Here is a 50,592-nt window from a genome sequence, read left to right on the forward strand (position 1 = left end):
AGAGCCCTCACATCAAGGCGCAAAACCAAAATGCACAGCGAACTATAAGAGAACAGCGAACTACCCGCCCTGACAAAAAAGGCGCGGCACGCGGTCGACGCAGTCACCGCTACAAAAATACGAGCGTGGACAATACAAACGTCCACGCTCTTTCTATGTGCGTAAAAATTTTTGCCGCGCCCGAAATCAACGGCGTTAGCTCGTTGATTTCTCGACCCGAGGTACGAGGGGCGAAAACTTACAAACTAACCACCACAGCAAATGTCCGACTACCAAAACAATTCTTCCTTGATCTATGTAGCCAAAATTTATATATGAGTATCAGCTTAATAACCCCCACCAATAACTCACGCAACTTCAACGTCATACTGCTGTCAATCCAGCATTTTTCAACAGCAATAATAGTATACTATTCACAAAGATAAATTATTTTTCTAAAACCTATTGACATGATAGGAAAAATATGATATTATTAGTCCATCGCAAGAAACCTAGTAATCAACTAGGATAACTAAAAATAAGAAAGCGGGCGATGATATGAAGCATATCAGCCGAAGCGTAAAAGTATCATCACATCTGCGAATGTGCTGATCTGAATACGTAAATAAGGCATTTTAAGATAGTACAATAATATATAAATATCAAGAAAAGAGGAATTTATCATGAGTAATATAAATGAGAGAAAACTGAGATTTGAGACCAGACAGCTTCACGTAGGTCAGGAGAACCCCGACCCCGCAACCGATGCAAGAGCAGTGCCCATCTACCTGACATCAAGCTATGTTTTCCATAACTCCGAGCACGCTGCTGACCGTTTCGGTCTGAGAGATGCAGGTAATATCTACGGCAGACTTACAAACCCCACTCAGGGCGTTTTTGAAGAGAGAATAGCTTCCCTTGAAGGCGGCGTTGCTGCTCTGGCAGTATCCTCAGGTGCAGCTGCTATAACCTACGCTATCCAGGGCGCAGCGCATGCAGGTGACCACATCGTAGCTGCAAAGAACATCTACGGCGGAACTTATAACCTGCTGAAGCACACACTTCCCGCTTACGGCATTGAGAGCACTTTCGTTGATCCCTTCGACTATGAGGCTATCGAAAAGGCTATCCAGGATAACACCAAGGCTATCGAGATAGAGACCCTCGGCAACCCCAATTCCGAGGTAGTTGATATCGAGCGCATCGCAAAGATAGCTCACGCTCACAATATCCCCCTGATAGTTGATAACACATTCGCTACACCTTATCTTGTAAGACCTATCGAGCACGGCGCTGATATCGTTGTTCATTCAGCTACAAAGTTCATCGGCGGACACGGCACAACAATAGGCGGCGTTATCGTTGACAGCGGCAACTTCAACTGGGAGGGCGCAGGCAAGCACCCCTGGCTGTATGAACCAAACGTAAGCTACCACGGCGTAAGCTTCACAAAGGCTGTAGGCGCAGCTGCATACGTTACCTACATCAGGGCTATCCTGCTGAGAGATACAGGCTCCACCCTCTCTCCCGTACACGCATTTGTATTCCTGCAGGGTCTTGAGACCCTCTCGCTGAGAGTTGAGCGTCATGTTGAGAACGCGCTGAAAGTCGTACAGTTCCTGAATTCACAGCCTCAGGTAGAAAAGGTAAATCACCCCTCAGTATCCAAGGATCCCGCTCAGCAGGAGCTTTATAAGAAGTACTTCCCCAACGGCGGCGGCTCTATCTTCACATTCGAGATAAAGGGCGGCGCAGCAGAAGCTCAGAAGTTCATTGACAACCTCCAGCTGTTCAGCCTTCTGGCTAACGTAGCTGACGTTAAGTCACTGGCTATCCATCCCGCATCTACAACTCACTCCGAGTGCAACGAGGAAGAACTGCTGGAACAGGGTATCCGTCCCAACACCATCAGACTTTCCATAGGTACCGAGCATATCGACGATATCATAGAAGACCTCTCCGAGGCATTCAAGGCTCTCTAAGGTTTAGTGCGAAACCTTTCCGAGATCGATAGCATAACAAAATTTTTCATAGGTCATTGACGATTCATACCTTCTTACTTACATAGTAAACGTCATTAGAAATTGCACTCTGAGAACGAGTAAACGTTCGATATATGCTTTTGCGAAGTTCTCAAAGCAGCAATTTCAATGTCGCTTACTATAAATACGTAAAACGCCGCCGCGGTAAGCCATAGTACCGCGGCGGTGATTTTTATTTAGCATTACCGTATAAAACTCTCTTCCTTGGCATTATCCACACCTCTCTTTTATCCCAGAAATTCGTCCTTATCCAATTTCCAAAGCTTATATACCACAAAATCTCCCGTTTCCAGAGTATTAGCCGGGTGACAAGCTTCAAAATTCCTTCGCGCCGAAAGATACCGCTCCATCTCCTCCATGCTGGCAAAAAGTCCGTTCTCGTTCAGCTCAAACTGCGGAAATACCGAGGGTATCTCATGGTATACAGCCGAATAAAAATCCCCGCCCGTGTATGCATAATCATACCCTAGAAACTTCTTCCTGCACTTCGGCATCTCCATCACAGGACGCGGCACATCTGTCTCACAAAGCAATAGCCTGAAATTGCTCGATCGCTCCGCCCATTTTTTTATGAATCCAATATCCGTGCACGCCGCGATACATTCACCGTCACCGATATCATAGTAAGTCAGTTCGATATTCTCATCAACGTACTTCTCAAGATCTTCACAGCCTGGCTCAATACATAAATACCAGTTCATCGAATAATCAAGCCCGTCAATGCCCCTGTATCCCGAAGCATTATCAACCAGCTTCTGAATAACTATCCCGTTAACGAACAAACAATTCACCTCCAAAAAAATCCATCGCCGCAGGCGATACCTCTATTATTCATTATTCATTTTTCATTATTCAATATTCATTGAGCGGCATCACGTCCAAGTAAAGTAAGAAAAAACTCACTCCCGCCGCGCACCCGCGCCCAAGCCGAACTTGGAATCAAGCCGCTCAAATATCCTCGCTGCGGGCTTCAAAAATATCAGCAGAAAAACGCAGTTCGATACCATGTAGCTTACTGTGAACCATGCCGATGCAAGGGTCAGCCCAAGGAATCTCTCAGGAGTGAATCCGCCACCGAGCCACAGAACACTGCATACGTCCATGAATACCGAGTAGCATAGTCCCGCCATAGCCCCGAAAATGCATAGCACTATCGGATTCTTTTTCAGCCGACTTCCAAGCAGCCCCGCCAGAAGCCCTGTCAGCCCCCATATCATCATCTGAAAAGGTGTCCATATCCCTTGTGTGAAAAAGAAATTCGATACCAGAGCCGTCAGCGCCCCCACCAGAAATCCCTGTTCCGCCCCAAGGTATATCCCCGCCAGTATTATCACCGCCGCGCAGGGCTTGAAGGCAGGCAAAGGCGCGAATATTATCCGCCCCGTAACCGACAGCGCCGTCATCACCGCCGCAAGAGCTATCTCTCCTGCGGTGGTCTCTTTTTTCTCGAATCTTGCGAAGAACAGACCGCATATCACCACAGCCGCCGCACCCGCCAGCCAGCTTGCTGACCGCTCACCGAAGAGCAGACAGCCCCCCGCGATGACCGCCATGCATACCGCAAGCACAGCCGCTTTCATTACTCTGTTCATGGGCATGACCCCCGCAAAGCCGAGCGAAGCCGCTCCACCGTGTATGCGTTGGCTACCTCTCCCCGCGCTATCCTGCCCGCCGCCGTGCTGAGACTTCCCGCCCGCGCGAAGAATTCTCCCGCAGGCATCAGGCTCTCCACCCGACCGCCGCAGAGTATGGCACAGCTGTCCGCCAGCTCCGCCGCATTTTCAAGGTCGTGGGTCACAGTGAGTACAGCCTTGCCCTCACCGCAGAGCCGTTTTATCATCTCTCCGAATTTCTTCCGCGATACCGCATCAAGCCCCTTTACAGGCTCGTCCAGCAGAAGTATCTCAGGCTCGCACAAAAGCACCCTGCCCAGCGCACAAAGCTGTGTCTCGCCGCCACTCAAGTCATAAGGGTGGATATCTGCCAGATGTCCGCACCCCAGATATCTAAGCATCTCATCAGCCCGCTCTATGGGCTTTTCCATGGCTTTCAGCGCGAAGATGTAGTCCTCCCGCACCGTAGGCTGAACAAATATGTCCCGCGCTTCCTGCGGCAGCATAGCTATAACATGGGACGGCTTTTTCAGCCGCTTTCCGAACACTTTGACCGTACCCGAATAAGCCCTGCAAAGCCCCGCCAGACACCGCAGAAGCGTGGTCTTTCCACAGCCGTTAGCCCCTATCAGCGCAAGATGCTCACCCTTGTGCAGAAGTATATCCACGCCATCAAGGATATCCTCACCCCGCCTTTCAAGAGCGAATCTCAGGTCATCAGCCCTCAGGGCTTCTTCCCCGAATTTTCTTACTTCGGGCAGAGCTACCTCTTTTTTGTGAGGTAGCTCACCCAGCAGTTTCCTGCCCTCTCTCACCGTCAGGGGACAACTCTCATGTCCCGAAAATATCCTCGCCGCCGCAGGCAGAAAACTCTCCGCCCCTGCAACCTTGCACATTTCCCGCGGCGAAGCATCAGCCGCTATCTGCCCATTCTCCATGAAGACTACCCTGTCGCACTCCGCAAACAAAAGATCTGTGGTGTGTTCCGCGATTATCACAGTTGTACCCATCTCGCGGTTCAGCCTAAGTATCAGCCCGCTGATATCTTCCGCCGTCACAGGGTCAAGTCTGCTGAAAGGCTCGTCCAGCAGAAGTATCTCAGGCTGCATCACCAGTGCCGCACAAAGGCTCACCAGCTGTTTTTCGCCCCCCGAAAGCTCGTCAAGCTTTCTCCGCAGAAGCTTCCCCAGCCCGAAGCGGGTTATAGTCTCCGCCGCCGCCCGACGTACTTCTTCCGCGCTAAGTCCCGCATTTTCGGGGGCAAACATTATCTCGCCGTATACCGTATCGCTGACAAAGCTGTCCTCAGGGGACTGCGCCGCATATCCCACCATGGGCATAGGGCTTTCCGCTTTCTTTCCGAAGACAGATATATCCCCCGAAACTTCACCTAAAGGCGCAATCTCGGGCTTTAAAAGCTTCAACAGAGTAGTCTTTCCGCACCCCGACCGCCCCATAAGCAGCACAAGTTCGCCCCTGCCTATTTTCAGGTCGATACCCTGAATAGCAGGCGCTTTTGCGTTGTTGTAGCGGAACGTCAGTCCCTCGCAGTGTACAGCGTCCATTGAAGCCTCTCCTTTGCCAGAATAATTACGGGGAGCATACATTCTCCCAGATATACAAACGTCATGACCATCTCATATCGTCCCAAGTCTACCCGCGGGAAGAACTCCGTAGCCCCGCCAAGCGCCGATAATACCAGCCCCGCCACCGTCAGCAGTACCACCATCAGGATGAATACATAGTCTTTCAGCCCCAAAGCCCGCCTGTCCGAAAAGGTTACTTTGTGTGTGCCGAAATCCCGCGCGTTCATGGACTGCGCCGCACCAGCCGCAGCTTCCGCCGACCACGCCATGCAGGCAGTAAACACCGCTGAAACTTCCGCCAGCCGCCCCGAGGGACTGTCCCCCGCGAAAAGCCCTGCACCCCGCTGTGCCTCACGTATGCGGGAATTTTTGCGTATCAGCCGAGGTATAAATCCCAGCGTCATGCTTATGGTCATAGCCAGCTTAGGGGAAAAACGCCCGAAAATGCCCAGCATCTCCCGCTCGTTCACCAGACCTCTCAGTACCGCCAGCCACACCCCCGCGCCGCTGAGTGAAAGCCCCAGTTCAAGCCCGTAAAGCATGGATTCCAGCGTGTAGGGACGGTCGTTCACAAAAAGCAGAACCGTCGCGCCCCTGTGTGAAAATATGGGGTCGATGACCGCAGTAGCCGCGCAGACAGCCAGTCCTGCCGCCAACGCTTTCAGAGCCCTGCGCCCGCCCTCATTCAGAAGCAGACACAGCCCCCCCGCCAAAAATCCCGCACCCGCCGCACTCAGCGACCGCGAGAACATTATGACCATCAGCGCTCCGAGGACCACCAAAACCCGCGAAAGCGGTGCAAAACCTCTCATCTGCCCGCCTCCCCGAAAAATTTATCAACGTAAACGAACTCTATCTCGTCCCCGCATTCGGGCTGATATTCACCGCAGTTGATGCCCGGGGCAGTTCCGTTCACCGTATATATCCAGCCGCTCTCAGCTCCAAGCTCGAACTCTTCCAGACCGCCGATACCGCTGATATAAACGGCTCTGCCGCCCTTGGTACCGAAGTCGATACCCTCGTACCTCAGCACTCTCGCGGTCACATCGTAAACGCTCTCGCCCTCGGTCAGCGCGTACTTCCCATCAAGCATAGTACCATCTTCGGGCAGACCCTCAGCCCTGCCCACCGCCGCCGAGCAGTCCACCCGTATGGTGACGAACTCGCCGTCCTCGGTTACAGCCGCGGGGTGAAGAGCATAATATTCCTCGGGGGTTTTTATATCCACGAACAGCACAGCCGCCGCCAGAACAGCCGCCGCGCCAGCAAATATGGCTATATCCCGAATTTTCATGCTCTCACCCTTTCTATCCTGAATTTTGCGTTATCCGTCAACACACAGTGCATTTTTCGTAAGCTGTCTCCCGCGAAAATCTCGCACCACGCGCCCAATAATTTCTGCTATAACTATTATTTTAAATGGGGGCACAGCCCCCATACCCCCGCGCTTCAAACCCTCGCGCGCGTGCAACCTTGACGCTGCGTGCGCTCCGCTCGTACCTCGCTACGCGTACTCGGTCAAGTTCGCGCTCGGGCTTTGAAGCTGTTTGCCATGCTCCTCACACCACACCCAAGGGGCGACCTTGTCTACCGCCGTACGTTCAGATCAGAACGCCATTCTCAGCAGATTTTTACTGCCATACACCATCAATACAGCCCTCTGAGCCAAAGCCCCAGACTTCTCAAAAGCCCCTGCTTCCTGCAAGATTGCCGCGCTTCTTCATAAAACTGCTTCGCCGCGCTGACTGCTTCTTCATCGGGGGGATCATCCGAAAACCTCAGCTTTTCGTAAGCCCTCTCAGATTCCGTGAACCGCTCTCTAAGAAGACCTTCCGCTTTCTCCGCCATTTCCTCGGGGCTCAATCCGCTGACACCCAGCGCAAGCTCCATCAGCTGTTTGCACTGAAAATGACAAGCTTTCAGGACTGCCGAATTATCGCCATTTTTCCGCTTCATTCTTCTGACAGCCGCCCTTGTCCGACCCGCCGCCAGAAGAATCACCAATGCCCCCGCAGGAACAGCAAACAGCACCTTTGATGACGGCTTTTCCGTATTAGTTTCCTCGCGTATCTCCGCGGCAGTGCGGGGCGGTGCCGATGTGTATATGATGTCCTCAGCCCCCGAAGTCACTTTGTCCTCGTCGCGTTTTTCGCTATCAGCCGAAGCCCCCTCGGGCAAAAGCGGAGAGACTTCCTCATACATGGGTGAGGTCTCGAAGACCACCCAGCCGGCGCCGTCAATGTACACCTCTGACCACGCGCGGCCCTCGCCCTCAGCAAGCTTTGCGCTTCTGTTTTCGGGCATCTCGTCAAAGTATATGCCCCTGACTTCTCTCGCCGCGATACCACAGCTACGTGCAAGACCCACAGTCAGCACCGCATAGTCCTCACTGTCCGCATTTTCGGGGGAAAGCTCCGCCCGCACCGCTTTTCTGACCTCTGCAAGCTTCTTATCCAGGGGCAGAGTTCCGTCCAAGCCGAATTTTTCCCGCAGATGCGCGTCTTCTTCCTCCGTCAGATTTCCGTAAGCCGAATACACATACTCGCGGTAAAGCCCCTCGCAGTCGATGTAATCGCCCTCATGCAAACGCGCCGTCAGCCTGAAAATATTCTCGTTCAGTTCGGGGCAGACAAGGTACTTTCCATCGGATATCTCACCGCACACACCCGCAGGCACGTACTTTCCGCTGACTTCCACTTCCTCGGTCGGCAGAGTTTCACCCGCCGCTTCCATCAGCCGATTCGCCTGATTTTCGGGGAAAAATCCCTCTTCACTCAGCGCCGTCATTATCGCCGAGCCCCTCGAATACTGAGCCTTGCTGCAATGGGGCTGTTCGTATTCTTCCGCCAGATAAAGGCTTTCTCCACCCACCGCAGAAACTTCTCCCATGGGCGGAAATTCGGGCATTTTTATAAACACGGCAGGCAGAGCCAGCACAGCCGCACCAAGGGCAAGCCCCGCCTTACGGATGTCCTCAGCGCCGAAACAGCATACCGATACCGCCAGAGCCAGAGCCCCGCAAAGGACAAAGGCGTTGCCGCCGAAAAGCACATATCCCAGCGCCGCCAGAACCCCCAGTATCACCGCCGTAACCCTGACACCGAATGCCGCATATACCCCGCAGATAAGCCCGCAGGCTATCACAGGCACGATGTAAGCGCTGTCTGCCGCACCTGCCACAGGCACGTACAAAGCATCGCGCTTTATGGAATACAAATACTCGGCATTGTCCGCACAAAGAGCACATTCCGCCATGAACCGACCATGAAATATCACCGCCGTCAGAGCTCCGCAAACGGCAGGCAGAAAGCCCCACTTACGACCGAAACGCCCCGCCAGACAAGCCGTCAGGGCGCACAAAAGCAGAGCCGCCGCTGCCGCGTACAGCCCGCCCCATATGAAAAACGTAAGTGCCGCTCCCGCCCCGAAAACCATCGGCGCGGATATGTTCCATGTCTTATCGCCCATTTTAACTCCGCTCTCAGCCGTCTATCACCGTCACACGCTCGTCAGTGACTTTTGTATTCCTTGAAAACGCAATTATCCGTCCGTCATCAATATTCCCGCACAGCTTTTCAAGACAGCTTTTTCCCTCGAATTTGTACATCGGGAATCGCAGGACTTCATTCATCACAGCTTCGCTGTCCACATTTTCAAATAATGAAAATCCGTCTTCATTTGCAGGCAGTGCCAGACCGTAGTCCGTACCCTGCTCCGATAAAAGCTGTGCCAGACCGCATATCTTCTCCGCAAGGATACCCGCTCTGTCCCCTGCGCCGTAATCCGCAAAAAGCCATAATTTTCCCGATCTTTCGGGCATATAAGTGTTGAGATACGGCTTGCCGAAACGGTGGGTCAGCTTCAGGTTCACCCGCCGCAAAGGTTCATCGGGACGCGCTTCTCTGGCACCGTCAGGCTCTTTTTCACCCGCCGCGGCTTCCGCCAGATCGTATAGCTCCGCATCGGGAAGATCTGGCAGTACTGTCACACATTCTTCCGCAAAGCAAACGGCTGTCCGCTTTGTTATACCCAGCAGGTCGCTCCTGCGGAATGTCATAAACCTTATCAGCAGCGCCCCGCAGTTGTTCTGCACAGGCAGTACAGCCCTGCCCTTGCCATGTATGTCAACTATATTCGATGACTTCTCGCCCGTGACCAGATTCTCGCAAAGCACCGTGCCGCGCAGACGCTTTTTTCCAGAAAATATCACCGCGGGCGCTTCGCCCTTGTGAAGAAAAAGCTTCTCGTAGCTGACTTTCACACGATAGTCTTCCGCCAGATTTTCAATTACCGCCATGGCAAGCACCGCCAGCAGTCCCGCCGCGATGTAAAGCCCTATTACCGAGAAAAATCCCGCGATAAGCGACGCCGCAAATAATGCTGCGAATATCAGCGTCCTCATATATCCTCCCTGTTTTCGGGACAGGGCTGAGCTTTCAGTATAGCTTCAAAGACCCCCTCGGGAGTTTTTCCTGCCGCCCTTGCTTCTCTGGTCAGCACAGACCTGTGGGCGCATACGGGTACAAAGCAGGCGCGGATATCGCTGGGCACAACATAGTCCCTGCCGTCCAGAAAAGCCCCTGCTTTAACTATCCTGCAAAGCGCCAGCGCACCTCGGGGAGATATGCCGCCCTCGGTATCACTGCAATCCGCCGCCGACTGCATCAGGTCGCAGATGTAGTCCATTATCTCATCCTTGATTGTCACCTTGTTTATCTCAGCCCGCAGACCCTCAAGGTCTTCCGCCGAGCATACCTGCTCAGTGCTGTCCAGGGGGTCGGTGAGTATTCGGTCTGTCAGCAGTTTTTTCAGAGCTTCCCTGTCGGGTGCACCAAGTCTCAGCCTTACCATGAATCTGTCAAGCTGAGAAAGGGGTATAGCCGAAGTTCCCGCCGTACCCGATGGGTTCTGGGTAGCTATAACAGCAAAGTTCTTTGAAAGCTCATGGGTCACACCGTCCACAGTCAGCCTGCGCTCTTCCATAGCTTCAAGCAAAGCCGCCTGTGTCCTGCCCGATGTTCTGTTGAGCTCGTCCGCAAGAAGAAGGTCGGTCATCGCCGCGCCCTCGTGATATACGAATTCGCCTTTGTCCGTATCGTAAGCCGAATATCCTGTTATATCCGAAGCCGTAGTATCGGGGGTCATCTGTATCCTCCTGAAATTCAGCCCCATGCACTTTGAAAGCGCCAGCGCAAGAGTGGTCTTGCCGGTACCGGGAGTATCCTCCAGCAGTACATGACCGCCAGCCAGCACTGCGGCTATCAGCAGTTCAACGGTATCGTCCTTGCCCACGATGACCTTTATCAGCTGTTCTTTTATTTTTGCAGGGATACTTTTCATTTTTCCTTTTCCTTTCTCTTGCGCATTATGATCCCGCCGATAACAGCCACAACAAAGAAGGATATTATCGCCGCAGGAACGGCTGTCTGCATTTTTCCGCCTTTAGGATAACCCTCGGGGCTGTTGCTCAAAGTCGGGGGTGATGTGTTCCTGTTCTTAGCCGCCGTCATTTCTTTCAGCGAAGTTTTCACAGGCTTTTCGGGACTTCCCTCGTTCATATCGTATACCGATCTTTCACCCGCCCTAAGCCTTTGTATGCTGCAAAGGGCTATAAGCGCCTGAGACGATGCCAGCTCACTGCTTTCGCCGCCTTTCTGGTGAGCAAATCCGCCGTCGTCGTTGACATAGCTTATGAGTTCATCTGTCAGCCCCGCGAATCTTTCATCTTCATCGGGGTCAATGTCAAGACAGCACAGGGCGCATATTATCTGCGCTGTGCTTTCGCAGTTATCCGCACTTTCAAGACTTTCTGCCAGATATTTCAACGCACCTGATACCGTATCCTCGGTCTCATTACAGCATCGGTAGGGTGCAAGCGCCTGCAAAGCCATCGCCGTGATATCGATATCGCTCCTGCCGTCCCCCGCAGTCAGCGAGAAACCGCCGTCGGAATTCCGGGTGTCTATTATCGAGCTGATTATCTCAGCCCTGTCGGGCTTTGCGTCCTCGGGAAGCTTCCAGTCACAGCTGTCCATAGCTATCAGCGCCCATATCTCGCCGTTGAGACCCTGTGCATCAAGAGGTCTGCCCTCGCCCCGAAGATACGTACCTCTGCCCAGCAGGTCAACTTCCGAAACATCGGTAGGGTCTACCCCAAGGCATATACCCGTCAGCACTGCGCGGTGCCAGTCGGTGGCGTTGAGACGATCTAAAGCCCCGTCATCGGAATATTCACTGTCGATACGGTTTTTCCATGCAGAGTAGTACTCACCCGTGTCCGTTTCCAGCCCTGACCTTACCGCCGCAATCGCCAGCCAGTCAGAACTGTCGAAGCCCGCGTCCTCTGCTATCCTGCCTGAAAGCAGACTGTCCCCCTCGGGTATGCCGTTCTTCTGTTTTTCATAGGTGACTATACCCCTTGCATAGCCATCAGCCTGTTTTGTATCCAGCGCCGAAGCACATATCGGGGTACTCATCATTACTGCCGCAGTAAGCAGTGCCGCAGGTCTTTTCAACATCATTCACCACCTATATCGTTTCCCAGATCAAGGGAGAATACCAGTTCAACTTTTTCGCCGTCCGCAAATACCGCAGATGTCATGGCATAGGCGGGCTTTTTGCCGTTTCGGCTGTACATCCAGCCCGAACCCGATGCATAATCGAATTCGCCCAGGGAATCATCGTCCCTTGTGCCGTTCGGAACAACGCCCGCACCTGCAAGATAAGTCTTCGCCGCATCGGTCAGTTCAGCCCCTGCGAATCTTCCCGCCATGGATATCCTTGCAAGATATCTGCTGTTTGAACTGCCGCGGTATGATACTTCAAATCCGTTCTCTTCAAGGAACCTGACCATCGTATCAAAGCCTGTTTCGCCCTCCAGCACAGGGAAGCTGTCACTCGCACAAAGGGTGCCCAGCCCGATGAGGTCTGCGCTGACGGATATCTGTATCCTGCCGACTTCTTCCCCTGCTTCGGCGGTCTCACAGTTTATATTATAGCAGAATTCGCTCTGTCTGCCAACCCTGTCCCTCAGTTTTACAGTGACAGTGTTCTCACCGCCGTGAAGCTTGAGTATGTAGCCTGTACAGGAAGCATCTTCCCACTTGCATGGTACTGTATTGCCGCATATGACCTGTATATTATCCGAATACAGCCGCGCGCCGTCGCAGTCGGCGGCTTTAAGGGTAAGGGTGTAGGCACTGCCTTTAACGCTGATATTATCGGAAAGACTTATGCTTTCAAGGTGCGGCAGCCTGCTTTCATCGATAGTGTAAAGGGAAGTAACGGTGAAGGTCGTCTGTTCGGTCTTATCATTGCCGTCCTTTGCAAGCAGACGTATGGTATTGTTCCCCTCATTCAGCGGTGCTGTAAAGGTATCACTGCCGCGGAGAGCTTTTCCGTTCACAAGTACGTAAAGTTTGGGAGAATTACCACCCACTGCCTTTGCGCTGAAAGTTATGCTGTCGGTATACACTGTGCAGTCGCAAAGGTCGGTGATTATGGCAAGGGTGCGGACGGGTATGTAAGTCACCGAGAATTCAAGTGAGGTATCCCCCGAGGTGAGTTTTATCATGTTCTCACCCTCGGAGAGAGTTACGGTGAAGCTGTTCTCACCTGCAATAAGTCTGCCGTTCAGCCTGACTTCAAGTCCGTCATCACAGCGGGCTGTAAATGTAAATTCGGGGTCGTAAACTTCGCAGTCGGAAAGGTCGGTAACTATCTCGGCGGCGGGTGAGGAAAGATACACGGTGTAATCACGTAAAGCCCTGTACACTTTATTATCAGCGTCCTTATAGGTACAGCTGACCCTTATAGCGTTTGCACCCTCCCTGAGATGCACCCTGCCTGCAAATCCTGTCATCAGCGAACTGTTGACCTCAACATCACAGCGGATATTTTCAAGGTCTTGGATAAGATGTGTAACGGTGAAGAAGTAGGTGCTGTCGGTGACGGTCTCGCCGTTCACTATCGAGGTGGTGAAGTATTCGCGGTCGGCTTCTCTGCCGTCGGGAGTGGTTTTTGCGGGGGCGGTAGCATCGTCAGCCGCTTGTATAATTGAAGTGGGTACCTGGCTGTCATCGGGTGAAGTATCTTCCTGCGAATACTCGGTGTGTATCACTGCCGCGGAAGTATCTGTATTCGCCTGACCGCTGTTATCCTCGGTATCGGGGGTGCTTTCGGGAGATGAACTTTCATCTTTATCGGAGCTTGTATCTTCCTTTTCGGGGGTACTGCTGTTTTCGGCTAAAAGCCCCTCTGCCGATATTTCGGGGAGCATGGCTTCACGGTGTTCTATACCTACAGAAGTATCCTCGCGGGGGGCATTTCGGTAAAAGCCCACAGCAAAGCTGACAGCCCCTGCTGTAAGCATCAGGGCGGCTGCCGCGGAAGCTATGATACTTTTACGACTTTTTCCGATCATACCCGACCTCCGAAATAAAGCAACACAGACCTGCACACATGGTCTGATAGATCAAGTAAACTATATACCGTTGTTTACTATCGAACAGTCCATGTGTCGCAGATCTGTTATCAGTGTCTGTTAGATCAAGCCTGATATTTCCGCAGACGCAGCGGCGTCCGTGGTCATCATCTTTCTGTCTTTATCAGCTTTTTGCCCTTTACGTGTGCCGCTAACTGAATGACATCGGTATTATTCACCTTTTTGTCTCCGTTTACGTCAGCAGCGTTAAGGCTGTACTTATCCAGTGTCTTTTTGCCCTTTACATGAGCAGCCAGCTTTATGATATCGGTATTGTTTATCTTGCCGTCGCCGTTTATATCGCCTTTCTTGGCAAGTGCGCGCTTGTACTGGTCTTTAGTCTTGGCAACGAGAACATCGGTATCGCTTGATACTGAGACCTTTTCACCATTTCCGTTGTACAGGCCGTAAGCAAATGTTGCGGTGAGAACTTCATCATCGGCGGTGAACTTCTCAACGCTGAATGTAAGATCCTTGGCTGTGATATCGCCTATGGTCTTCTTGGGAGCGTTTGCGATATCAACTGTATACTCCTTATCGGCGGGAGTTTCATCTGCCATGAATACAAAGGTCTTGACGCCCTTGGGGTGTATTGTTATCTCGGGGCACTCGATATCGAATCCGCCTGCTTTTTCGCCTATAGCAAGCATATTGAAGGAATCGTTGCGGATATAGAGCAGTCCTGATTCTTCGTCATATACGGGATCAACTGCGCAGAACTGTGCGTGTGCACTCTGAGGTCTGAACACAACGGGAGGACAGGTATGCTTTTTGCCTGCTGTGTCTGTCTCCTCGACAGCATCGACAGGTGCGGTCATGCCTGCTTTATCTCTCAGCTTACGAACAACTCCGGTCGCGCCGTTTTCAACATAGTATATAACATTATAGCCTTCCTCGTCAACTCCTGCAAAAACGCCATCGACTTTGCATTCTGCGGAAGTTTCGACAACATAAGCTACCTTGGGAGCAATTTTGCCGTTTTCATCCTTGGCAGCATCGAGCACAACGATCATAGCGCCGTTGTATGCGTCCCAGCCTGAACCATTCAGAGCAACATAGATCCTGCCGTTTTCAACGACAGGAGTGCTGGTGCAGGCAAAGCCCTTGAGGTCAAGAGCGGTATTCAGATCGACCACATTACCTGTGCCGTCTTCGGGAGAAACAGCAAAAACTTCATTGCTGCTGGAAGTATAATACAATACACCGTCCTTGAGCACCATCTTGCTGCGGATATCGTTATGTGCTGTTCCTGCGAAGTCTAACTTTTTGCCTGTCGCATCGTCAAGAGCGATAGGAGCGGTATAGACATCTTCCGCATTTGCTTCCTTGATACCGTTCTCTGCGCCGAAGATCACTGTGCCGTTATTGATCACAGCAGTTGTCCAGTAGAAGCCGCCCTTATTGGTATACTCCCATTCAGCTGTCTTTTCTTCGTCGGTCTTGGCAGTATCTTCATCAGCTATGCTTACCTTTACGAAATCGGCATCTGCCTCCTCGGAATTATAGAAACCTGTATAGAGATAGCCGTTTTCAACTACGATATCGCAGTTGGGGCTGCCGCCGTTCTTGTTCTTGTATACCCAGAGAGATGTAAGGGTATCAGCATCGAAAGCCTGTATGATACCGCCGCCGAGAGCCATGAATATCTTGCCGTCAGCATAAACGGGGCCTTTGGTGGCAAACATTACCTTACCTGCCATTTTTCCGTCGGCGACCTGTTCGCCTGTGTACTTATCTATCTTCAGTATATTATCCTCGGTGCATATATATATAAATCCGTTCTCTGCTACGGTGAAGCCTGTGGGGGCAGCTGACCAGTTCATTGGGTCTTCTACCAGCTGATCTGCCCAGTAGAGTACAGCATCATCGGCTTTTTTGAAGTCGGGTGCGATGGCTTTTTTCTCAGCGAATACACTTACTGCTGCTGCGTTAACTGTCATCAGGGCAGCGCCCAAAGCGCCGAACATTCTTGCGTATGTCTTTTTCATTTTTCATTCTCCATTCTGTATAATTTTTTTTTGCATTTCCTCTGAAACGCCTATAATGCTTTAAGTATATCACATTGCTGTCTTTTTTTCAATAGTATAGTCCGCGCAAACAGCAGAGCGCGGTATATAAAAAAGCGAACGAATCATATAGTTTAAAACTATATCGCGTTTGTATATTGCTTATAGATCATCTATGATAAACGTCGTCAGGGCTTCATCTTTTCGGACTGTTACGAGCAGATATTCAATTGTCAAGATTCTGTTCCGATGTCAGGATACTATTCCGAATGCAGTATAACACGCCGCCCTTTGTACCGTAGTTACAGCGGACGGCTGCCTGCCATCGTGCGCACCGGAATCATGTTTCATCGGAGAAGTTCTCCGCGCCCATTGGACGCAGGGCTTCTTACTAACAGCTAAAAAAGGGGAAAAGTTGTACGTTTTTGTACAACTCTTGCAGAAATATGTCCGAGTAAAATGAAAAAACAGTTGTTTGCATATAGTCTGCGGTGTGAAATTGGGTGAAACGCCGAAAATCGGAACGACAAAACAGCTTCGTACTTGACAAACATCAAAAAAGATGTATAATTGGAAATGCTGTGATTCGTTGCAAAAATGTAAAAAACTGTAAGCACATTTTCATCTGCCGAAGCAGAGACAGTGTGCGTTATGATTCTTATTCGAGGTGTTTATTTATGAAAAAGATAGTGGCAGGACTGCTGGCTGTTTCCATGGTATTCGGTGCAGGCGGGGTTCTCGGAAATTTGAGCAGTGATGTTTTCACATTGACGGCAAGCGCTGATGAAGAACAGCCCACGAGCGGCAAATGCGGTGAAAACGTAACATGGGTGTTTGATGAAGACGGCACACTGACTATCAGCGGCGAGGGGGATATGTACCTCGTCGATAAGCCTATTTCACTTGGGCGTAAGACAGATGAGGTAAAAAAGGTAGTCATTGAAAATGGCGTAACGAGCATAGGCAACAGCGCCTTTACATTCTGTATGAACTTAACGAGCGTAACTATTCCCAATAGTGTAACAAAAATAGGCAAATATGCCTTTATGAGCTGTGGAAGCCTGAACAAGATCAATATACCTAATGGCGTAACCCGAATAAGTGACTATACTTTTACACACTGCAGCAATCTGAAAAGCGTAACCATACCTGAAAATGTGACATATATAGGGGAATGCGCTTTTATGGGATGTACAAACCTGACCGACATAAAAATCCCCAACAGCGTAACAAACATAGGGGAATGTGCATTTGTCGATTGTGATAATCTGACTAAAATAACTATTCCGAACAACGTCATAAAAATGGGTTACGGTACTTTTGCAAATTGCGAAGAACTTACAACCGCCGTGATATCAGATGGCGTAACAAGCATAAGCGAATACGCATTTTATGGCTGTCCAAAACTGAAAAGCGTAACTATACCCAGCAGCGTTCGGATAATAGGAGAAAAAGCATTCGGATACTATAACGATAAGGAAAAAGATATTATTGGTACTACGATAAAAAATTTCACCATAAGAGGCACTAAAGATACTGCTGCTGAAAAGTATGCAAAGAACAATGAGTTCAGATTCGTCGAAATGTCAGACGCTGGCATCAAGGGCGATGTAAACAATGACGGCAAAATAAATATTACCGACATCACAAAAATAGCATTGCACATAAAGGGAAAAAAATTCCTTACCAAAGAACAGAAGCTTCGTGCAGATATCAACAACGACGGAAATATCACCATTACCGATCTCACCAGGATAGCGGCGCATGTAAAGGGCAAGAAATCACTTTGACAGATATACCGGAACAGAGTCCTCAGCGGCTCTGTTTTTTTTCGGTAATACTACGGCAGGTTTTAAGATAAATCAAAAAAGGTATTGAAAAATGGGGAAATGTGTGCTATAATAATTTTAAGTGTTATCGAAAGGCGGTGGCTGAGGTGCTGGACAGTGTTGAGATCATCTCCGCGGAGGAGTTTTACACCGAAAGGGCTTCGACCTGCTGCTTTACAGGACACCGTCGGCGTGACCTTCCCTTTGGAGGCGATATCTCAAAACAGGGAGTAAAAAACCTGATAAGCACGGTGCATCTTTTGTGCCATGAGGCTTACGGGAGAGGGATACGCACTTTCATAACAGGCATGGCTGAGGGGGCAGACCTGATCTGCGGATCGGTGATAATGGATATGATGCACAGTGAGGATCATCCCGGGACAGAGCTTATATGTGCTCTGCCGTACAAAGATCAGATACGTGAGATAAAGCTTGCGAAGGACCGGTATATATACAGTCTGCTGCTGAAAATAGCTTCGGCTGTGGTGGTGACGGGAGATATCGGTGACAGCGGGCGCTACCGCAGGAGAAACAAATTCATGGTGGACAATTCTTCGGAACTGATCGCGATATACAAAGAAAAACAGCGTGGTTCGGGAACTTTGCAGACCATAAATATGGCTAAGCACAACGGGCTGGATATACACGTTATCGAGCTTGACAGGAACCCGCAGTTCTACTGTGAATAAACAGATAAAAAAAGGAAATAATATACAGTAAGGAGAAAATATATGTCATCTGCCGTAAAGAAAAGAAAAAGGAAAAGAAGATCACAGGCACCCGTTGCGCTGGTATATGTTGTAACGGTGCTGATATTCATGGCGCTGATATCCATGCTTTCAATATACCTGCTGAAAAGCTTTGGTCTGCTGAAAAACAACGAGGACGAAGATGCTTCTGTAACTACGCAGACCTTCAATGATCTGTTCTCGCGAGTAAACAGCAAGGGTGTACTTTCAGACATGGCTCTGATAAGGATAGACCCGACTGACAACAGCATACTTGTTGTGCCGATATCGGCTATGACGGTGAGCAAGACCAACAACATGACCATGCGCGATATCTATTCAAATCAGGGCATGGCGGGCGTAAAGGATGCCATCGAAGGTACGCTGGGTCTGAATGTGGACAACTATGCTTCGCTGTCGAATGACGCTTTTGAGCGAGTTTGCGACATATACGGAGGAATAACCTACAAAGCTCCCGAGGAATTATACTATCTTTCAAAGGACAATAACGAGAACGATATCTCGATCCAGAAGGGCGAGCTTGCATCACTGGGCGGAAGACAGATAAGACTTCTGACTCAGTACCCCGTATTTTCCAACGGCAAGCAGGGCAACAACGAGTTCCTGGGCGAGGCTATGGAATCGCTGATAAACAGTATGTTCCAGCAGGCGTACATCACGCAGGACAACCTGGACAATATCTACAGCATAATAACTACCAACAGTGATACCGACATGAACCCCGAGGACTTCAAGTTACAGAAGTCATATATCAAGGACATGCTTTCCAGCAGCAAGACACCTGCCCAGAAGCTGATACCCAGAGGCACATGGGGCGAAAAGGATTCAACCTTTGTTATCAGCGAAGATTTCATCACCGAGCTGAAGGAAAAGGTAGCCGAGATCGCTGCGGAAAACGGAGCATCCTCTGTAGCTGAGGGCGGCACACAGGCACAGGCTGACGCAAAGAACACAGAAGCCGAAGCAAAAACGGCGGAACAGTAAGACGACTAAGGAAAGTGATCACAAATGAAGCTCATGGTCCTGATACTGAACAAAACAGAAGCGCTGGAATACCTGCTTGAGGGACTTTCGGCGGCGGGCATCGGCGGCGCTACGATAATACCCTCTTCGGGTATGGCGATGACGCTTTCAAAGATGAATTCAAGTTTTCTGAGTTCGTCGATACGCAGTATGTTCAGCGGCGAGGAAGACGACAACAAGACCATAATCTCTGTTATAGAGGACGATCAGCTTGATCTGGCGCGGAGAGTGGTATACAACACTGTGGGCGACCTCTCTCAGCCGAACACGGGCATAATGTTCACGGTGCCGCTGGATTTTGTTGAGGGCAGGCGCAAGAAGCGGCGTGCAGAGGACAGAAAAGATCACAAAAAGGGCAAGGAAGAAAATGGGAAGAAAAAAGTCTCCGATGGCACCTTGAAAGGTGAAAAGGACCGGTGATTGTAAATTTCCTGTTAATATTCCGGACATCTCTTGCAAAAGTGTACTATTTGTAGTATAATATATGCAATAGGCTTGACGAAAGACCGGAATTTAAAATTCACGGTCTTTTGTGTTTGTATGGACTATAATCGCACCGGTATGCGGTACAGTTTTGGTGGTATCGGGATGGGTGCGGATATCACAGGGAGGGCTGATGATTTGAGTAAAAGCAAGGGCGGAAGCTCAAAAAAGAGTACGGCGGACATCGTAGCCGAGCTGGCTCAGCCGCTGGCGGACGAGCTGGGGCTTTTCCTCTGGGACGTAAGGTTCGAGAAGGAGGGCGCCACCTGGTATCTGAGGGTGCTTATCGACAAAGACGGCGGCGTGACGATGGAGGACTGCGAGAATTTCACGAGACCTTTCAACAAGATACTCGATGAAGCAGACCCTATATCCCAGAGCTATGTTTTTGAATGCGGCAGTCCCGGACTGGGCAGAGAGCTGAGAAAGCCGATACACTTCGAGGTGTGCATAGGCGATGTTGTGAGAGTAAGGCTGATACGTCCCGATGAGAACGGCGAGCGCGAGTTCATCGTAGGACTGGTGGGCTATGACGAGGAAGAAAAGCTGATAGCCTGTCAGACGCTGGACGAGAACGGCGACGGCGTGGCGAACGTACAGTTCAGCCTGAACGACTGCGCTTTTGTCAAGCTCTACGACGACGGCGACCTGGAAGAAGAGCTGGCAGGAGCTAAGTTTGATTGATAGGCAAACGCAAGGGTATTTGACACAGCTAAGTTGCTGAGAATGGCAAACAGCTTCAATGCCCGAGCGCCTCTTGACCATAGTGAACCGAACGAGGAACGAGTGAGAGTGAACGACGGTCAAGCCCCTACAGGCGCGAGGGTTTGAAGCGTCGGGGGTATGGGGGCTTCGCCCCCATTTAAGATAATCGTTAAGCGGCAAAAGTTGTGAGGAATAATTATCCATCCAAAGCTTCGTGAGCTGTGCAATAATCCACGCGTAAAATTTAAAGCAAAAAGTCTGGACGGGGAGCCGTCCGTTATTAAGGATACAGAGCTATTTATACAAGAGAGGAATGGTCATAAAAAATGAACGAGCAGTTTTTTAAAGCACTGGCAGATCTTGTCAGCGAGAATGAGATCGACAAGGACGTACTTATCGAAAAGATCAGAGAGGGCATCATCAAGGCGATAAAGAAGGAAAATCCCGAGAGCGAGCATATCAGAGTTGATATCATACCCGAGACAGGCAAGCTTGAGATGTGCATACTCAAGGAAGTTATGAAGGTAATGTTCGTTGACGACCCTGCCAACGAGATATACATCGGAGAGGCACAGACCTATGACCCGAGCATCAAGGTGGGCGACTGGGTTGAGATACCTGTTAACCCTGCTAAGATAGGCAGAGTTGCGGCACAGTTCGCAAAGCAGTCCATCAAGCACGATATCAAGGATTTCGAGAGAAACAAGCTGATAGAGCAGTACAAGGACAAGGAACACGAGATAGTTACCGCTACGGTACAGAAGGTAGAGCCTGCTACAGGCAATGCAGTTATCACCATTGACAAGAACGAGCATTACTTCTACCGCAGTGAGCAGATACCCGGCGAGATACTCAAAGAGGGCGACAAGATCAAGGTATACATCGTAAGCCTTGGCGGCGGCGAGAAGAGACAGCCTGTTGTCAAGCTTTCAAGAACTCACAAGGATCTGGTAAAGAGACTGTTTGAGCTGGAAGTTCCCGAGATAGCTGACGGCACCGTTGAGATAAAGTCCATATCCAGAACAGAGGGCGTAAGAAGCAAGATCGCTGTATGGTCCAAGGATAAGAACGTTGACGCTGTGGGCGCCTGCATAGGTCCCAAGAAGTCCAGAATATCCGCTGTTGTACAGGAACTCAAGGGCGAGAAGATAGACGTTATCAACTGGGTAGAGGACGAAGCAGAATTCATCGCTAAGGCGCTGGCACCTGCCGAGGTTCTCAGTGTTGAACTGCTGGAGCCTGAGGTGAAGATAGAGCACAAGGGCGAAGAAAAGGAATTCGAGAGAGTTATCAAGAAGTGCCGCGTTATCGTACCTAACAATCAGTTCTCACTTGCCATAGGCAATAAGGGTCAGAACGCTAAGCTGGCGGCAGGTCTTACAGGCTACAAGATAGACATCGTTCCCGAGAACGCACCCGAGAGCGCGGAGGCGGAAGAAGAATAAGATGCCTGTAAAGCCGAAGAAGATACCGATGAGAATGTGTCTCGGCTGCGGTGAGATGAAGCCAAAAAAAGAGCTTGTCAGGGTAGTGCGTTCCAAAGAGGGCGAGATAAGCCTTGACCTGACAGGAAAAAAGGCGGGCAGAGGCGCATATATATGTGCAGACGCTGAATGTCTGAAAAAGGCACGCAAGGCAAGACGACTGGAAAAGAATTTTGCGTGCAGGATAGATGATGAGTTATATGATTCCATGGAAAAGGAGCTGAGCGGCAATGAGCAGCAACAATAAATCGGGTATACTTTCGATGAGCCGCAAGGCAGGCAAGCTCGTTATGGGCATGGATATGGTAAAGGACGCTTGTTCCGTGGGTAATGCGAAAGCAGTATTCACGGCGGCGGACATATCGGAAAAATCGCTGAAAGAGGTGCGCTACACCTGTGCGAAGTACGATGTGAAGCTTTACGCATTGGGCATGACCATGGACGAGGTAGCACTGGGGCTCGGAAAGCGCGTAGGCGTTGTGGCGATGACCGATGCAGGATTCGCAAAGAGCTGTGCCAAGGGACTTGAAGAAGTAATCATCGACAAGGACGAGTTCGGTATTTAAAGTGTTCTGACACTGATATAGAGTAAACGGAAAAGATAAGGCTTTCCCGACGGGTGAGCCGATGAAGAAAAAATATGTTCATCGTAAACAGAAGGAGGATATTTATTGCCTATGAGTACGAAAGCAACTAAGAAGATAAAACTTAATGACCTCGCCAAGAGTCTGGCTCTCGGCAACAATGATATTATAGAGTGTCTTGAAAAGCTGGACGGAGTTTCCAGAAAGACACAGGCTGCACTTTCACCTGAAGAGGTGAGCTATGTATTTGAATACTTCACCCAGAACAATCAGGTGGAGAATTTTGACGCATACTTTGCAAACACTGTAAAGCCTGCCGAGGAACCCAAGCCCAAGAAGGCTGAAAAGAAGGCAGAACCCAAGACCGAGAAGAAGCCCGAACCCAAGGCTGAGGAAAAGAAAGCTGAACCCAAGGCCGAAGAGAAGAAGCCTGAGGTAAAGGCTGAGAAGGCGGAAGAGAAAAAAGAAGAGCCCAAGGCTGAGGAGAAGAAAGTCGAAGTGAAGACCGAAGAAAAGAAGGTCGAGGCTAAGGCTGAGGAAAAGAAGCCCGAGAAAAAGCCCGACAAGAAAAAGGAAAAGAAAGAAGCTAAGAAGCAGGATCACGGTGTCAAGATGCAGCTGGGCGGCGGAAGCTCCTTCGGCGGCGATGACAGCAAGGGTTATACCGTTTCCGAGAGCACTGACGATCATTCTTCAGGCAAGAGAAGAACTGTTGATACACGCGGAAGCTACATCGAGCTGGACAAGTACAACGAGAAGTACGACAACATGGCTACCAGCAAGCAGGGCAACAAGAACGACAACTTCCGCAAGAAGCAGAAGATAACTCAGAAGTCTCAGCAGTACAAGAAGCAGCAGCATTCTCACAAGAAGGAGACAGAGCAGGATAAGCTGAACAGACTGGCTCTTGAAAAGGCGAGAAAGCAGCAGCTGAAGGTAATGATACCCGACGAGATCGTAGTATCAGAACTGGCAAGCAGACTGAAAGTTACTGCTACCGAGGTCATCAAGAAGCTGATGGGTCTGGGCGTATTCGCTTCCATCAACGAGGTAGTTGACTTTGATACAGCTTCACTGGTAGCTGAGGAGCTGGGTGCAAAGGTAGAGAAGGAAGTACACATCACCATTGAGGAGAGACTTATCGAGGACGAGGCTGACGCTCCCGAGAGCCTGGAAGAGCGCTGCCCTGTTGTAGTTGTTATGGGTCACGTTGACCACGGTAAGACTTCCATACTCGACAGGATAAGAAACGCAAATGTTGCCGAAGGCGAAGCAGGCGGTATCACACAGCACATCGGTGCTTATCAGGTAAAGTGCAACGGACAGAAGATCACATTCCTGGATACTCCCGGTCACGAGGCATTCACTTCAATGAGAGCGAGAGGTGCTAACATCACCGATATCGCTATACTGGTAGTTGCGGCTGATGACGGTATCATGCCACAGACAGTAGAATCTATAAACCACGCAAAGGCAGCGGGCGTATCCGTTATCGTTGCGATAAACAAGATGGATAAAGAGGGCGCTGACCCTGACAGAGTAAAGCAGCAGCTGACCGAGCATGAGCTGGTCGTTGAAGAATGGGGCGGCGACGTTATCGCAGTGCCTGTATCTGCAAAGACAGGCATGGGCATTGACGAACTGCTGGAGAACGTACTGCTGGTAGCAGAAGTCAAGGAGCTGAAAGCTAATCCCAACAGACTGGCTAAGGGTGCTGTTATCGAAGCACGTCTTGACAAGGGCAAGGGTCCTGTTGCTACACTGCTGGTACAGAACGGTACTCTCCATGCGGGCGATGTTATCATCGCTGGCACATCTGTGGGCAGAGTAAGAACTATGACAGATTACCGCGGCAGACCTATCACTGAGGCAGGTCCTTCAACACCTGTTGAGATCACAGGTCTGGGTGAAGTTCCTGTTGCAGGTGAGACATTCAACGCAGTTGAGGACGAGAAGCTGGCAAGAGAGCTGGTAGAGCAGCGTAAGCACGAGGCTAAGGAAGATGAGTTCAAGAAGTTCCAGAAGGTAACACTGGACAATCTGTTCTCGCAGATATCCGAGGGCGAGATGAAGGAACTGCCTATCATCGTAAAGGCAGACGTTCAGGGTTCTGTGGAAGCTGTAAGACAGTCGCTGGAAAAGATATCCAACGAGGAAGTACGTGTAAGAGTTATACACGGTGCTGTTGGTGCTGTAAACGAGAGCGACGTTATGCTGGCTAACGCTTCAAACGCTATCATCGTCGGCTTTAACGTAAGACCCGACCCTGTTGCTAAGGCTAACGCTGAGCAGGACGGTGTTGAGATAAGACTGTATCGTATAATCTACGATGCTATCGAAGAGATCACCGACGCTATGAAGGGTATGCTTGCGCCTAAGTTCCGCGAAGTTGAGACTGCGCGTGTTGAGGTAAGACAGGTATACAAGATCAGCTCTGTTGGTACTGTTGCGGGCTGTTACGTACTGGACGGCAAGATCGGCAGAAACGATCTTATCAGAGTTGTTCGTGACGGTATAATCGTGGCTGACGACAAGATGAGCTCGCTGAAGCGTTTCAAGGACGATGCAAAGGAAGTAAGCGAGGGATTCGAGTGCGGTATCACTCTGGAGAAGTTCTCCGACATCAAGGAAGGCGACATCTTCGAGGGATACATCATGGAAGAATACAGAGAATAAGTCCTAACGCCGGACGGGCGGATTCCGCCTATTATCGGGGTGCAATAAAGGATAGTTCCCTGTGACGGCGGGTCGAAAATTGAGATCAAGATTTTTGCGGTGGACTATGAGCACTGAAAAAAAATTTGTATTTACGGATAAGATAACAGCCAAGGACTATCTGCGTCTGAGAGAGGAAGCGGGCTGGAAACAGCTTGCTCCCGAGCAGGCGCAGGCGGGACTTGACAACAGTTTTGCTGTATCGGCAGTTTTGCTTGAGGGCGAGACTGTCGGGTTTGCAAGACTTCTGTGGGACGGCGGCTATGTTGCATATCTCGCAGAGGTAATGGTCACAGAAAAATGCCGTCACAACAGGCTGGCTACACAGATGGTGGAGAAGCTTATCGAAAGGCTTCGCGCTGAAAAGAAGGACGGCTGGCAGATAAAGATCCATCTGATGGCAAATCTCGGGAGAGAGAGCTTTTACGAGCAGTTCGGATTTAAAAGCAGACCGAACGACCGTGATGGTGCGGCTATGGATCTGTGGCTTTGAGAGGAAAAGTATGATAACGACCGAAAGACTGATACTCCGTGAGATGGACGATGGCGATTACGAGGCGCTTTACAGGGTGCTTGACGATTCGGACATAAGGGAGCATTACCCCTACACCTTCGATGAGGCGAGAGTGCGCCGCTGGATAAGCAGGAATGTGGAGAGATACCGCATATTCGGCTTTGGACGGTGGGCTGTATGTCTTAAAGATACGGGTGAGATGATCGGGGACTGCGGTCTTACTATGCAGAATATCAACGGCATGATACGTCCTGAGATAGGGTATATCATACTGTCGGAGCACCGCAGGAAAGGCTATGCGGCGGAAGCGGCGCGGGCTGTGCGGGACTTTGCATTTGAGAACACGCCTTTCGGGGTGGTATATTCATACATCAAAAGCACAAATACTGCATCTGTGAAAACTGCACAGGATTACGGCTGTAAGCTTGTGGAAGAATACACTGATGAAGAAAACGAAATAACCAAGGTCTTTGCCGTTACCCGCGAGGAATGGGAAAGGCTGAAAAGGCAGGGCGAGTGAGAACTGTCTTTGGACTATGACACAGGGAAGGAGCTATATAAATGGCATCACACAAGGCAGGACGTATGTCCGAGGATATAAGACGTATAATCTCGGGAAAGATGGCAGACCTGAAAGACCCGAGGATAAACGGAGGAGAGTTCCTGACCGTAGTACGCTGCGATGTGGCAAGGGACGGCTCTTTCTGCAAGGTATATATATCCAGTTTCAGAGGGCTTGATGAAGCCAGGAAAGCTGTAAAGGGATTTGAATCGGCTACGGGTTATCTCAAAAGGGAGATATCCAACGTACTGGGGCTGAAAAAGTGTCCCGAGCTGAAATTTGTTGCTGATGATTCGATCGAACATTCAGCGGCTATAACCAAGAAGCTGAGAGAGCTGGTAAAAGAGGAGCGTCCCGAAGATGAAGAGGACGTTGAGGAGTCCGCAGAGGACTGACCGTTATAGAAAGGGCTATTGTATGGAATACAGCGAGATAAACAGGATATTTGAAGAAAATGACAAATTTCTCATATTGACACACAAAAGCCCTGACGGTGATACACTGGGCAGCGGCTTCGGGCTGTGCTATTTTCTGAGAGATATGGGCAAGCTGGCTAATGTGGTGAATTCTGACGGTTTTCCTGACAGGTATGATTTCATGTACACTGAGTACAAGGAGCAGGATTTTGAGCCTGAGTACATCATAGCTGTGGACATAGCCGATGTTTCGCTGATGGGCAGCGGGCTGGCAAAGTATCAGCAGGCTGGCATGGTAGACCTTTGCATCGACCATCACATATCCAACAAGCATTTTGCGAAGCTGACCCATGTTGAGGGGCAGACGGCTGCGGCGGCGCATATCCTTTACAAGATATTCAAGGAATCAGGCAGGAAGCTGAGAGATATCACAGCGAAGTGTCTGTACACGGGTATAGCCACTGATACAGGTTGTTTCAAGTACGAGAATACAACGCCCGAGACCCATATGGCGGCGGCAGAGCTTATGGCTTACAAGATCGACTTTGCAAACGTGAACAGGAAGATGTTCGATGTGAAGAGCAAGGGCAGGCTGAAAGTCGAGCAGGCTGTTACAGGCGGAATGGAGTATTATCTGAATGACAAGTGCGCCATGATAACCATAACTACGGAGCTTATGGAGCGCTGCGGGGCTGACCCTGCGGAGTTCGACGGACTGGCTTCGATACCCCTTTCGGCTGAGGGCGTGGTGCTGGGCATCACGGTAAAGCAGAGGCACAGCAACGTATACAAGATATCGGTGAGAACTACCGAAGAGATGGACGCATCGGCATTCTGCGGATTATTCGGCGGCGGCGGACACATACGTGCGGCGGGCTGTGAGATCAAAGGCACGCTGGAAGAAGTGAAAGCACAGCTGCTTGAAAAAGCAGGGCAGGTACTCGTGATATGACAGGACAGGAAATAAGCGGCGTTATCGCGGTATACAAACCTGCGGGCTGGACATCCTTCGATGTGGTGGCTAAGATGCGGGGGATACTGCACACGCGGAAGATAGGTCACGGCGGAACTCTCGACCCTATGGCTGAGGGCGTGCTTCCTGTATTTGTGGGAAAAGCCACTAAGGCCTGTGACATACTCCCTGATGTAAAAAAAGGCTATCATGCGGGATTCAGGCTGGGTCTGACCACTGACACCCAGGATATCACGGGCAAGGCACTGAAAGAGGACGGCAGGGCTGTATCTCTTGAAGAACTGCGGTCTGCTGCTGAGAAGTTCATTGGCAGGACGATGCAGGTGCCGCCTATGTATTCGGCGGTAAAGGTGGACGGCAAGAAGCTTTATGAGCTGGCTCGCGAGGGCAAGGTCATTGAACGTCAGGCGAGGGAGATAAATGTGCTTTCGCTGGTGATAGATGATTATGACGAGGTGTCCCGTGAGGGGCACATGACGGTGCTTTGTGAAAAAGGCACGTATATACGCACGATAATCAACGACATCGGCGATACGCTGGGCTGCGGCGGGGCTATGACCTCACTGGTGAGGACGTACTCGGCGGGGCTGGCGCTGGAAGAATGTCTGAGTATAGAGGATATACAAAGGATAGTCGGTGAGAGCGGTGCTGAGGGCGTGCTGACACGGCTCGACAAATGCTTTGAGGTCTATCCTGCGCTGAAGCTTAACGAGAGAGTCACTGGACTTTACAAGAACGGTGTTAAGCTGAGGGCAGAGCAGGCAGGTGCTGAGGAAGGTCAGGTCTACCGTGTATACGGTGCGGACGGCGGTTTCATCGGGCTTGGCAGAATGACTGATGGAGGATTTCGGAGCGTCAAGAATTTTTTCGTATGATCGAGGAATGATTTGATTTGAAAGATATCGACAGGGGCTTTTCGCCCGACAAGGGGACTGTCTGTGCGCTGGGGCTGTTTGACGGCGTTCACAGGGGGCACAGGCTGGTCATAAACAATGCGCTGTCGCTGGCGGCGGAGCTTGGCGTGAGGTCGGCGGTATTTACTTTCAGGACCGACACGGTGACTTCTAAAGGTCACGACGGCAGGATAGAGATGATACTCAGCGATGAGGAAAAGCGCAGGCATTTCGAGAACATGGGAGTTGACCTTATATACTCCCCTGCTTTTCATGAGCTGAAAGGTATGTCTGCGGAGGAATTTGTCAAGGATATACTGGTTGGACTTCTGGGCTGCAAAGCTGTTGTATGCGGCAGTGATTTCCGTTTCGGCAAAGGGGCGGAGGGCGACTGCAACACTCTGGAGCTTTACGGCAGGATATACGGCATAGACGTTAGGGTCTGCGACAAGCTGAGCTATAAGGGCGAAGAAGTGAGCTCGACGGTGATACGCGAGTGCATACGCTCTGGACGGATAGAGCAGGCAAACGAACTGCTGGGGTATATATTCGGGCTGAGGCTGGTAGTTGAGCACGGCAGGCAGCTGGGCAGGCAGTGGAATTTCCCCACGATAAATCAGGTGATACCTCAGGGGCAGATAATGCCGAAATTCGGGGTATATGCCACAAGGGTCATCATCGGTGACGAGGAGAAGTTCGGTGTGACGAACATCGGCGTTAAGCCTACGCTGAAAGCTCACGACGCACCTTTGGCTGAAACTTACATCCTTGATTACAGCGGCGACCTTTACGGAAGAGAGATAGAGATACTTTTAGACAAGTTCATACGTCCCGAAAAGGGATTTGACAGCATTGATGAGCTGAAAGCGCAGATAGCTAAGGATACTTTGAAGGTACGGGAGTTTTACGGGGTAGAATAAAACACAGAATAAGACGTGGTACGAATATGGAACATAACAGAATAAAACTTATATCAGCCGCGGTATTTACTGCACTGCTTCTGACAGGGTGCGGAAAAGCCAAAGTACCCGATTTCGATAAGGACTACAAGGAATATCTGGACTATGCTTTTGACGGCAATTACAGCATAAGCAAACCAATGGAGCAGAGATTCGATGTGGAGGACCGCACGGAATACACATGGCAAGTGATGTACACGGGCAATGACGGAGAAGACAGATCCACAAGAATATTGATCAACCGCGGTGACGATTATAACAAGAAATATATCGATTATGATAATGACTGGACGGTGGCTGATCTGGTTGCCAGAGTACAGGGAACAGAGGTCTGTGAAGAGATAGCGGATCAGATACTTTCAAAGTATTTTACCGAGACTGCGGAAACCGATGAGCATCTTTCGCTTAAAGGCGACGGATTCACGATATCAGCACATACGACCAGCTGCAGGCTGATGGGTGCAGATCTTGATATGCTTGCCGAATTCATCAAGCCGGGCAGCGGTGAAAAGTATGTTGGCACGAACCTGGCTGACTGGGCTAATGATAAGTACAACTATATTGAAGTATTCTTCGCTATTTTGGATGAGTCAAAGACCGAGGAACTTACCGAGAAGTTCAACGAGGTAATAAGCGATTATAAAGCAATTACCAAAGATCCCCAGACCTACTGCTTCAAACTGGAAGGAAAAGACAGTGATGATAGCTGGGTGACACTGGCATCTGAATGCAAGGTGCAGGGCAAGGACTTTGACGCAGAAAATTTCAGGCTCAGTAATGTTGCCGAAGAGTTAGGTATAGATACAGATACGTATATAGATCCGGATTGACGGATATACAAATTCTGACAAAGGACAGATACTATAGGGGGTAAAAGTCCGAGGGTTTTCCGTAAGCTTTCACAGGACTTACACAGTATGGGGTTATACTTTATAATGCACAAATTTTCCTTAGTGGGAGGAAAGTAAATTGATAGAGGTAGTTAATTTATCAAAGCATTACGGCGACAAAAAAGCCGTGAACAATATCAGCTTCAAGGCTGAGGACGGTGAGGTACTGGGCTTTCTGGGACCTAACGGTGCGGGAAAATCCACAACGATGAACATTCTCACGGGATACATCTCATGCACCGCAGGCAAGGCGCTGATAGACGGTGTTGACATACTCGAAGAACCTGTAAAGGCTAAGAAGAACATCGGATATCTGCCCGAGATACCGCCCCTTTACCTTGATATGACGGTCAAGGAGTATCTGTACTTCATATACGACCTGAAAAAGTGCAAGCTGCCGAAGATATCCCATTTGCAGGATATATGCAGCCTTGTGAAGATAGACCATGTTTACAACAGACTGATAAAGAACCTTTCAAAGGGTTACAAGCAGAGAGTCGGACTGGCGCAGGCGCTGGTGGGAAATCCCAAGGTGCTGATACTGGACGAGCCTACTGTCGGTCTTGACCCCAAGCAGATAATCGAGATAAGGACGCTTATCAGAAAGCTGGGAAAGAATCATACTGTAATACTTTCATCGCATATACTCTCGGAAGTACAGGCTGTATGCGACAGGATAGTCGTTATCAACGAGGGAAGAGTCGTTGCAAATGATACTGAGGAGAACCTTTCACACAAGCTGACAGGTGACAACAAGTTCATATGCAGGATAGACGGCAAAAAGGACGCTGTTATGCGCCTGATACAGAGCATTGACGGTGTTGATAAGGTATACTGCGATGCCGAGCACAAGAACGATATCTGCGATTACCGTATTGAATCGGCTGAGGGCAAGGAGATACGCTACGACCTGTTCAAGAAGATGGCTGAAAACGGCTTCACGATACTGGAGCTGAAGAGCGCAGAGATGAATCTTGAAGATATCTTCCTGAAGCTTACTATGGGCGAGGCTATCCCCGCTCTTGAAAATGATAATTATGAGGAGGCTGAGAACTGATGGGCGCTATTTTCAGGCGTGAGGTGCGCAGCTATTTCACCTCCCCTATCGGCTATATTTTTATTGCGGCATTTTTCGCTTATGCGGGACTTATGTTTTCGACGTTAAGTCTTAACAGCGGCTATGCCAAGCTGGACAGTATGTTTTCTTCACTGCTGACCATACTTAACGTACTGATACCAATACTTACCATGCGTACCATATCGGACGAAAAGAGGACAAGAACAGACCAGTGTCTGCTGACTGCCCCTGTAAGTCTTGGCGGTATAGTTTTCGGCAAGTTCCTTGCAGCTTTTCTGGTGTACACCGCTGCTGTTTCCATCACTGCTGTGATGGCTGTGGTAGTATCCATATACGGTGAGCCTGACTGGAACGTTATCGTGGGCAATATAGTTGCTCTGCTGCTGCTGGGCGGTGCATTCATCGCCATAGGAATATTCTGCTCTTCATTTACGGAGAGCCAGGTAGTGGCTGCGGTAATAAGCTTTATAGCACTTATCGCGGTATCTTTCCTTTCCACCATCGGCGGACTTCTGCCTGCGCTGGACGAAGGTCACTGGTACACCAAGGTGATAGAGGGTCTGAGGACTGCGCTGGAGAAAACTTCCTTCGGCGAGAGGTACATCGAGTTCACTTACGGAATATTCAATTTTTCCAATGTGATATTCTTTATAAGCGCTGTGGCGGCTTTCCTGTTCCTTACAGTGAGAGTGCTTGAAAAGCGCCGCTGGAGCTAGGAGGTGTCTGCAATGGAAAATAAAGAAGAAAAAGTCACCTCAAGCAATTCTGAGAAGCTCAAAAAAATCGTGGACGAGGAGAAGAAGTCCAAAAAGAAAAACAAGGATAGCGAGCTTGAAGGCGTTGTTGCCAAAAAGCTGAAACACGGCACTATGGCTACGGCGCTGACCTGTGTATTCCTGGCGGTACTGGTACTGCTGAACGTTGTCACTACTGTGCTTTTTGAGCGCTATCCCATAAACATCGACCTTACAAAGGAAAAGATATACTCCATGACCGAGGAATCGGAGGAGTATGTGAAGAACGTTGACAGGGACGTACTTGTGACTATATTTGCGGACGAGGATACATTTATCAACTATTCGTCCTACAACAAGCAGGCTGTAGAGCTTCTTAAAAACTACTGCAAGATGAATCATCACATATCCTACAGATTTGTGGATATAGATTCAAACCCTGATGTTATAAAGAGCTACAGCGATACGATATCCAATTTCGATATCATATTCGAGACAAGCAGCGAAGTTGACGGCGAGACTGTTAAGAGAACAAGAAAGCTGGGCATGATCGACCTGCTGAGTTTTCAAGATGATTTTGTTTCACAGCTTTCGCAGCAGGGTGTCAGCATTGATATGCTAAGGGAGCAAGCAGGAGGCGACGATATGAGGTTGCTGGTTACTCCCTTACCTATGTTAAACTATAATCGACTAGCCTCTTTTATAGATTCTTCAAATGCTGAACAGGCATATACATCGGCGCTGATGACAGTTACTGACCCGAATCCCGTAAACGTTACTTTCCTGACGGGTAGAAGCGAGGTAAGCGACGTTACAACGAAAACTTCCCCTTTCTCCTATTTCAGGACACTTCTTGTGGCTAACGGATACACCGTCAATGAGATAGACATCACCAAGGACGAGATACCTGCTGAGACCGATATTGCTGTTATACCTGCACCTACGGTGGATTATCTGCCAGAGGAAGTACAGAAAGTCAGCGATTATCTGAACAACGGAAATGAGCTGGGCAAACAGCTTATCTATGTGGCTTCATACAGTCAGGACAAGACACCTAACCTTGATGAGTTCCTTGAAGAGTACGGATTATCTGTGGGCGAGGGCGTTGTATGCGAGACCTACAAGGAAAACTACATCAACTATCCCTTCTGCACACTTTCCACCGATCTTTCTTCGGACTTCAATCAGGATGTGCTGAACAAGGATCTGGTGATAAGCTCCATGTACACAAGACCTGTCAATACTCTTTACGATCAGCAGGGCATGATAACTACCCAGCAGTATGTAAAGAGCAGTGAGAATGCGTATACAGCTAAGCTGAGTTACAACCAGAGCCTTGGTACTCTGGTGCCCTCGGAGACGCTTACAAACGGACAGCAGTGCTTATTTGCTATCGGTTCAAAGGCGAAATTCGCTGATGACGGAAGCGGTGAGACTTCCTACAGCAACGTGCTGTGCTTTGGTTCGGAGTATCTGCTGCAGTCGAATATACTTTCAGCACAGCAGTACGGCAACAGCGAATACTTCTTCAGCATCATCGCGGGTATAACCCACAAGGCTGACGGCGTGTTCATCAAGCCCAAGACACTTAAGGGCACAGCCTTTGATATCGACCAGAGCAAGAAGACCGTGCTGATGTGGACATTCTGCGTGATAATACCCCTGGCGGTACTGGGCACAGGACTGTTCGTATGGTTAAGGAGAAAGAATAAGTAATGAACGGCAAGGTACAAGGTATCATTATCTGCGGCGTTGTCGCGGCAAGTCTGGCAGGTATGCTGGTCTTTCTGAACGCCACGGACAAGGATAAAACTAAAAAGGAAGAAAGCTCGGCGGCGGATACTGTATCTTCCGCGGCTGAGATGGAACACTTCTTCGTACTGGAAAAAGGCGAAGATGAGATAGTCTCCATAAAAGCCGAAAACGAGAACGGCGGCTTCACGCTGGATAAGCCCGCTTCGGGCAAAAGCTCGTGGACGGTGGAGGAGATAGTCTCTGTCAACCAAAACAGGGCGATGAAGGAAAGCATGATCTCCGACTGCGGTAATCTGGAGGCTTCAAAGATAGCCGAGGAGGACGCACAGGAGCTTTCAAAGTACGGGCTGGAAGAGCCAAAGGCTTCATTTGAGGTAGGCTATACCGACGGTACTTCAAAGAAGATACTGATAGGTGATGTGGCTCCCGAATCGAAGTACACCTACATCAAGCTTGAGGACGGCAGCACAGTATACATGATACTGAGCTCACGCATATCGGATATGCTGAAAGGCGCAAAGGATTTTGCAAATCTTTCGCTGATAGAAAAGCCTGTGAACAATGAGGACTGGCCTGAATACGGCAAGGAAGTCATTACACGCAGTGACTGGGACTATCAGGTGGTATTCGAGAACGACCCCAACGAAGACAGCAATATGCTTTCAAGCCAGGTGTTAAGCGAGCCGATATTCTCATATCTTAATATTACGGGCTCAAGCGATGTTACACATGGTATGTGGGGTCTTACAGCTTCAAGCTGTGAGGCAGTTGCTCCCACCGATGAACAGCTGGCCGAGTATGGTATTGACGAACCCAGATGTGTGGTAAGCCTTAAAGGCACAGATTACGACTACACACTGAAAGTCGGGGGTGAATCATACAGCGAGGCGGCTGAGGGTGAGACACCTGTACTTCAGGGCTACTACTGCACACTGGATGGTGTAAAGGGCTGCAATGCCGTATACGTTATACCCGAAGCAAGTCTGCCATGGGTGACTTTCAAGATAGAGGACGTTACATCAAACCTGATAACCTCCAACTATCTTGTAGACCTGGCGAATATGTCGGTGACTATCGACGGCAAGGAAACTCTGTTTGAGATGACTACCAACGGAGGAAGCAACGACAAGGACGAAAACGGCAAGGCGGCTGATGTTACTTCAGTAAAGGCTGACGGCAAGGAGCTGGATATAGATAATTACAAGGACCTTTATCAGTTCATAATGTCATGCCCCACCAACGAGATATGGTTTGAAGAGCCTGAGGGTGAGCCCGCTGTTATCATCAAGCAGGTACGCAAGGACGGCGGCGAGGACGTTGTCGAGTATTACAAGGATACCTCTAGACGATACATCGTCAAACTCAACGGCAAGACATCTTTCAGGATACAGAGCACCTGGGTGGACAGCCTGAAGACCAATGTCGAGAATCTGAAAAACGGCAAAAACATAGACGTAAACTACTGATACTTAAAAGGTATCACAACAGACAGAAAGGCGGAGAGATAATGAGTGAAGCAGTAAAGAAATTTTTCACATACAAGGGACTGCCCCTGGTAAGAAAGGGCAATCAGCTGTACTACGGCAATATGTATGACGAATTCGTTGTATGGATAGAGATAAAGCACACCAAAAAGGTGGGCGAGCTGGAAGTTGCTGACAAGGTCAAGATAAGAAAAATGTCTACCGACCTTACCAAGCCCAACATCGACAAGCAGGCAGATACTGACAGCCTTTACGACGCACTTGATATCGCTTGTGCATGGCTGAAAGTGAAGGCTTAATTATCAATTTAACTAAACGGAGCGGAGATCACTTTTGCGGCGGTCTCCGCTTTTCGGGAGAATAGCATGGAATATGTTAGCATCGGCGGAGTGAACGTCGAAAAAACTGCGGCACTGGCGCCTATGGCTTCGGTGGCGGACAAATCTTACAGGCTTCTTTGCAGAGAATTCGGAGCGGCTTACATGGTCAGCGAGATGATATCCTCAAAGGGTCTTTGCTACAATGACAAGAAAACAGGCGAGCTTTGCGAGATAGAGGAAGAAGAACGTCCCTACGCTTTGCAGATATTCGGGGAAGACCCCTACTATATGGGCAAGGCGGCGTATCTGCTGGGTAAATACAAGCCTGACATAATCGATATAAACATGGGGTGTCCTGTGCCTAAGATAGTCGGCAACGGCTCAGGTTCGGCACTTATGAAAGATACTCCCCGTGCGGTAGAGATAGCGCGGGAAGTTGTGAAAAATGCAGGCTGTCCCGTGACGGTGAAATTCCGTGCGGGGTGGGACGATACCTCGCGTAATGCGGTAGAATTTGCAAAGGCTTTGGAACAGACAGGTATCGCAGCTATGGCGGTACACGGTCGTACAAGACAGCAGTTCTATTCAGGTGACGCTGACTGGGAGATAATAAAGCAGGTCAAGCTGGCGGTAGGTATACCTGTGTTCGGCAACGGAGATGTAAAGGACGGCGAGAGCTGCCAAAAAATGTATGAAGAGACAGGCTGTGACCTTGTGATGCTGGCGCGGGGAAGCTACGGCAAGCCCTGGGTATTCCGCGAGATAAGGCATTTTCTGGAAACAGGTGAAAAACTGCCCGACCCTGACCTGAAAGAGCGCATGGAGATAATGCTGAAGCATTGCAGTTATCTTTGCAGGTACAAGGGCGAAGTCCGCGGCATGAAAGAAGCTCGGAAAAACGTAGCATGGTATGTCAAAGGACTGCCAAATTCGGCTAAGCTCAGGGCGGAATGCGGTGAGCTTTCCACCTTTGCACAGGCTGAGGAGATGGCGGCAAGGATAATCAGCGCGGGACAGGAAAACGCCTGAATTACATATATATCAAGGGAGGACTAATAATGAAGCTTTCGGACAACAGGATAATGCAGGAGGACATTGAGCGTGCTTCGGGTGCAGATCTTATAGATTGGGACAAGCTGAAAGGCAAGACTATACTGGTGACAGGTGCGACAGGTCTTATCGGCGGACAGCTGGTAATGACACTGCTTAACGCAAATGCCGAAAAGGGACTTGGGCTGAAAGTCATCGCGGCGGTACGCAACAAGGAGAAAGCTGAGAAGCTGTTTAAATATGCTGACAAGTCGGCGCTGGAATTCCTGGTACAGGATGTTACTGCGCCTTACAGCTACGAGGGCAACATCGACCTTATAATCCACGGTGCCAGCATAACAAGCTCAAAGGCATTTGTGGAAACACCTGTGGAGACCATATACACTGCTCTGGACGGTACCAAGAATCTGCTGGAGCTGGCTAAAGCCAAGAATGTTGAGGGCATGGTATATCTGTCTTCATTGGAAGTTTACGGTGTTGTAGACCTCAGTATGGAGAGCGTTGACGAAAAGACCTTCGGAAGCATCGACCCCATGAGCGTAAGAAGCAGTTATTCCGAGGGCAAGAGGATAGTTGAAACACTGTGCACTTCTTACGCTCACGAATATGGCGTGCCTGTTAAGGTGGCAAGACTTTGCCAAAGCATGGGCGCAGGTGTGGGCTACAACGACGGCAGAGTTTTCGCGCAGTTTGCAAGAGCCATCATCGAGGGAACAGACATCGTACTGATGACAGACGGTTCCACTGAGAGAAATTACTGCTATATCAGTGATGCGGTTACAGGTATACTCACGGTACTGCTAAGGGGCGAGGTGGCACAGGCTTACAATATCGCAAACAAGAACACCCTTATAAGCATACGCGGCATGGCAGAGATGCTGATAGAGAATTATCCCGAGAGCGGCACAAAGCTTGTTTTCAACATCGTTGAGGACGCTACTAAGCTGGGCTACAATCCTAAGGTGAAGATGAATCTTGCGACAGATAAGGCTGAAGCACTGGGCTGGAAAGCTGAGATAGGTCTGAAAGAGATGTTTGACAGGCTTATTGAGAGTATGAAGATAGATAGGTAACGAGGGAAAACTGCTAAAGAGGCGAGCTTTTGGTCAAGCCTTTCGCGAAAAGCTTGCGGGGAGCCACAGTCAGAAAAGCTGACTGTTAAGGGCGGAGTCCCTCAATCACCAAGGCGCAAAGCCAAAATGCATAGCAAGCAATAAGAGCAAAGCAAACTTCCGAACAATATGGCGCGGCAATACCAAATTATACGAGCGTATACGACCGTATGCGCTCGTATTTTTTTGTACGTGAATTATTTAATCCCCGCGTCCATAATCAAACAGCGAAGCCACAGCCGACGCAGTCGCTGTTATCCGACAGCTCGACCCGAGGAACGAGGGGTGAGAAATAACAAATTTCTGACTATCCCAACAAATCCCAAATCTATCCATACAAACAAAAAGTCCCGAAACGCTTTTATACGCTTCGGGACATTACTATCTGTTTAACATAGCAGGCGTTATCAGCTGTTGTACTTCATGTATTGCAAAAGAATGTGTACCATTCCTACAAGAGCATATACACCTACCACAACTCCGATGAACCTGAACAGCCACCAGATGAAAGGTATCGAACCCAGTACCACAAAGAACAGTGCGCAGAAAATAAGCGCAACAAGATAAATGCCGATGAAGAATATCACGCTTCTGATATCACGTACATCACACTTCTTGTTCTGCGGGAAAAGGTCGCTGAATTCCATATATGCAAGTTTATCACGCCATTTTTGAATAAAAGCCTTGATCGGTTCCATAAAATATCCCCCTATTTCATAAATTCATTTAATGATATAATTATAACTCATTATAATGGTTATTTCAATATTTCCTTAATATTTTCAGCGCTTTGCATAAATATTATTAATATGTGTTGTTTGGTTTTACTTATTGCTAGCCGAGCCATCTGTCGTGTTCTCTGTGATGTATTTATCAAGTATCTCTGCCGCGGTCTCAACGAATCTTATGCAGGGACACACCTTATAATACTACTCCGTGCGCCGGCTTCATAGTGTTCCCGAAAGCCCTTAATCATCGGGATGCAGGGCTTTCGTAAAAAATGACAGTTAATTTAAAAATTTTTGTGAAAAGACTTGAATTGTCAGAAGAAATGTAGTATTATATATTAGAGGCGGCATGGACTGCCAAATAACCGAAAGGAGTTATTATCAATGATCTATTCGCACGAAGTTGAAACAATGTGCCCTATCGCACAGGGCGTTGCTCACGGCGCTGCTCCTATCCCTGAGGAGGCTAAGTGGGTCAAGGCAAAGGAGATAAAGGATATCTCAGGCTTTACACACGGCATCGGCTGGTGTGCTCCCCAGCAGGGTACCTGCAAGCTCACCCTGAATGTTAAGGAGGGCGTTATACAGGAGGCTCTCGTTGAGACTATCGGCTGCTCGGGTATGACCCATTCTGCAGCTATGGCTTCCGAGATCCTGCCCGGCAGAACTATTCTTGAGGCTCTGAACACAGACCTCGTTTGTGATGCTATCAATACCGCTATGAGAGAGCTGTTCCTGCAGATCGTTTACGGTCGTTCGCAGTCTGCATTCTCCGAGGACGGTCTGCCCATCGGTGCAGGTCTGGAGGATCTGGGTAAGGGTCTGCGTTCTCAGGTTGGTACAATGTATGGTACACTGGCTAAGGGTCCCCGTTATCTGGAGATGACCGACGGCTATGTTACTGATCTCGCACTGAATGCTGACGATGAGATCATCGGCTACAAGTTCGTAAACTTTGGCAAGATGATGGACTTCATCAAGGCAGGCGACGACGCTAATACAGCTTTCGAGAAGGCTAAGGGTCAGTACGGCAGAGTTGCTGATGCCGTTAAGTTCGTTGACCCCAGAAAGGCATAAGGAGGATCAGTATCATGGCATTATTTGAATCTTATGAGAGAAGAGAAAAGCAGATCCTGGCTGTAATCAAGGAATACGGCATTAACTCCATCGAGGAGTGCGCTGAGGTATGTAAGGCTAAGGGTCTGGATATATACAAGCTCGTTGAGGGCATCCAGCCTATCTGCTTCGAGAACGCTAAGTGGGCTTACACTGTAGGCTGCGCTATCGCTATCAAGAAGGGCTGCACAAGAGCTGCTGACGCTGCTGCTGCTATCGGCGAGGGTCTCCAGGCTTTCTGTATCCCCGGTTCTGTTGCTGACCAGCGTAAGGTTGGTCTGGGTCACGGCAACCTGGGCAAGATGCTTCTGGAAGAGGATACCGAGTGCTTCGCATTCCTGGCAGGTCACGAGTCTTTCGCTGCTGCTGAGGGCGCTATCGGTATAGCTGAGAAGGCTAACAAGGTTAGACAGAAGCCCCTGAGAGTTATCCTGAACGGTCTGGGCAAGGACGCTGCACAGATCATCGCTCGTATCAACGGCTTTACATACGTTGAGACTGAGATGGATTATCACACAGGCGAGGTTAAGGAAGTATTCCGCAAGGCTTACTCCGAGGGTCTGAGAGCTAAGGTAAACTGCTACGGTGCTAACGATGTTACCGAGGGCGTTGCTATCATGTGGAAGGAGAACGTTGACGTTTCCATCACAGGTAACTCCACCAATCCTACCAGATTCCAGCACCCTGTTGCAGGTACTTACAAGAAGGAAAGAACAGACGCTGGCAAGAAGTACTTCTCTGTTGCTTCCGGCGGTGGTACAGGCAGAACTCTGCACCCTGATAACATGGCTGCAGGTCCTGCTTCCTATGGTATGACTGATACTATGGGCAGAATGCACTCTGATGCACAGTTCGCAGGTTCTTCTTCCGTTCCCGCACACGTTGAGATGATGGGTCTCATCGGTATGGGCAACAACCCCATGGTTGGTGCTACTGTTGCTTGCGCAGTTGCAGTTGAAGAGGCTATGAAGTAATTCACCTTTTAAAGTGTATATCAAAACGACCCGAGCTTCGTGCTTTCGGGTCGTTTTTTTGCGTATGAAAAAGCACTTCTGTCATCGGTGTGACAGAAGTGCCTGTTATGCTTATTAACGTTTATCAGTTTATACCCTCGGCAAATGTAACGGGTACTGCAAAGAGCACACCTGCGTTTGGCTTGGTGAGATCGCCTGTTACGCTGTGAATAGCGTCCTTAGCTGCTTCGATCTGCTCGTCGTGGACTGCCACAAAGATGGTCTTGCCTTTCTGCTCGGGGTCTTCACCTTTGAGCATCGCCCTGAGAACGCCTATCATCGGGAGATTATCCATATCCGATATTGACTTTGCCATCCCCACGCTGTCAATGCAGGTGCCCCCCTTTATACCTGCTGCCGCAAGGGCGTGCATGATCTCGTCCACCAGTTCCACTCTCTTAATGACTACAAATATCAGCTGCATTTTAGCACTTCCTTTCGTTCTGCTGCATATTTACGGGACTTACGGCGCTTTGAATGAAGCTGCTACCCAGTCCTCTTTTTCTCTTATTTCGTCAAGTACAAAGCCCTGTGCTTTTATCACATCAAGAACTTCGTCCTTGCGCATATCGATTATACCCGAAACTATCAGCCTGCCGCCCTGTTTCAGGAAGCCTTTGAACAGTCCGCTCATGCCGATGAGTACATCTGCCACGATGTTTGCACATACCATGTCGAAACCTGTACCTATCTCAGCCACAAGTGCCTGATCGTCGATGACGTTTCCGCATATCGCGTGGTACTTTTCGGCGGGGATATTGTTCTTCTCAGCATTTTCCCCTGCTATCTTCACTGAGTTAGCATCGATGTCGATGGCGGTACATTCCTGCGCTCCCAGAAGAACAGCACCAATAGAAAGTATACCGCTGCCGCAGCCGAGGTCAAGCACCCTGTCGCCGTCGTTCAGGTATTTCTCAACCAGTTCAAGGCAAAGCTGAGTAGTGTTGTGCTGTCCTGTGCCGAAGCTTGAAGCGGGGTCGATCTCCAGTATCTTTCTTGTCTCGCCTGCGGGGATATCCTCCCAGCTTGGCTTGATAAGAAGCTTGTCGCCTATCTCCAGCGGTTTGAAATACTGCTTCCAGTTATTAGCCCAGTCCTCTTCACGGACGTTTTTCAGCTCATATTCAAGTCTGCCGAATGCGTTCTCGGTATCACGGGTCTTCAGCGCCCTGAGTTCAGCCTTGACAGCCTCCAGATAATCCAGACCCTGTGCATTTTCGGGCAGATAAGCTGTAACTGTGGTCTCGCAGTTTTTAAGACCCATCAGATCATCATCGATATAATCCCAGTTTACACTCTTGTCGCTGAGAAATTCCTCGAAATCCTTTGCGTCCTTGATGACAAATCCGTTTATACCCAGCCCCAGCAGGCAGCCTGTTACGGCTTCAATGCCCTCGGAAGTGGTATAAATATCGACCTCAACCCAATCCATATTATTTATTCCCCTTTTTAGTTAGAAAATATTATCAAAAATCAATAGTTATATTAATTATTATAGCACACTTTACATAATTTGTAAAGAGCTTTAATAAAAAGTTCAAAATTATAAAAATATTATAAAAGATAGTTTGACAAACATATCGTGTCGTCAAAAATCCGATCTATCTCGGCAGCCAAGCAAAAGCCCCGAAGCACAAAAAATGCTTCGGAGCAAAAATGCTATATGGATATCCGACTTAAAGTCCGCCAATTAAATATATTACTTAGCGTCCTTCTTGTCAATGAACTCGCCTGTGGAAACATCAAATGCCTCGCGGGACTTGCTGCTGATTATGAACCAGATAACACCTACGGCAACAGCAACGCCTGCAACGATACCGATGATTATACCGGTGATGTTTTTCTTCTGTGCTTCCTTTTCCTGCTCCTGTGCTTTCTTTTCCTGTTCTGCGATAGCAGGGTCTATCCAGTGATTGCCCTTGTCATTGCAGTTGGTAATTGTAACAGTTTTTACCTTGATCTTTGCATCATTTGTAGAACCGAAAAGAACTGCGTCCACCTTTTCAAAGTTGTCGGAACCGTATGCAGCAACGATATCAGCATAGGTGAAAGACTCAGTGTTATTCTCTTCATCCAGCGCAGCGGGAACTACCTTTGCCCATACACCGCCGTTGGCATTGACCATGGGGGTATCGGGATATGACCAGCTCTGGAAAATAAGCTCTACGGGGAATCCTGTAGGACTATCGACCTCGTGTGTTTCGAGAATATCATATGTAACTGTGATAACAGACTGATCTGTCATTCTTGTAGCATCAAAGCACTTAAGATCGTCGGGATCATTACTGTTGTAATTGAACTGTATGCTCTGTGTCCAGTTGTCAGATTCAACTGCGTTAGTGCAATCAAGCTGTACATCGCCGTATGCACAAGCTACGATAGCCTGCCCTGCCATGATAGCCGCTGCCATAACAGCTGCTGAGATCTTGCCAAAAATACTTTTCTTCATTTTAAGCACCCTTTCTAAACGTCTTTTTTCCTTTTCCCCAGATTCCTTCTATTTCATTTATACAAGGCTATTTTAGCATATTTCAGCCTTCAAGTAAAGGGGAAAAGGCTAATATTAAGCAAAATTTCACAGAAACTAAATACGGTTTTTAGTACGTTGACAAAGTCCGTAAATTAGTATATAATAGTAGAAAATCATAAACATCTCAGTGAGCATATTACACAAAAATATAATGGACTTTTTATAAGTGTGATACAAAATTTATTCACATTTGCAGAATTCTCGTTCACATTTTTTGTTCACTGGCTACAATTCAGATGGAGGTAGAATATGAGAAATTTTATAAGTTCAAGGATAGCGGTGCTTAAAATTGTTGCATTTGTAATCGGTATATTGATGATGATATTCACCATGGGCGATGCTATCAAGATTTGGAAAAAGGACTTCGGAAAAATCTACGAAAAAGGCAGAACGGACTACGCTCAGGACGAGCTTGTCACGGGCAAGATAGAATACGTTCTTGGCACGGTAGCGACCCTTGAAAGCACCCAGACCGTCTACGGCATACCTGTAAAAAAACAGCTGACCCCTTACTATCTCTGCTATATAACCTATGACGAAAACAAAGGCAAAGATGAATATTGCGTGCTTGTTCACGCCACAAACAAGGATACCATAAAGACGATGGACAGTCTTGTGATACACACGCAGTTCGCACTTGAACACGCCGGTGAAAAAGTCACCAGCAGCACAGAACCTGTTGCACTTGAACTCAAAGCAAAGCCAATTCCCGATGATGTAATGGATTACACAGTGAAGTATTTGCAGGGCGGCGAAACATCTGAACAGGAGATAAAGAAAATGCTGGCGGATTATATGCTTGAAGAGCAGGATTTTTCCACAGCCAGATTTATGCCGCTGTTCGGATTCATCATCGCCGCTATACCCGTATTGATGTTCATAGTTTCCAGAAAGCGCGCAAGAGCTTTCAAAAACAGCAGAACTCACTATGTCAATCAGGGTCCTGCAAACAATTTCAGCGCACCGCCCTCAAATGCAGGCGGCGAACCTATGAAACGCTACAGCGCTCAGGCTTATGAGGCTCACACCTATCCACACGGATACAATGCCGATAACAACCAGCAGGAGCCTTCTGCCGAGATGGATTCCATAGACACATCAAATCTGAAACTTTAAGGAGGAGCAGGATATGCGTATTCTTGCAGTAGATTACGGCGATGCACGTACAGGCATTGCTGTTTCGGATAATTCGGAAATGCTGGCTTCGCCTGTATGTACCATAACCGAGTACCATGCCGACAGGCTGGCGCAGAAAATAGCTGATATCGCCAAGGAGCAAAATGCAGGTGAGATAATAGTCGGCCTGCCGCTGAACATGGACGGTTCAAGAGGCGGCAGAGCGCAGAAATGCGAGGAGTTCGCCGCCATGATCGGTAAACTTGTGGATGTCGAAGTAAAAATGTGGGACGAACGCTCCACCACCGTAACCGCCCACAGATTCCTCAACGAGACCAACGTACGCGGCAAAAAGCGCAAGGCAGTAGTCGATACGGTTGCTGCTACGATAATACTTGAGAGCTATCTTTCTTATCGGTCGAAGCATAAGGATTGATGTTGCAGTCAATGTTCTTAGATTTCACGGCAATATACAAAATTTCAGAGCGCGGACGATCAAAAGTCCGTGCTCTTTCTATCTGCGAAAACCAGCAAACCAGAGACCACAGCAACCTTTCAGCTATCCTGTCAAATCCAGATCAACAGCAGTAATAATATGATCACAAACCTATATCATAAAATCCCCAAATAAACAGCTCCCGCCCCTATAGCTTTCTATATCCCGATATGTTGACAAAGCACTGCGGGCATGATAAAATAATATGGGGGTGATGATATGTCAAGAATGATCGATAGACTGGCAGAGTCAGGCAGCGGATGTTTTGTGCGCTGTGTGGGCGTTTCGGACAGCTATCTGCTTGATATTGAGGAACTTGACCGCCGTTTTGAGGGAGAAGGCTATCTTCGTCTTAACAAACTCGATACTCCTACAAACAGCGACGAACTTGAATGGCTCAGAAAAGAATCCGAGGAGTTTGCTGAGAGCTTTGAGGGCGCGAGGCTTCTTTCACTTTACCGTGAAAGCGTAAGCAATATAAATCCATCAATAGAAACGAACCTCATCATAAGCCTGCTGCACTGGAGCAAACTGCTGGGCAGCCGTACAGGCGGAGTACTTATCTACTGCGGCAAAACAGGCTATAAGGAATATCTTTTCTGCTATCTGGCTTATATGAAGGGCTGGAGAGTTCTTGTGCTGATGCCAGAGGGCGAGGGCAAGCTTTCCTCGGTACTTGCTGAAAAATCCGAGCTGATAACCCTGGGTATGCCCTATGCGGTTCAGATACCGGCGTATGTACCTCCCCGTCCTGTCGTAAGACAGCCAGCACCCCAGACATATCAGAGGGCTCCGCAGCGTCCTCAGCCGACTTTCAGCACACCTCCGCACGAGTACAGAAGCGGTCCACGCCCCAATGCACCTATGCGCGGTGACGAAGGCAATATCAAGGTCGCGATACCTCCACGTGAGCGCAGGAACAGTCCTCGTCCCAACGCACCCATGCGCGGTGATGAGGGCAATATCAAGGTAAAGATACCTCCGCGCCCATCCCGCAAAGGCAGTTCAAATATTCCAAAGCAGACATTTACTGCAAGTGCACCGGAGGATATTCCTTACGAAACTCACAGTGATATCCCGCCTGTAGAAAACAACTTCACACCATACCCGCAGAAAGTTCGTACAACGCCTCCCCCATCGAGAAAACCAAGCGCACAGACTACGATGGAGCGCAGCGTACCAACGCCGATAAATCGCAGTGCACCTGCTCCGATGAATCACGGCAGGCAGCGCGAGCTTTCTTCCGAAGAGATAGCAAGGCTGGCAGAATCGGTGGTAATGATAACCGTGTGCAACAAGTTCGGCGATATGGTGGGCAGCGCTTCCGGCATAGTTATAAATGCCGACGGATATATCCTGACCAATCATCACGTTATCAGCAAAGGCACCTATTTCCTTGTGAGATTCGAGAATGACAGCACCGCTTATCCCGTTCAGATAGTCAAGTACAACAACGTGCATGATATGGCCCTGCTGAAGATACAGCGCCGTGCAAAACCACTTCCGCTGTACAGAGAAAAAATGCATGACCTCGTCCGCGGACAGAAAGTTATCGCCATCGGAAGTCCGCTGGGACTGTTCAACACCGTATCCGACGGCATAATCTCAGGATTCCGCGTGATAGATGTGACCGATATGATACAGTTCACTGCGCCCATATCCCCCGGCAGTTCCGGCGGCGCACTGCTGAACACCTACGGCGAGATAATCGGTATGTGTACAGGCGGCGCAAAGGATGGTCAGAATATCAACCTTGCAGTAAGCTGCCGCATTATCGAACCCTTCATCATGAATTTCATATAAACGCAAAAACGGCTTTCCACATTCGGAAAGCCGTTTTTATCATGCTTTTGCAAACCAATTATTTTATTAGTTTTTTGCCCTTGATATGAGCCGCCATAAGCGAAATATCGGTTATGTTTACCTTGCCGTCGCCATTTACATCAGCTGCTTTGAGCTGATCGCCCGAAAGTAATTTACGTCCTTTGACGTGAGCTGCTACCTTTGTAAGGTCAGTGAGGTTTATTACGCCGTCGCCTGTCACATCGCCCTTCTTTATCTTTGAGGTGGACTTGCCGGTAATAGCGAAGCCGCGGCTTATTTTGCCTGTATAGTTGCCCTTGCAGGTAACAACAGCCTTTGCTGCGCCAACTGCGATGTTGTTTACGTAGGTCACACTGTAATGAGTGCCCTCGGTCAGAAGAATGCTTCCGTCGTAGACCTTCACCTTCGGTGTGATAGCCTTTCCGGTATATGCGTACTCGTTCTTTTCGAGCACAACGTTAAGGCAGGCTGCATTTTTGCTGTTAATGGTGAATTTCTTTTCGGTAGAACCCGAATAGTTTCCTGTACCTGTGATAACTGCTGATGCAGTTCCGGCTGCGGTGTTGTTTTTGTATGCAACTGTGAAATCTCTGCCCTCGGTCAGTTCTGTGCCGTCAGCAGTAACGGTAACAACAGGAGTCTTTGCATTTCCGTCGTAATTGAAACTTGCAGCAGAAAGTGCAGCCTGTGCGCCTGCCAGCGACTTGGGAGTGATCGTAAAGGAAGCTGTTAAAGTACCCTTATAACCGCCTCTTCCTATAACAATAGCTGTCGCCTTGCCGGCATTGATATTGTTATAGTATGCCACTTCAAAATCCTGATGCTCTTTCAGGGTAACCGAGCCGTTTTTCAGAGTTATCTGAGGCTTTTTAGCTGTGCCATCGTATGCGAAAGTTTTTGTATCCATGCTGATAGTACAGCCAGAAATGGACTTTGCACTTGCCGAATCGATAACGAAAGGCTGTGTTACAGAACCGTAGTAGTTGCCTAATCCGCTTATGGAAACATAAGCTATTCCTGCTGAGGTATTATTAGAATATGATACCAGATAATCCCTGTTCTCCACCAGTGTTCTGCCGCCCATTTCTATTGTTACGGAAGGACATCTTGCACTGCCGACGGCATCGTAGCAGTAATTTTCCAGCTTTATTGAAGCCTTGGTGATATCGCTCGGCTTTATCTTAAAGGACTTGTTAAGAGTACCACTGTAATTGCCTGTGAAGTTCACAGTTACAACTGCGTTGCCTGCTATGATATTATCGCTGTAATCAAGAGTATAATCGGTCTTTTCTGTGAGTACCCTGCTGCCGTCCTTTACAGTGACTTTTGGCTTTCTCGCTGTGCCGTTATAATCATAGCTTTCGGGTGAAACTGTAACACCGAGAGACTTTGCGGACTTCGCTGTGATAGTGAAGCTGTCCTCATATATGCCAATATATTTGCCCATACCTGTTACAACTACCTTTGCAGTGCCTGCATTGACGTTTGCAATGTAATCAACAGAATAGTCAACATTATTCGTAAGAACTTCAGTGCCGTCCTTTACGATAACACTCGGAGTTATAGCACTGCCTGTGTACTCATAAGACTTTTTGCTCAGCTGGATACTGCAGTCTGAGATCTTGTTTGAATCAGCTGCCTTAGCAGTTATAGTGAACGTTGCAGACTTCATGCCTGTGTAGTTGCCTGTGCCGTTTACATATACACGTGCTGTACCCGCTTCAACATTATTGCCGTAGGTGAGTCTGTAGTCAGCACCCTCCACGAGTGTATTCATACCCTCCGTTACAGTAACAGCAGGTTTCTTCTCGGTGCCGTCGTAAATGTAGTTATTTGTCAGAACAGCTATCTTTATATTATCGAGAGGTGCAGGCGATATAGTGAAATGCAGTGTGCCTGTACCCGCATACTCGCCGATACCTGTTACAATTACGCTTGCAGTACCTGCGTTGATGTTATTTTCGTAATCGTATGTGTAATCCACACCGTTTCTCAGCGTCTTGTCGCCGCGCTTTACTGTAGGAACAGGCTTTTTGACCATGCCGTCGTATACAAATGAATCAGCGCTGAGAGTAGCCTTGCAGTTTGCTATATTTACAGCCTCAGCCTTGTTTATAGTGAAGTTTGCTTTCTTTGTACCTGTATAGTTGCCCTTGCCTGTCACGGTAACGGTCGCTGTGCCTATGTTTGTGTTGTTTGAATAGCTGACAGTAAAATCAGTGCCGCTGACAAGGTTCTTTGAACCATAGGAAACTGTCACGGAAGGTTTCTTTGCAGTGCCGTCATAGGTAAATGCAGTTGCTGATAGAGTAACATTCAGCTCGCTCACAGACTTCGCAGTTATCTTGAAGTTCTTGGACAGCGAACCTGTGTAGTTGCCTGTACCCTTTACAGCGATGCTTGCTGTGCCTGCGTTTACGTTGTTAGAGTAAGCAAGAGTATAATCCTTACCGTTTGTCAGAGTTCTTGAGCCGTCAGTAACAGTTACATCTGGCTGCTTTGCCTTGCCGTCATAGATATAACTTGCAGGGGATACCACAACGGTAAGACCGCTTACAGACTTCTGACTGATAGTGAACGTCTTGGTCAGTGTTCCTGTATATCTGCCCAGACCCATGATATTCACAGCAGCTGTACCCGCATTGATATTGTTGGTGTAGGATACGATATAGTCAACACCGTTTATAAGCGATGTTGAACCGTTCTTTACAGTTACAGAAGGCTTCTTTTCGCTGCCATCATAGGTATATGTGCTTGCTGACAGAGTTGCTGTGCAGCCGCTTATCGATACAGCAGCAGGTTCGCTGATGGTGAAACTTGCTGACTTAGTACCTGTGTAGTTGCCCTTGCAGGTTATCACAGCGGAAGCTGTTCCCGCATTGATGTTGTTTGAATAAGAAACAGTATAATCCGTGCCGCTTGTAAGAGTCTTTGTACCGTCCTTTACAGTTACAGTCGGTTTCTTTTCCTTGCCGTCATAGGTGTAGCTTGTGGGTGAAACTGTAACTGTCAGCGCACTTGCATTCTTCGGACTGATAGTGAATGTCTTTGTTGTGGAATCAGTGAAATTGCCGATACCCTTTATAGTCACTGTAGCCGTACCGGCATTTGTGTTGCTTGAGTATGCAACAGTGAAGTCTGTTCCTTCAGTAAGAGCATCAGAACCGTTAAGTACATTTACCACAGGCTTTTTCGCCGTGCCGTCATAGGTATAATTGGTTGTACCCAGAGTGACGGTACACTTAGTAATGGAAGTAGGTGCCGCCTTGCTGATGGTAAAGCTTAACGTCTTTGTGCCTGTGTAGTTGCCCATGAATGTGATATTCGCCTTAGCTGTGCCGACCTCTGTATTCGCAGAGTACGAAACAGTGTAATCAGTACCGTTCACAAGCGTTTTGCTGCCGTCAGTTACTGTAACAGCAGGAGTCTTCGCCTTGCCGTCATATGTATAACTCGTAGGCGAAACTGTAGCAGTCAGACTGCTCGCATTCTTTGCCGAAATAGTGAAAGACTTGGAAACTGTGCCGGTATAGCTGCCTTTACCTGTGATGGTAACAGTGGCTGTACCTGCATTTGTATTATTTGAATACGATACAGTATAATCGGTTCCGCTGGTAAGTGTCTTACTGCCGTCCTTGACGGTAACCGTCGGTTTCTTCGCTGTACCGTCATAGGTATAGCTTGTCTGCGAAAGTGTTATCGTGCAGCCGCTGATAGATTTTGCAGCAGCACTGCTGATAGTGAATGTC

General features: G+C 48.9%; 45 protein-coding genes. 29 read left to right on the plus strand and 16 right to left on the minus strand.

Annotated features, from left to right (window positions below):
• Positions 1 to 662 precede the first annotated feature (662 nt).
• Positions 663 to 1,961, plus strand: coding sequence for an O-acetylhomoserine aminocarboxypropyltransferase/cysteine synthase family protein (locus tag BMY75_RS07850; RefSeq protein WP_074832143.1), 1,299 nt, complete (start codon positions 663 to 665; stop codon positions 1,959 to 1,961).
• 287 nt (positions 1,962 to 2,248) lie between these two features.
• Here the strand turns inward: BMY75_RS07850 and BMY75_RS07855 are convergent, their stop codons facing one another.
• The 11 genes from BMY75_RS07855 to BMY75_RS07905 all read right to left on the minus strand — a co-directional run bounded on the left by BMY75_RS07855 (position 2,249) and on the right by BMY75_RS07905 (position 15,690).
• Positions 2,249 to 2,812: a hypothetical protein gene (locus tag BMY75_RS07855; RefSeq protein WP_242940205.1), complete on the minus strand. Its 564-nt coding sequence runs from the start codon at positions 2,810 to 2,812 to the stop codon at positions 2,249 to 2,251.
• A gap of 108 nt (positions 2,813 to 2,920) precedes the next feature.
• Positions 2,921 to 3,613, minus strand: a complete 693-nt coding sequence (locus tag BMY75_RS07860; protein WP_081350481.1) for an ECF transporter S component — start codon at positions 3,611 to 3,613, stop codon at positions 2,921 to 2,923.
• Complete coding sequence (locus BMY75_RS07865; RefSeq protein WP_074832153.1) at positions 3,610 to 5,199, minus strand: ABC transporter ATP-binding protein; 1,590 nt, start codon at positions 5,197 to 5,199, stop codon at positions 3,610 to 3,612. Before BMY75_RS07865 ends, BMY75_RS07860 begins: the two co-directional genes overlap by 4 nt.
• Positions 5,172 to 6,032 (minus strand): energy-coupling factor transporter transmembrane component T, encoded by an 861-nt coding sequence (locus BMY75_RS07870; protein WP_074832156.1) that lies wholly within the window; start codon positions 6,030 to 6,032, stop codon positions 5,172 to 5,174. The genes BMY75_RS07865 and BMY75_RS07870 overlap by 28 nt, the downstream gene beginning before the upstream one ends.
• Entirely contained in the window at positions 6,029 to 6,514 is a 486-nt protein-coding gene (locus BMY75_RS07875) for a DUF4430 domain-containing protein (protein ID WP_074832159.1), read from the minus strand. The genes BMY75_RS07870 and BMY75_RS07875 overlap by 4 nt, the downstream gene beginning before the upstream one ends.
• Before the next feature lie 353 nt (positions 6,515 to 6,867).
• Positions 6,868 to 8,688, minus strand: a complete 1,821-nt coding sequence (locus BMY75_RS07880) for a transglutaminase-like domain-containing protein (RefSeq protein ID WP_074832162.1) — start codon at positions 8,686 to 8,688, stop codon at positions 6,868 to 6,870.
• 13 nt (positions 8,689 to 8,701) lie between these two features.
• Complete coding sequence (locus BMY75_RS07885; protein WP_074832165.1) at positions 8,702 to 9,622, minus strand: DUF58 domain-containing protein; 921 nt, start codon at positions 9,620 to 9,622, stop codon at positions 8,702 to 8,704.
• Positions 9,619 to 10,560 (minus strand): AAA family ATPase, encoded by a 942-nt coding sequence (locus BMY75_RS07890; RefSeq protein ID WP_074832169.1) that lies wholly within the window; start codon positions 10,558 to 10,560, stop codon positions 9,619 to 9,621. The genes BMY75_RS07885 and BMY75_RS07890 overlap by 4 nt, the downstream gene beginning before the upstream one ends.
• Entirely contained in the window at positions 10,557 to 11,741 is a 1,185-nt protein-coding gene (locus BMY75_RS07895) for a prenyltransferase/squalene oxidase repeat-containing protein (protein WP_242940200.1), read from the minus strand. The genes BMY75_RS07890 and BMY75_RS07895 overlap by 4 nt, the downstream gene beginning before the upstream one ends.
• Positions 11,738 to 13,642, minus strand: coding sequence for a hypothetical protein (locus BMY75_RS07900; RefSeq protein WP_074832178.1), 1,905 nt, complete (start codon positions 13,640 to 13,642; stop codon positions 11,738 to 11,740). The genes BMY75_RS07895 and BMY75_RS07900 overlap by 4 nt, the downstream gene beginning before the upstream one ends.
• Positions 13,643 to 13,809: 167 nt before the next feature.
• Positions 13,810 to 15,690: a dockerin type I domain-containing protein gene (locus BMY75_RS07905; RefSeq protein WP_074832181.1), complete on the minus strand. Its 1,881-nt coding sequence runs from the start codon at positions 15,688 to 15,690 to the stop codon at positions 13,810 to 13,812.
• A gap of 695 nt (positions 15,691 to 16,385) precedes the next feature.
• Between BMY75_RS07905 and BMY75_RS07910 the strand changes: the two genes are divergently transcribed.
• From BMY75_RS07910 to BMY75_RS08020, 23 genes are all read left to right on the plus strand, one after another.
• The gene (locus tag BMY75_RS07910) at positions 16,386 to 17,498 is read left to right on the plus strand and encodes a leucine-rich repeat protein (RefSeq protein WP_074832184.1); all 1,113 of its coding nucleotides are present in this window, start codon (positions 16,386 to 16,388) and stop codon (positions 17,496 to 17,498) included.
• A gap of 146 nt (positions 17,499 to 17,644) precedes the next feature.
• Positions 17,645 to 18,226: an SLOG family protein gene (locus tag BMY75_RS07915; protein ID WP_242940201.1), complete on the plus strand. Its 582-nt coding sequence runs from the start codon at positions 17,645 to 17,647 to the stop codon at positions 18,224 to 18,226.
• Between the two features lie 42 nt (positions 18,227 to 18,268).
• A complete protein-coding gene (locus BMY75_RS07920) occupies positions 18,269 to 19,270 on the plus strand; it encodes an LCP family glycopolymer transferase (RefSeq protein ID WP_074832187.1) in 1,002 nt (333 codons plus the stop codon).
• 24 nt (positions 19,271 to 19,294) lie between these two features.
• Positions 19,295 to 19,729, plus strand: a complete 435-nt coding sequence (locus BMY75_RS07925) for a hypothetical protein (RefSeq protein ID WP_074832190.1) — start codon at positions 19,295 to 19,297, stop codon at positions 19,727 to 19,729.
• Positions 19,730 to 19,930: 201 nt separating this feature from the next.
• Positions 19,931 to 20,476: a ribosome maturation factor RimP gene (gene rimP, locus BMY75_RS07930; protein WP_074832326.1), complete on the plus strand. Its 546-nt coding sequence runs from the start codon at positions 19,931 to 19,933 to the stop codon at positions 20,474 to 20,476.
• A 347-nt stretch (positions 20,477 to 20,823) separates the two neighbouring features.
• Entirely contained in the window at positions 20,824 to 21,942 is a 1,119-nt protein-coding gene (gene nusA, locus BMY75_RS07935; RefSeq protein WP_074832194.1) for a transcription termination factor NusA, read from the plus strand.
• Position 21,943: 1 nt separating this feature from the next.
• Complete coding sequence (gene rnpM, locus BMY75_RS07940) at positions 21,944 to 22,228, plus strand: RNase P modulator RnpM (protein WP_074832198.1); 285 nt, start codon at positions 21,944 to 21,946, stop codon at positions 22,226 to 22,228.
• Positions 22,212 to 22,547 carry a L7Ae/L30e/S12e/Gadd45 family ribosomal protein gene (locus BMY75_RS07945; RefSeq protein WP_074832201.1) on the plus strand — a complete coding sequence of 112 codons (336 nt, stop codon included), beginning with the start codon at positions 22,212 to 22,214 and terminating at the stop codon, positions 22,545 to 22,547. The genes rnpM and BMY75_RS07945 overlap by 17 nt, the downstream gene beginning before the upstream one ends.
• Before the next feature lie 111 nt (positions 22,548 to 22,658).
• Positions 22,659 to 25,241 carry a translation initiation factor IF-2 gene (infB, locus tag BMY75_RS07950; RefSeq protein ID WP_074832330.1) on the plus strand — a complete coding sequence of 861 codons (2,583 nt, stop codon included), beginning with the start codon at positions 22,659 to 22,661 and terminating at the stop codon, positions 25,239 to 25,241.
• A gap of 106 nt (positions 25,242 to 25,347) precedes the next feature.
• Positions 25,348 to 25,773 carry a GNAT family N-acetyltransferase gene (locus tag BMY75_RS07955; protein WP_074832205.1) on the plus strand — a complete coding sequence of 142 codons (426 nt, stop codon included), beginning with the start codon at positions 25,348 to 25,350 and terminating at the stop codon, positions 25,771 to 25,773.
• Positions 25,774 to 25,783: 10 nt separating this feature from the next.
• Complete coding sequence (locus tag BMY75_RS07960; RefSeq protein ID WP_074832210.1) at positions 25,784 to 26,314, plus strand: GNAT family N-acetyltransferase; 531 nt, start codon at positions 25,784 to 25,786, stop codon at positions 26,312 to 26,314.
• Between the two features lie 41 nt (positions 26,315 to 26,355).
• Entirely contained in the window at positions 26,356 to 26,751 is a 396-nt protein-coding gene (rbfA, locus tag BMY75_RS07965) for a 30S ribosome-binding factor RbfA (protein ID WP_074832214.1), read from the plus strand.
• Positions 26,717 to 27,724: a DHH family phosphoesterase gene (locus tag BMY75_RS07970; RefSeq protein ID WP_242940202.1), complete on the plus strand. Its 1,008-nt coding sequence runs from the start codon at positions 26,717 to 26,719 to the stop codon at positions 27,722 to 27,724. The genes rbfA and BMY75_RS07970 overlap by 35 nt, the downstream gene beginning before the upstream one ends.
• On the plus strand, positions 27,721 to 28,620 hold the full coding sequence (gene truB / locus BMY75_RS07975; protein WP_074832222.1) for a tRNA pseudouridine(55) synthase TruB: 900 nt from the start codon (positions 27,721 to 27,723) through the stop codon (positions 28,618 to 28,620). The genes BMY75_RS07970 and truB overlap by 4 nt, the downstream gene beginning before the upstream one ends.
• Before the next feature lie 17 nt (positions 28,621 to 28,637).
• Positions 28,638 to 29,558 (plus strand): riboflavin biosynthesis protein RibF, encoded by a 921-nt coding sequence (ribF, locus tag BMY75_RS07980; protein WP_074832225.1) that lies wholly within the window; start codon positions 28,638 to 28,640, stop codon positions 29,556 to 29,558.
• Between the two features lie 26 nt (positions 29,559 to 29,584).
• Positions 29,585 to 30,427 carry a hypothetical protein gene (locus tag BMY75_RS07985; protein WP_074832228.1) on the plus strand — a complete coding sequence of 281 codons (843 nt, stop codon included), beginning with the start codon at positions 29,585 to 29,587 and terminating at the stop codon, positions 30,425 to 30,427.
• A 139-nt stretch (positions 30,428 to 30,566) separates the two neighbouring features.
• Positions 30,567 to 31,544 (plus strand): ABC transporter ATP-binding protein, encoded by a 978-nt coding sequence (locus tag BMY75_RS07990; protein WP_074832232.1) that lies wholly within the window; start codon positions 30,567 to 30,569, stop codon positions 31,542 to 31,544.
• Positions 31,544 to 32,281, plus strand: coding sequence for an ABC transporter permease subunit (locus BMY75_RS07995; RefSeq protein ID WP_074832236.1), 738 nt, complete (start codon positions 31,544 to 31,546; stop codon positions 32,279 to 32,281). The genes BMY75_RS07990 and BMY75_RS07995 overlap by 1 nt, the downstream gene beginning before the upstream one ends.
• 12 nt (positions 32,282 to 32,293) lie before the next feature.
• Positions 32,294 to 34,015 (plus strand): GldG family protein, encoded by a 1,722-nt coding sequence (locus tag BMY75_RS08000; RefSeq protein WP_074832238.1) that lies wholly within the window; start codon positions 32,294 to 32,296, stop codon positions 34,013 to 34,015.
• Positions 34,015 to 35,520, plus strand: a complete 1,506-nt coding sequence (locus BMY75_RS08005; RefSeq protein WP_074832242.1) for a DUF4340 domain-containing protein — start codon at positions 34,015 to 34,017, stop codon at positions 35,518 to 35,520. The genes BMY75_RS08000 and BMY75_RS08005 overlap by 1 nt, the downstream gene beginning before the upstream one ends.
• Before the next feature lie 41 nt (positions 35,521 to 35,561).
• Positions 35,562 to 35,837 carry a hypothetical protein gene (locus BMY75_RS08010; protein ID WP_074832245.1) on the plus strand — a complete coding sequence of 92 codons (276 nt, stop codon included), beginning with the start codon at positions 35,562 to 35,564 and terminating at the stop codon, positions 35,835 to 35,837.
• A gap of 66 nt (positions 35,838 to 35,903) precedes the next feature.
• Complete coding sequence (dusB, locus tag BMY75_RS08015) at positions 35,904 to 36,887, plus strand: tRNA dihydrouridine synthase DusB (RefSeq protein WP_074832250.1); 984 nt, start codon at positions 35,904 to 35,906, stop codon at positions 36,885 to 36,887.
• Between the two features lie 29 nt (positions 36,888 to 36,916).
• Complete coding sequence (locus tag BMY75_RS08020; RefSeq protein ID WP_074832253.1) at positions 36,917 to 37,981, plus strand: NAD-dependent epimerase/dehydratase family protein; 1,065 nt, start codon at positions 36,917 to 36,919, stop codon at positions 37,979 to 37,981.
• A 446-nt stretch (positions 37,982 to 38,427) separates the two neighbouring features.
• Here BMY75_RS08020 and BMY75_RS08025 read toward each other — a convergent pair whose 3' ends face one another.
• Positions 38,428 to 38,718, minus strand: a complete 291-nt coding sequence (locus tag BMY75_RS08025; protein ID WP_074832256.1) for a hypothetical protein — start codon at positions 38,716 to 38,718, stop codon at positions 38,428 to 38,430.
• Between the two features lie 414 nt (positions 38,719 to 39,132).
• Here BMY75_RS08025 and BMY75_RS08030 point away from each other — a divergent pair, with 414 nt between their 5' ends.
• The gene (locus tag BMY75_RS08030) at positions 39,133 to 39,825 is read left to right on the plus strand and encodes an iron-sulfur cluster assembly scaffold protein (protein WP_074832260.1); all 693 of its coding nucleotides are present in this window, start codon (positions 39,133 to 39,135) and stop codon (positions 39,823 to 39,825) included.
• Positions 39,826 to 39,839: 14 nt separating this feature from the next.
• Positions 39,840 to 40,838 carry a GGGtGRT protein gene (locus tag BMY75_RS08035; protein ID WP_074832263.1) on the plus strand — a complete coding sequence of 333 codons (999 nt, stop codon included), beginning with the start codon at positions 39,840 to 39,842 and terminating at the stop codon, positions 40,836 to 40,838.
• Between the two features lie 124 nt (positions 40,839 to 40,962).
• Here BMY75_RS08035 and BMY75_RS08040 read toward each other — a convergent pair whose 3' ends face one another.
• The 3 genes from BMY75_RS08040 to BMY75_RS08050 form a co-directional block, all read right to left on the minus strand.
• A complete protein-coding gene (locus tag BMY75_RS08040; protein WP_074832267.1) occupies positions 40,963 to 41,301 on the minus strand; it encodes a hypothetical protein in 339 nt (112 codons plus the stop codon).
• Positions 41,302 to 41,340: 39 nt separating this feature from the next.
• The gene (gene prmA / locus BMY75_RS08045; protein ID WP_074832272.1) at positions 41,341 to 42,309 is read right to left on the minus strand and encodes a 50S ribosomal protein L11 methyltransferase; all 969 of its coding nucleotides are present in this window, start codon (positions 42,307 to 42,309) and stop codon (positions 41,341 to 41,343) included.
• A 267-nt stretch (positions 42,310 to 42,576) separates the two neighbouring features.
• Entirely contained in the window at positions 42,577 to 43,326 is a 750-nt protein-coding gene (locus BMY75_RS08050; protein ID WP_074832275.1) for a hypothetical protein, read from the minus strand.
• A gap of 330 nt (positions 43,327 to 43,656) precedes the next feature.
• Between BMY75_RS08050 and BMY75_RS08055 the strand changes: the two genes are divergently transcribed.
• The 3 genes from BMY75_RS08055 to BMY75_RS08065 all read left to right on the plus strand — a co-directional run bounded on the left by BMY75_RS08055 (position 43,657) and on the right by BMY75_RS08065 (position 46,822).
• On the plus strand, positions 43,657 to 44,523 hold the full coding sequence (locus BMY75_RS08055; protein ID WP_074832279.1) for a DUF6709 family protein: 867 nt from the start codon (positions 43,657 to 43,659) through the stop codon (positions 44,521 to 44,523).
• 13 nt (positions 44,524 to 44,536) lie between these two features.
• Positions 44,537 to 44,959 (plus strand): Holliday junction resolvase RuvX, encoded by a 423-nt coding sequence (gene ruvX, locus BMY75_RS08060; RefSeq protein WP_074832282.1) that lies wholly within the window; start codon positions 44,537 to 44,539, stop codon positions 44,957 to 44,959.
• A gap of 279 nt (positions 44,960 to 45,238) precedes the next feature.
• A complete protein-coding gene (locus tag BMY75_RS08065) occupies positions 45,239 to 46,822 on the plus strand; it encodes a S1C family serine protease (RefSeq protein WP_074832286.1) in 1,584 nt (527 codons plus the stop codon).
• A 58-nt stretch (positions 46,823 to 46,880) separates the two neighbouring features.
• On the opposite strand, the gene BMY75_RS18450 is transcribed toward BMY75_RS08065, so the two are convergent.
• A partial coding sequence (locus BMY75_RS18450; RefSeq protein WP_074832290.1) for a dockerin type I domain-containing protein occupies positions 46,881 to 50,592 on the minus strand: 3,712 nt, incomplete at its 5' end.

Source organism: Hominimerdicola alba (assembly GCF_900109655.1).
GTDB classification, from domain to species: Bacteria; Bacillota; Clostridia; order Oscillospirales; family Ruminococcaceae; genus Hominimerdicola; species Hominimerdicola alba_B.

What these genes read in the sequence shown, in the direction of transcription:
- infB (WP_074832330.1), top strand. Translation starts at nt 22,659, where the DNA reads ATGAGTACGAAAGCAACTAAGAAGATAAAACTTAATGACCTCGCCAAG.
- BMY75_RS07925 (WP_074832190.1), top strand. Translation starts at nt 19,295, where the DNA reads ATGAAGCTCATGGTCCTGATACTGAACAAAACAGAAGCGCTGGAATAC.
- BMY75_RS07860 (WP_081350481.1), bottom strand. Translation starts at nt 3,613, where the DNA reads ATGAACAGAGTAATGAAAGCGGCTGTGCTTGCGGTATGCATGGCGGTC.
- BMY75_RS08030 (WP_074832260.1), top strand. Translation starts at nt 39,133, where the DNA reads ATGATCTATTCGCACGAAGTTGAAACAATGTGCCCTATCGCACAGGGC.
- BMY75_RS07875 (WP_074832159.1), bottom strand. Translation starts at nt 6,514, where the DNA reads ATGAAAATTCGGGATATAGCCATATTTGCTGGCGCGGCGGCTGTTCTG.
- BMY75_RS07850 (WP_074832143.1), top strand. Translation starts at nt 663, where the DNA reads ATGAGTAATATAAATGAGAGAAAACTGAGATTTGAGACCAGACAGCTT.
- BMY75_RS07870 (WP_074832156.1), bottom strand. Translation starts at nt 6,032, where the DNA reads ATGAGAGGTTTTGCACCGCTTTCGCGGGTTTTGGTGGTCCTCGGAGCG.
- BMY75_RS07920 (WP_074832187.1), top strand. Translation starts at nt 18,269, where the DNA reads ATGTCATCTGCCGTAAAGAAAAGAAAAAGGAAAAGAAGATCACAGGCA.
- BMY75_RS07890 (WP_074832169.1), bottom strand. Translation starts at nt 10,560, where the DNA reads ATGAAAAGTATCCCTGCAAAAATAAAAGAACAGCTGATAAAGGTCATC.
- rbfA (WP_074832214.1), top strand. Translation starts at nt 26,356, where the DNA reads ATGGCATCACACAAGGCAGGACGTATGTCCGAGGATATAAGACGTATA.
- BMY75_RS07910 (WP_074832184.1), top strand. Translation starts at nt 16,386, where the DNA reads ATGAAAAAGATAGTGGCAGGACTGCTGGCTGTTTCCATGGTATTCGGT.
- dusB (WP_074832250.1), top strand. Translation starts at nt 35,904, where the DNA reads ATGGAATATGTTAGCATCGGCGGAGTGAACGTCGAAAAAACTGCGGCA.
- BMY75_RS08050 (WP_074832275.1), bottom strand. Translation starts at nt 43,326, where the DNA reads ATGAAGAAAAGTATTTTTGGCAAGATCTCAGCAGCTGTTATGGCAGCG.
- BMY75_RS07945 (WP_074832201.1), top strand. Translation starts at nt 22,212, where the DNA reads ATGAGCAGCAACAATAAATCGGGTATACTTTCGATGAGCCGCAAGGCA.
- BMY75_RS08055 (WP_074832279.1), top strand. Translation starts at nt 43,657, where the DNA reads ATGAGAAATTTTATAAGTTCAAGGATAGCGGTGCTTAAAATTGTTGCA.
- BMY75_RS07960 (WP_074832210.1), top strand. Translation starts at nt 25,784, where the DNA reads ATGATAACGACCGAAAGACTGATACTCCGTGAGATGGACGATGGCGAT.
- BMY75_RS08040 (WP_074832267.1), bottom strand. Translation starts at nt 41,301, where the DNA reads ATGCAGCTGATATTTGTAGTCATTAAGAGAGTGGAACTGGTGGACGAG.
- BMY75_RS07885 (WP_074832165.1), bottom strand. Translation starts at nt 9,622, where the DNA reads ATGAGGACGCTGATATTCGCAGCATTATTTGCGGCGTCGCTTATCGCG.
- BMY75_RS08005 (WP_074832242.1), top strand. Translation starts at nt 34,015, where the DNA reads ATGAACGGCAAGGTACAAGGTATCATTATCTGCGGCGTTGTCGCGGCA.
- BMY75_RS07970 (WP_242940202.1), top strand. Translation starts at nt 26,717, where the DNA reads ATGAAGAGGACGTTGAGGAGTCCGCAGAGGACTGACCGTTATAGAAAG.
- BMY75_RS07985 (WP_074832228.1), top strand. Translation starts at nt 29,585, where the DNA reads ATGGAACATAACAGAATAAAACTTATATCAGCCGCGGTATTTACTGCA.
- truB (WP_074832222.1), top strand. Translation starts at nt 27,721, where the DNA reads ATGACAGGACAGGAAATAAGCGGCGTTATCGCGGTATACAAACCTGCG.
- BMY75_RS07880 (WP_074832162.1), bottom strand. Translation starts at nt 8,688, where the DNA reads ATGGGCGATAAGACATGGAACATATCCGCGCCGATGGTTTTCGGGGCG.
- BMY75_RS08035 (WP_074832263.1), top strand. Translation starts at nt 39,840, where the DNA reads ATGGCATTATTTGAATCTTATGAGAGAAGAGAAAAGCAGATCCTGGCT.
- BMY75_RS08025 (WP_074832256.1), bottom strand. Translation starts at nt 38,718, where the DNA reads ATGGAACCGATCAAGGCTTTTATTCAAAAATGGCGTGATAAACTTGCA.
- BMY75_RS08065 (WP_074832286.1), top strand. Translation starts at nt 45,239, where the DNA reads ATGTCAAGAATGATCGATAGACTGGCAGAGTCAGGCAGCGGATGTTTT.
- BMY75_RS07865 (WP_074832153.1), bottom strand. Translation starts at nt 5,199, where the DNA reads ATGGACGCTGTACACTGCGAGGGACTGACGTTCCGCTACAACAACGCA.
- rnpM (WP_074832198.1), top strand. Translation starts at nt 21,944, where the DNA reads ATGCCTGTAAAGCCGAAGAAGATACCGATGAGAATGTGTCTCGGCTGC.
- BMY75_RS07955 (WP_074832205.1), top strand. Translation starts at nt 25,348, where the DNA reads ATGAGCACTGAAAAAAAATTTGTATTTACGGATAAGATAACAGCCAAG.
- BMY75_RS07900 (WP_074832178.1), bottom strand. Translation starts at nt 13,642, where the DNA reads ATGATCGGAAAAAGTCGTAAAAGTATCATAGCTTCCGCGGCAGCCGCC.
- BMY75_RS07905 (WP_074832181.1), bottom strand. Translation starts at nt 15,690, where the DNA reads ATGAAAAAGACATACGCAAGAATGTTCGGCGCTTTGGGCGCTGCCCTG.
- ruvX (WP_074832282.1), top strand. Translation starts at nt 44,537, where the DNA reads ATGCGTATTCTTGCAGTAGATTACGGCGATGCACGTACAGGCATTGCT.
- BMY75_RS08000 (WP_074832238.1), top strand. Translation starts at nt 32,294, where the DNA reads ATGGAAAATAAAGAAGAAAAAGTCACCTCAAGCAATTCTGAGAAGCTC.
- BMY75_RS07995 (WP_074832236.1), top strand. Translation starts at nt 31,544, where the DNA reads ATGGGCGCTATTTTCAGGCGTGAGGTGCGCAGCTATTTCACCTCCCCT.
- BMY75_RS08020 (WP_074832253.1), top strand. Translation starts at nt 36,917, where the DNA reads ATGAAGCTTTCGGACAACAGGATAATGCAGGAGGACATTGAGCGTGCT.
- nusA (WP_074832194.1), top strand. Translation starts at nt 20,824, where the DNA reads ATGAACGAGCAGTTTTTTAAAGCACTGGCAGATCTTGTCAGCGAGAAT.
- BMY75_RS08010 (WP_074832245.1), top strand. Translation starts at nt 35,562, where the DNA reads ATGAGTGAAGCAGTAAAGAAATTTTTCACATACAAGGGACTGCCCCTG.
- prmA (WP_074832272.1), bottom strand. Translation starts at nt 42,309, where the DNA reads ATGGATTGGGTTGAGGTCGATATTTATACCACTTCCGAGGGCATTGAA.
- BMY75_RS07895 (WP_242940200.1), bottom strand. Translation starts at nt 11,741, where the DNA reads ATGATGTTGAAAAGACCTGCGGCACTGCTTACTGCGGCAGTAATGATG.